General features: G+C 66.6%; 56 protein-coding genes and 2 tRNA genes (2 of these 58 cut by a window edge). 45 read left to right on the top strand and 13 right to left on the bottom strand.

Annotation, left to right across the window (positions count from 1 at the left end):
* The 3 genes in view from panC to lysS are tightly spaced (at most 26 nt apart) and all read left to right on the top strand, a layout consistent with a single transcriptional unit that may run on beyond the window.
* Positions 1-173, top strand: the end of a protein-coding gene (gene panC / locus OXM57_13570) for a pantoate--beta-alanine ligase (protein MDE0353706.1). Its footprint begins 763 nt before the window's first position; the window shows 173 of its 936 coding nt (coding positions 764-936); the start codon falls outside the window, past its left edge; the stop codon is at positions 171-173.
* Positions 174-175: 2 nt separating this feature from the next.
* Positions 176-952 carry a type III pantothenate kinase gene (locus tag OXM57_13565; protein MDE0353705.1) on the top strand — a complete coding sequence of 259 codons (777 nt, stop codon included), beginning with the start codon at positions 176-178 and terminating at the stop codon, positions 950-952.
* A gap of 26 nt (positions 953-978) precedes the next feature.
* On the top strand, positions 979-2,502 hold the full coding sequence (gene lysS / locus OXM57_13560) for a lysine--tRNA ligase (GenBank protein ID MDE0353704.1): 1,524 nt from the start codon (positions 979-981) through the stop codon (positions 2,500-2,502).
* A 116-nt stretch (positions 2,503-2,618) separates the two neighbouring features.
* On the opposite strand, the gene OXM57_13555 is transcribed toward lysS, so the two are convergent.
* Positions 2,619-3,620 carry a polyprenyl synthetase family protein gene (locus OXM57_13555; protein ID MDE0353703.1) on the bottom strand — a complete coding sequence of 334 codons (1,002 nt, stop codon included), beginning with the start codon at positions 3,618-3,620 and terminating at the stop codon, positions 2,619-2,621.
* 165 nt (positions 3,621-3,785) lie between these two features.
* Here OXM57_13555 and OXM57_13550 point away from each other — a divergent pair, with 165 nt between their 5' ends.
* The 5 genes from OXM57_13550 to OXM57_13530 all read left to right on the top strand — a co-directional run bounded on the left by OXM57_13550 (position 3,786) and on the right by OXM57_13530 (position 12,470).
* The gene (locus OXM57_13550; GenBank protein ID MDE0353702.1) at positions 3,786-6,278 is read left to right on the top strand and encodes an ATP-dependent Clp protease ATP-binding subunit; all 2,493 of its coding nucleotides are present in this window, start codon (positions 3,786-3,788) and stop codon (positions 6,276-6,278) included.
* A gap of 144 nt (positions 6,279-6,422) precedes the next feature.
* Complete coding sequence (locus tag OXM57_13545; GenBank protein ID MDE0353701.1) at positions 6,423-8,495, top strand: BMP family ABC transporter substrate-binding protein; 2,073 nt, start codon at positions 6,423-6,425, stop codon at positions 8,493-8,495.
* A 59-nt stretch (positions 8,496-8,554) separates the two neighbouring features.
* Positions 8,555-10,066 (top strand): ABC transporter ATP-binding protein, encoded by a 1,512-nt coding sequence (locus OXM57_13540; GenBank protein ID MDE0353700.1) that lies wholly within the window; start codon positions 8,555-8,557, stop codon positions 10,064-10,066.
* A gap of 11 nt (positions 10,067-10,077) precedes the next feature.
* Entirely contained in the window at positions 10,078-11,190 is a 1,113-nt protein-coding gene (locus OXM57_13535) for an ABC transporter permease (protein ID MDE0353699.1), read from the top strand.
* Positions 11,187-12,470 carry an ABC transporter permease gene (locus OXM57_13530; GenBank protein ID MDE0353698.1) on the top strand — a complete coding sequence of 428 codons (1,284 nt, stop codon included), beginning with the start codon at positions 11,187-11,189 and terminating at the stop codon, positions 12,468-12,470. Before OXM57_13535 ends, OXM57_13530 begins: the two co-directional genes overlap by 4 nt.
* Positions 12,471-12,835: 365 nt before the next feature.
* Here the strand turns inward: OXM57_13530 and OXM57_13525 are convergent, their stop codons facing one another.
* The gene (locus OXM57_13525; protein MDE0353697.1) at positions 12,836-13,081 is read right to left on the bottom strand and encodes a ribbon-helix-helix protein, CopG family; all 246 of its coding nucleotides are present in this window, start codon (positions 13,079-13,081) and stop codon (positions 12,836-12,838) included.
* 195 nt (positions 13,082-13,276) lie between these two features.
* On the opposite strand from OXM57_13525, the gene OXM57_13520 reads away from it, so the two are divergent.
* Together OXM57_13520 and OXM57_13515 are read left to right on the top strand one after the other, a co-directional pair.
* Complete coding sequence (locus tag OXM57_13520; GenBank protein ID MDE0353696.1) at positions 13,277-13,663, top strand: hypothetical protein; 387 nt, start codon at positions 13,277-13,279, stop codon at positions 13,661-13,663.
* A complete protein-coding gene (locus OXM57_13515) occupies positions 13,630-14,193 on the top strand; it encodes a nucleotidyltransferase (protein MDE0353695.1) in 564 nt (187 codons plus the stop codon). Before OXM57_13520 ends, OXM57_13515 begins: the two co-directional genes overlap by 34 nt.
* Here OXM57_13515 and OXM57_13510 read toward each other — a convergent pair.
* The 3 genes from OXM57_13510 to OXM57_13500 are packed head-to-tail and all read right to left on the bottom strand — an operon-like array spanning position 14,190 to position 17,254.
* A complete protein-coding gene (locus OXM57_13510) occupies positions 14,190-15,116 on the bottom strand; it encodes a nucleoside hydrolase (protein ID MDE0353694.1) in 927 nt (308 codons plus the stop codon). The two genes, OXM57_13515 and OXM57_13510, sit on opposite strands and share 4 nt — an antisense overlap.
* 3 nt (positions 15,117-15,119) lie before the next feature.
* Positions 15,120-16,340: a cytochrome P450 gene (locus OXM57_13505; protein ID MDE0353693.1), complete on the bottom strand. Its 1,221-nt coding sequence runs from the start codon at positions 16,338-16,340 to the stop codon at positions 15,120-15,122.
* A complete protein-coding gene (locus OXM57_13500; GenBank protein ID MDE0353692.1) occupies positions 16,340-17,254 on the bottom strand; it encodes a hypothetical protein in 915 nt (304 codons plus the stop codon). Before OXM57_13500 ends, OXM57_13505 begins: the two co-directional genes overlap by 1 nt.
* Before the next feature lie 38 nt (positions 17,255-17,292).
* On the opposite strand from OXM57_13500, the gene OXM57_13495 reads away from it, so the two are divergent.
* From OXM57_13495 to OXM57_13390, 22 genes are all read left to right on the top strand, one after another.
* Positions 17,293-17,442 carry a hypothetical protein gene (locus OXM57_13495; GenBank protein MDE0353691.1) on the top strand — a complete coding sequence of 50 codons (150 nt, stop codon included), beginning with the start codon at positions 17,293-17,295 and terminating at the stop codon, positions 17,440-17,442.
* Between the two features lie 69 nt (positions 17,443-17,511).
* The gene (gene disA, locus OXM57_13490) at positions 17,512-18,411 is read left to right on the top strand and encodes a DNA integrity scanning diadenylate cyclase DisA (protein ID MDE0353690.1); all 900 of its coding nucleotides are present in this window, start codon (positions 17,512-17,514) and stop codon (positions 18,409-18,411) included.
* Positions 18,412-18,420: 9 nt separating this feature from the next.
* Entirely contained in the window at positions 18,421-19,209 is a 789-nt protein-coding gene (locus tag OXM57_13485) for a hypothetical protein (GenBank protein ID MDE0353689.1), read from the top strand.
* A gap of 54 nt (positions 19,210-19,263) precedes the next feature.
* Entirely contained in the window at positions 19,264-19,932 is a 669-nt protein-coding gene (locus tag OXM57_13480) for a 2-C-methyl-D-erythritol 4-phosphate cytidylyltransferase (GenBank protein ID MDE0353688.1), read from the top strand.
* Positions 19,929-20,438 (top strand): 2-C-methyl-D-erythritol 2,4-cyclodiphosphate synthase, encoded by a 510-nt coding sequence (gene ispF, locus OXM57_13475; GenBank protein MDE0353687.1) that lies wholly within the window; start codon positions 19,929-19,931, stop codon positions 20,436-20,438. The genes OXM57_13480 and ispF overlap by 4 nt, the downstream gene beginning before the upstream one ends.
* A gap of 120 nt (positions 20,439-20,558) precedes the next feature.
* Entirely contained in the window at positions 20,559-21,959 is a 1,401-nt protein-coding gene (gene cysS / locus OXM57_13470; GenBank protein MDE0353686.1) for a cysteine--tRNA ligase, read from the top strand.
* Complete coding sequence (locus OXM57_13465) at positions 21,934-22,683, top strand: RNA methyltransferase (protein ID MDE0353685.1); 750 nt, start codon at positions 21,934-21,936, stop codon at positions 22,681-22,683. The genes cysS and OXM57_13465 overlap by 26 nt, the downstream gene beginning before the upstream one ends.
* A 61-nt stretch (positions 22,684-22,744) precedes the next feature.
* The gene (locus OXM57_13460) at positions 22,745-24,019 is read left to right on the top strand and encodes a branched-chain amino acid ABC transporter substrate-binding protein (GenBank protein MDE0353684.1); all 1,275 of its coding nucleotides are present in this window, start codon (positions 22,745-22,747) and stop codon (positions 24,017-24,019) included.
* 37 nt (positions 24,020-24,056) lie between these two features.
* On the top strand, positions 24,057-25,337 hold the full coding sequence (locus OXM57_13455; protein ID MDE0353683.1) for a branched-chain amino acid ABC transporter substrate-binding protein: 1,281 nt from the start codon (positions 24,057-24,059) through the stop codon (positions 25,335-25,337).
* A gap of 53 nt (positions 25,338-25,390) precedes the next feature.
* Positions 25,391-26,719, top strand: a complete 1,329-nt coding sequence (locus OXM57_13450; GenBank protein ID MDE0353682.1) for a branched-chain amino acid ABC transporter substrate-binding protein — start codon at positions 25,391-25,393, stop codon at positions 26,717-26,719.
* Between the two features lie 110 nt (positions 26,720-26,829).
* Positions 26,830-27,876 (top strand): branched-chain amino acid ABC transporter permease, encoded by a 1,047-nt coding sequence (locus tag OXM57_13445; protein ID MDE0353681.1) that lies wholly within the window; start codon positions 26,830-26,832, stop codon positions 27,874-27,876.
* Entirely contained in the window at positions 27,873-29,630 is a 1,758-nt protein-coding gene (locus OXM57_13440; GenBank protein ID MDE0353680.1) for a leucine/isoleucine/valine transporter permease subunit, read from the top strand. The genes OXM57_13445 and OXM57_13440 overlap by 4 nt, the downstream gene beginning before the upstream one ends.
* Positions 29,599-30,411, top strand: coding sequence for an ABC transporter ATP-binding protein (locus OXM57_13435; GenBank protein ID MDE0353679.1), 813 nt, complete (start codon positions 29,599-29,601; stop codon positions 30,409-30,411). Before OXM57_13440 ends, OXM57_13435 begins: the two co-directional genes overlap by 32 nt.
* Entirely contained in the window at positions 30,411-31,130 is a 720-nt protein-coding gene (locus tag OXM57_13430) for an ABC transporter ATP-binding protein (protein ID MDE0353678.1), read from the top strand. Before OXM57_13435 ends, OXM57_13430 begins: the two co-directional genes overlap by 1 nt.
* Positions 31,131-31,147: 17 nt before the next feature.
* Positions 31,148-31,220: transfer RNA gene (locus OXM57_13425), tRNA-Thr, on the top strand.
* Positions 31,221-31,288: 68 nt separating this feature from the next.
* Positions 31,289-31,531, top strand: a complete 243-nt coding sequence (locus OXM57_13420) for a DUF3263 domain-containing protein (GenBank protein ID MDE0353677.1) — start codon at positions 31,289-31,291, stop codon at positions 31,529-31,531.
* Positions 31,532-31,594: 63 nt separating this feature from the next.
* Positions 31,595-32,173, top strand: coding sequence for a LytR C-terminal domain-containing protein (locus OXM57_13415; GenBank protein ID MDE0353676.1), 579 nt, complete (start codon positions 31,595-31,597; stop codon positions 32,171-32,173).
* Positions 32,170-33,096: a hypothetical protein gene (locus tag OXM57_13410; GenBank protein MDE0353675.1), complete on the top strand. Its 927-nt coding sequence runs from the start codon at positions 32,170-32,172 to the stop codon at positions 33,094-33,096. Before OXM57_13415 ends, OXM57_13410 begins: the two co-directional genes overlap by 4 nt.
* A gap of 51 nt (positions 33,097-33,147) precedes the next feature.
* A complete protein-coding gene (locus tag OXM57_13405) occupies positions 33,148-34,437 on the top strand; it encodes an AI-2E family transporter (protein MDE0353674.1) in 1,290 nt (429 codons plus the stop codon).
* Between the two features lie 4 nt (positions 34,438-34,441).
* Positions 34,442-35,527 carry a CvpA family protein gene (locus OXM57_13400; GenBank protein ID MDE0353673.1) on the top strand — a complete coding sequence of 362 codons (1,086 nt, stop codon included), beginning with the start codon at positions 34,442-34,444 and terminating at the stop codon, positions 35,525-35,527.
* Entirely contained in the window at positions 35,524-35,946 is a 423-nt protein-coding gene (locus tag OXM57_13395; protein MDE0353672.1) for a hypothetical protein, read from the top strand. The genes OXM57_13400 and OXM57_13395 overlap by 4 nt, the downstream gene beginning before the upstream one ends.
* 1,003 nt (positions 35,947-36,949) lie before the next feature.
* Positions 36,950-38,179, top strand: a complete 1,230-nt coding sequence (locus OXM57_13390; protein ID MDE0353671.1) for a DUF222 domain-containing protein — start codon at positions 36,950-36,952, stop codon at positions 38,177-38,179.
* Between the two features lie 52 nt (positions 38,180-38,231).
* Here OXM57_13390 and OXM57_13385 read toward each other — a convergent pair.
* A tRNA-Arg gene (locus OXM57_13385) sits at positions 38,232-38,304 on the bottom strand.
* Between the two features lie 128 nt (positions 38,305-38,432).
* Between OXM57_13385 and OXM57_13380 the strand changes: the two genes are divergently transcribed.
* From OXM57_13380 to OXM57_13370, 3 genes are all read left to right on the top strand, one after another.
* A complete protein-coding gene (locus tag OXM57_13380; GenBank protein ID MDE0353670.1) occupies positions 38,433-39,014 on the top strand; it encodes a CDP-alcohol phosphatidyltransferase family protein in 582 nt (193 codons plus the stop codon).
* Positions 39,015-39,123: 109 nt separating this feature from the next.
* Positions 39,124-39,603, top strand: a complete 480-nt coding sequence (locus tag OXM57_13375; protein MDE0353669.1) for a DUF2587 domain-containing protein — start codon at positions 39,124-39,126, stop codon at positions 39,601-39,603.
* 6 nt (positions 39,604-39,609) lie between these two features.
* Positions 39,610-40,344 (top strand): sulfite exporter TauE/SafE family protein, encoded by a 735-nt coding sequence (locus OXM57_13370; protein ID MDE0353668.1) that lies wholly within the window; start codon positions 39,610-39,612, stop codon positions 40,342-40,344.
* Between the two features lie 34 nt (positions 40,345-40,378).
* On the opposite strand, the gene infA is transcribed toward OXM57_13370, so the two are convergent.
* Together infA and OXM57_13360 are read right to left on the bottom strand one after the other, a co-directional pair.
* Positions 40,379-40,600: a translation initiation factor IF-1 gene (gene infA / locus OXM57_13365; GenBank protein MDE0353667.1), complete on the bottom strand. Its 222-nt coding sequence runs from the start codon at positions 40,598-40,600 to the stop codon at positions 40,379-40,381.
* A 101-nt stretch (positions 40,601-40,701) separates the two neighbouring features.
* Complete coding sequence (locus OXM57_13360; GenBank protein MDE0353666.1) at positions 40,702-42,147, bottom strand: MFS transporter; 1,446 nt, start codon at positions 42,145-42,147, stop codon at positions 40,702-40,704.
* Between the two features lie 184 nt (positions 42,148-42,331).
* On the opposite strand from OXM57_13360, the gene OXM57_13355 reads away from it, so the two are divergent.
* On the top strand, positions 42,332-42,529 hold the full coding sequence (locus tag OXM57_13355; protein ID MDE0353665.1) for a helix-turn-helix domain-containing protein: 198 nt from the start codon (positions 42,332-42,334) through the stop codon (positions 42,527-42,529).
* 44 nt (positions 42,530-42,573) lie between these two features.
* On the opposite strand, the gene OXM57_13350 is transcribed toward OXM57_13355, so the two are convergent.
* Positions 42,574-43,209 carry a GNAT family protein gene (locus OXM57_13350; GenBank protein MDE0353664.1) on the bottom strand — a complete coding sequence of 212 codons (636 nt, stop codon included), beginning with the start codon at positions 43,207-43,209 and terminating at the stop codon, positions 42,574-42,576.
* 181 nt (positions 43,210-43,390) lie between these two features.
* On the opposite strand from OXM57_13350, the gene OXM57_13345 reads away from it, so the two are divergent.
* Positions 43,391-43,930 (top strand): CoA pyrophosphatase, encoded by a 540-nt coding sequence (locus OXM57_13345; GenBank protein MDE0353663.1) that lies wholly within the window; start codon positions 43,391-43,393, stop codon positions 43,928-43,930.
* Between the two features lie 13 nt (positions 43,931-43,943).
* On the opposite strand, the gene OXM57_13340 is transcribed toward OXM57_13345, so the two are convergent.
* Together OXM57_13340 and cimA are read right to left on the bottom strand one after the other, a co-directional pair.
* Positions 43,944-44,735: a histidinol phosphate phosphatase gene (locus tag OXM57_13340; protein ID MDE0353662.1), complete on the bottom strand. Its 792-nt coding sequence runs from the start codon at positions 44,733-44,735 to the stop codon at positions 43,944-43,946.
* On the bottom strand, positions 44,732-46,333 hold the full coding sequence (gene cimA, locus OXM57_13335) for a citramalate synthase (GenBank protein MDE0353661.1): 1,602 nt from the start codon (positions 46,331-46,333) through the stop codon (positions 44,732-44,734). Before cimA ends, OXM57_13340 begins: the two co-directional genes overlap by 4 nt.
* Before the next feature lie 378 nt (positions 46,334-46,711).
* On the opposite strand from cimA, the gene trpS reads away from it, so the two are divergent.
* The gene (gene trpS, locus OXM57_13330; protein MDE0353660.1) at positions 46,712-47,695 is read left to right on the top strand and encodes a tryptophan--tRNA ligase; all 984 of its coding nucleotides are present in this window, start codon (positions 46,712-46,714) and stop codon (positions 47,693-47,695) included.
* A 62-nt stretch (positions 47,696-47,757) separates the two neighbouring features.
* Here trpS and OXM57_13325 read toward each other — a convergent pair whose 3' ends face one another.
* Entirely contained in the window at positions 47,758-48,486 is a 729-nt protein-coding gene (locus OXM57_13325; protein MDE0353659.1) for a CPBP family intramembrane metalloprotease, read from the bottom strand.
* Positions 48,487-48,560: 74 nt separating this feature from the next.
* Here OXM57_13325 and OXM57_13320 point away from each other — a divergent pair, with 74 nt between their 5' ends.
* A complete protein-coding gene (locus tag OXM57_13320) occupies positions 48,561-49,721 on the top strand; it encodes a GuaB3 family IMP dehydrogenase-related protein (protein ID MDE0353658.1) in 1,161 nt (386 codons plus the stop codon).
* Entirely contained in the window at positions 49,718-51,280 is a 1,563-nt protein-coding gene (gene guaA / locus OXM57_13315) for a glutamine-hydrolyzing GMP synthase (GenBank protein MDE0353657.1), read from the top strand. The genes OXM57_13320 and guaA overlap by 4 nt, the downstream gene beginning before the upstream one ends.
* 31 nt (positions 51,281-51,311) lie before the next feature.
* Here guaA and OXM57_13310 read toward each other — a convergent pair whose 3' ends face one another.
* Positions 51,312-52,514: an NADH:flavin oxidoreductase gene (locus OXM57_13310; GenBank protein MDE0353656.1), complete on the bottom strand. Its 1,203-nt coding sequence runs from the start codon at positions 52,512-52,514 to the stop codon at positions 51,312-51,314.
* 139 nt (positions 52,515-52,653) lie between these two features.
* Here OXM57_13310 and pcrA point away from each other — a divergent pair, with 139 nt between their 5' ends.
* The 5 genes from pcrA to OXM57_13285 form a co-directional block, all read left to right on the top strand.
* Positions 52,654-54,858 carry a DNA helicase PcrA gene (gene pcrA / locus OXM57_13305; GenBank protein MDE0353655.1) on the top strand — a complete coding sequence of 735 codons (2,205 nt, stop codon included), beginning with the start codon at positions 52,654-52,656 and terminating at the stop codon, positions 54,856-54,858.
* Positions 54,859-54,949: 91 nt separating this feature from the next.
* Positions 54,950-56,086, top strand: a complete 1,137-nt coding sequence (gene tal / locus OXM57_13300; protein MDE0353654.1) for a transaldolase — start codon at positions 54,950-54,952, stop codon at positions 56,084-56,086.
* Positions 56,087-56,104: 18 nt separating this feature from the next.
* Positions 56,105-56,497, top strand: a complete 393-nt coding sequence (locus tag OXM57_13295; protein MDE0353653.1) for a cobalamin B12-binding domain-containing protein — start codon at positions 56,105-56,107, stop codon at positions 56,495-56,497.
* A 50-nt stretch (positions 56,498-56,547) separates the two neighbouring features.
* Positions 56,548-56,799 carry a type II toxin-antitoxin system prevent-host-death family antitoxin gene (locus tag OXM57_13290; GenBank protein MDE0353652.1) on the top strand — a complete coding sequence of 84 codons (252 nt, stop codon included), beginning with the start codon at positions 56,548-56,550 and terminating at the stop codon, positions 56,797-56,799.
* A protein-coding gene (locus OXM57_13285) for a type II toxin-antitoxin system VapC family toxin (protein ID MDE0353651.1) crosses the window boundary here: on the top strand, positions 56,793-56,891 show its beginning. It continues 294 nt past the right edge of the window; 99 of the gene's 393 nt are visible here — the first part of the coding sequence; the start codon lies at positions 56,793-56,795; its stop codon lies off the right edge, out of view. Before OXM57_13290 ends, OXM57_13285 begins: the two co-directional genes overlap by 7 nt.

Below are 56,891 nucleotides of genomic sequence, written 5' to 3'. Positions count from 1 at the left end.
CGGCGCGCTTCGGGCCGGTCCGGATCATCGATAACGTGTACCTGGTCGCCGACCGGCGCGGCGCGCCGGCGGACCGCGGAGTCCGGCTGGGACGGCCCAGCCTCCTTTACGGATCGGAGGGAATCATGACCGCGGGTGAACGGACCATGGAGCCGCCGGGCGGGGTGGCCTGACCGTGTTCCTGGCGATCGACATCGGCAACACCCAGACCGTGATCGGCCTGTTCGACGGTTCTGACATTGCCGCCCGCTGGCGCCTCTCGAGCGGTCGGGAGAGGACCGAGGACGAGTTCACGATCCTGTTACGGGGCTTGCTGGGCCCGACCGGCTACAGCGCCGCCGACTTCGAGGGAGCGGCCATGTCGTCGGTGGTCCCGCCGGTGGCAACCGCTCTGCGCTCGTCACTGGAGAAGCTGGTCGGATCGCGGGTCCTGGTGGTGGGGCCGGGGGTCCGGACCGGTATGGCCATCAAGATCGACAACCCCCGGGAGGTGGGGGCCGACCGCGTGGTCAACTCCGTGGCGGCGCGGGAGCGTTACGGCGCCCCCGCAGTGGTGGTGGACTTCGGAACCGCCACGACCTTCGATGTGGTCGACGGAGACGGCGCCTACATCGGCGGCGCCATAGCTCCCGGGCTCGAAGTCTCGATGGACGCGCTGGTGTCGGCCACGGCTGCCCTCCGGCGGGTGGACCTGGTGGAGCCCCGCTCCGTGGTGGGTCGGGGCACCGTGGAAGCCATCCAGAGCGGGCTGCTGTACGGCTACGCCGGCCTGGTCGACGGAATCCTGGCCCGGATCCTCGAAGAGGCGGAGGGGAGAGGCGGGGGGCCGGTGGCGACGGTTGCCACCGGCGGGATCGCCTCGGTAATCGTCCCTTTGTCGCGGTTGGTGAGCACCGTCGACCCCACCCTGACCCTCGAAGGTCTCAGGCTCGTGTGGGAGCGCAATCTCTGAGCGCGGGGCGAGTAGCCTGCCGACCGATGGCTGAGCCCGAGACACCACCCGAGAGCGAGGTTCCCGAAGGGGCCCGTCTGGCCGAGCACCCTCTCACCTCGCGCCGCCTCGACAAGGTCACCCGGTTACGCGCCCGGGGCGTGGAGCCATACCCGCTGGGATACGACCGGGACGCCGCCGCCGCAGACCTGCACGAGCGGTTCCGCGGCTTGGCGGAGGACACCGGGACCGGGGTGGAGGTCCGGGTGGCCGGACGCCTCATGAACACCCGCCGTCTCGGCCGGCTGATCTTCGGCGTTCTCCAGGACTACTCGGGACGGATCCAGCTGTTCGCGGAGGCCGGGGGTCTCGGCGAGGACGGGCTGGCCGGATTCGAGGATCTGGATCAGGGCGATTGGATCTGGGCCCGCGGGGAGGTGATGACCACCCGCCGTGGCGAGTTGAGCGTCCATCTGGCCGACTTCGCATTGCTGGCCAAGGGCTTGCGGCCCCTGCCGGCCAAGTGGCATGGCCTCAAGGACACCGAGGTCCGATTCCGCCGCCGTGAGCTGGACCTGCTGGTCAACCCCGAGTCCCGGCGCATCGCCGAGGTCCGGGCCGGGGTGGTGTCCGAGCTGCGCCGCCAGTTCGAGGAACGCGGGTTCGTGGAGGTCGAGACCCCGGTCTTGCAGGTCCAGGCGGGTGGGGCGCTGGCCCGCCCTTTCGAGACCTACCACAACGCGCTCGGGCTACCGATGTACCTGCGAATCGCCACCGAGCTGCACCTCAAACGGCTGATCGTGGGCGGCATGGAGCGGGTGTTCGAGCTGGGCCGGGTCTTCCGGAACGAGGGGATCGACGCCAAGCACAACCCCGAGTTCACCACCCTCGAGGCTTACCAGGCGCTGGCCGACTACCACGACATCATGCGGCTGATGGAGGAGGTGATCCCGGCTGTGGCGGAGCGGGTGATCGGCGCCACCCGGCTCACTTACCAGGGCCGAGCGCTCAACCTCCGGCCTCCCTACCGGCGGGTTCCCATGCTCGAGCTGGTGTCCGAGGCGCTGGGCGCCGCCATCACGCCGTCAACTCCCGTTGCCGAGCTACGAGCCCTGGCCACGGTGGCGGGGTTGGAGGCCGATCCGGATTGGGGATTCGGGAAGCTGGTCGAAGAGGTGTTCGACCAGCGCGTCGAGCAGCATCTGTGGGAGCCCACCTTCGTGATCGACCATCCCATCGACATCTCCCCGCTGGCCCGGCAGCACCGTTCGGTCGCAGGCCTGGTGGAGCGCTTCGAGCTCTACATCGCCGGCGCCGAGTACGTGGACGCGTTCACCGAACTCAACGATCCGCTCGACCAGCGGGCTCGGTTCGAGGCTCAGGCGGCAGCCCGCGCGGCCGGTGACGAGACGGCCCACCCGGTGGACGAGAGCTTCCTGCAGGCGCTGGAACTGGGCATGCCCCCCACCGGAGGCCTCGGCATCGGCGTCGATCGGCTGGTGATGCTGTTGACGGGCCAGCGGAATCTCCGCGAGGTGGTCCTGTTCCCCCATCTGCGCCCCGAGGCCTAGTTTCTAGTTTCTAGTTTCTAGTTTCTAGTTTCTAGTTTCTAGTTTCTAGTTTCTAGTTTGTTTAACCTTTAATACTAGCAAATAACAACTAGCAACTAGCGACTAGCAACTAGCGACTAGCAACTAACTCCGACGGATCCCACCCTGTCGACCAGGAAGTCGCCCATGCGCCGGAAGACCTCCCGGGCCTCGATGTCGGGCAAACCGGCGGTGGCGTCGGCGGCCCTGGCGAGCCGGTGCCGGCACTCGTCGAGCACCCGTTGCACGTAGCCGCCCTCCGTGACCAGGCCGATCACCTCATCGACCGCGTCCTCTGTTAGAGGTCCCTCCTGTTGCAGTAAGGCCTCTATCCGGCCTCCGGCCGGCCCTTCCAGGGCGTAGAGAACCGGCAGCGTGTACACGCCCTGGCGGATGTCGCTCCCGGCCGGCTTACCCAGTTCCTCCCCGGTGGACACCAGGTCGAGGGCGTCGTCGGTGAGCTGGAACACGATCCCCAGTTCCCAGGTGGCGGTGGACACCGCCTCGACCGTCTCGTCCGCGGCGTCGGCGGCCAGCGCACCCAGCCGGGCCGCGGTCCTGATCAGGCTGGCGGTCTTACCCCCGATCACCCGGTAATGATCAGCGGGCCCGTGGCTGATGTCGCCTGTCAGCTTGAGTTCCAGAGCCTGGCCGGTCACCAGGTTCCGGTAGGTGTGCGCCAGGAGCTCGACCGAAGCCATGCCCAGGTACGTAGCAGCGATCTCCGATGCCCGGGCGATGAGGAAGTCACCGGCCAGGATGGCGAGCGAGTTGTCCCACCTGACGTTGACCGACGTGGTGCCGCGGCGGGTGTCGGCGCCGTCGATCACGTCGTCGTGGTACATGGACCCGATATGGATCAGCTCCACCGCCGCGCCGGCCTCGATCAGCCGGCGGTCGCGGGTCGGCCCGAACTCACCGGCCAGCTGGGTGAGGACCGGCCGGTAGCGCTTGCCTCCCGCGAGCAGCAGGTGTTGGGAGATCTCGGTGAGAAAGTCGTCACCGGCGCGGGACACGTCGAGCAGCCGTTGCTCGACGCGTTCCATTCGCTCCCAGACCCCGGGAATCTCGATCAGGGCCCTGATGGTGTCGGTGGACATGGCATCCGTTCGCCGCGCGGTAGAGCGCCGTATGGTAAGCGGATAACGCCGCTCTTCTCCCATCGGGTTGTCACCGCCTTGCGTTATAGTCGCCGGTTACCGGGACGAGTACTTCTAAGCTTGTATCCTGTGAGCCAAAGCCGCCGAGTCGGAGGTTGACCGCCAGTGTTCGAACGCTTCACCGACCGGGCCCGCAGAGTGGTGGTCCTGGCCCAGGAAGAGGCGCGGCTACTCAACCACAACTACATCGGCACCGAGCACATCCTCCTCGGCCTCATCCACGAAGGCGAGGGGGTGGCCGCCCGGGGTTTGCTGAACCTCGGTATCCGGCTGGACTCCGTGCGTAGCCAGGTGGTGGAGACCATTGGGCAGGGGCACCAGTCCCCGGCCGGCCACATCCCGTTCACTCCCCGGGCGAAGAAGGTACTGGAGTTGAGCCTGCGGGAGGCCCTGCAGCTGGGACACAACTACATCGGTACCGAGCACATCCTCCTCGGCCTGATCCGTGAGGGGGACGGGGTGGCCGCCCAGGTCCTGGAGAAGTTGGGCGCCGACCTGCCCAGGGTGCGGCATACGATCATCCAACTCCTCTCCGGCGGTTCGGGGGACGAGCCCGCCCGCGCCGGCACCGCTCCATCCGGACGGGGTTCATCCCAGTCGGGTTCGACGGTGCTGGACCAGTTCGGACGCAACCTCACCCACATGGCCCGTGATCATGCGCTCGATCCGGTGATCGGTCGCTACCCCGAGATCGAACGCGTCATGCAGATCCTCTCGAGGCGCTCCAAGAACAATCCGGTTCTGATCGGTGAGCCCGGGGTGGGCAAGACGGCGATCGTGGAGGGCCTGGCCCAGCGGATCGTGGCGGGAGAGGTTCCCGACACGCTCAACACCAAGCAGATATACACCCTCGACCTGGGCGCCCTGGTGGCCGGGTCCCGCTACCGCGGCGACTTCGAGGAGCGTCTGAAGAAGGTCCTGAAGGAGATCAAGAACCGGGGCGACATCGTCCTATTCATCGATGAGATCCACACGCTGGTGGGCGCGGGAGCGGCGGAGGGAGCCATCGACGCCGCCAGCATCCTGAAGCCCATGCTGGCCCGGGGCGAGCTGCAGACCGTCGGGGCGACCACCCTGGAGGAGTACCGCAAGTACCTGGAGAAGGACTCCGCGCTGGAGCGCCGCTTCCAGCCCATTCACGTGGACGAGCCCTCCGTCGCCGAAACGGTGCGGATCCTGCATGGGCTCAAGGACCGCTACGAGGCCCACCATTCGGTGCGTTTCACCGACAGCGCCCTGAAGACGGCCGCCACCCTCGCCGACCGGTACATCTCCGATCGTTTCCTCCCCGACAAGGCCATCGACCTGATCGACGAGGCGGGCAGCCGTAACCGGATCTTCCGCAGCTCCTCCAGCGCGCAGATCCGCCAGATCGACGACCAGTTGAGCGCGGTGCGGAACGACAAGATGGAAGCGGTCTCCGCGCAGCAGTTCGAGCGAGCGGCCCAACTCCGCGACCAGGAGCGGGCGCTGATCTCCGACCGGGCCAGGTACAAGGCCGAGTCGGCCGATTCGTCCTCCGTCGTGGACGACACCCTGATCGACGAGGACGAGATCGCCGATGTGCTGGCCCAGTGGACCGGCATCCCGGTGCATCGGCTCACGGAGGAGGAGACCGCCCGGTTGGTCCACATGGAGGAGGAGCTCCACAAGCGGATCATCGGCCAGCACGACGGGATCTCGGCGGTGAGCCGGGCCATCCGCCGCACCAGGGCCGGTCTCAAGGATCCGAAGCGGCCCAGCGGTTCGTTCATCTTCCTCGGGCCGTCCGGTGTGGGGAAGACCGAAACCGCCAAGGCGCTGGCGGAGTTCCTGTTCGGCGACGAGGACTCACTCATCCAACTCGACATGTCGGAGTACATGGAGAAGCACACGGTGAGCCGCCTGGTCGGATCGCCACCCGGTTACGTGGGTTACGACGAAGGTGGCCAACTCACCGAGGCGGTGCGCCGCAAGCCCTTCTCGGTGGTGCTGTTCGACGAGATCGAAAAGGCCCACTCCGACGTCTTCAACACCCTTCTCCAGATCCTGGAAGACGGTCGCCTTACCGATGCTCAGGGTCGGGCCGTGGACTTCAAGAACACCGTGATCATCATGACCTCCAATCTCGGGTCCGAGTCGTTGCGCAAGAAGGCGGTGGGGTTCCAGCAGGAGAGCGACGAGATCACCTACGAGAAGATGAAGGAGAAGCTGACCGACAACCTGAAGAAGCACTTCCGGCCCGAGTTCCTCAACCGGATCGACGAGGTGATCGTCTTCCATCCGTTGACGGGGGATGAGGTCAAGCAGATCGTCGACCTGATGCTGGTGCGGGACCGGGAGCAACTGGCTACCCAGTCCCTCGACCTGGTGCTGAGCGACGCCGCCAAGACGTTCCTGGTCTCCAAGGGCTACGACCGGGAACTGGGCGCCCGCCCGTTGCGCCGGGCCATCCAGCGGTACCTCGAGGATCCGTTGGCCGAGCAGGTGTTGCTGGGCGAGTACACGCCCGGCACCACCATCGTGGTGGATGCCGATCCGGATGGCAGCATGCTCATCTTCGAGATGGTCGACACTCCCGACAGCCCCCCGCTGGACCTGGTCGACTCCGGCTCCTGACCATCTGCGATCGCACCGACCCGTGCACCCGGCCCGGGGCGTCACATCCTCTCGGATCCCATTAGCGGCGACCGGGCACCCGGCGTAGAATGTCCAACCCACCCGTCCCTGTACATCAGGGCCCGAAGCAAAGGATCCAGAATCATGCGCGTTAAGACCAGGCTGTTGATCTTGCTGGCGGCCTTCGGGCTGCTGGCGGCCGCTTGCGGTGGCGATGACACGCCCGCGACGACCGCAGCCCAGGCGACCTCCGCGACCTCCGCGACCACCCAGGCTCCGACGGGTGAGCCCATCAACATCGGTCTGGTCTATGACATCGGTGGTCGGGGCGATCAGTCGTTCAACGACGCGGCTGCGGCGGGCCTCGACAAGGCCGCCGCGGAACTGGGAGTCTCTACTTCGGAGGCGTCTGCCAACGAGGACGGGACCAACCGTGAGGAACTGCTGGCCTTGCAGGCGTCGGAAGGCTCCGATCTGGTGATCGGGGTCGGGTTCCTGTTCGGCGAGCCGATGGCCAATGTGGCCGCCGAGTATCCGGAGATCAGCTTCGCGATCGTGGACTCCGTGGTGGACGCTCCCAACGTGGCGGGGTTGGTCTTCGCCGAGGAGCAGGGGTCCTTCCTGGTGGGCGTGATTGCGGCTCTCAAGACGCAGACCGGTACGGTCGGTTACATCGGTGGGGTCAACATCCCGTTGATCCACGCCTTCGAGGCCGGGTTCCTCGCAGGCGTGCAAGCCATCGACCCCTCTATCCAGGTGATCTCCCAGTACGTGACGGAGCCGCCTGACTTCAGTGGTTTCAACGATCCGGCGGCGGGTCGGGTGATCGCGCAGTCGATGTTCGAGCAGGGCGCCGATGTGGTGTACCACGCGGCGGGCGGTACCGGGGGTGGTCTGTTCCAGGCCGCCAAGGACTACTCGGAGGCCAACAACACCCACGTGTGGGCGATCGGCGTCGACTCCGACCAGTACCTCACCGCTGGCTCGGACTTCCAGCCCTACATCCTCACTTCGATGCTCAAGCGGGTGGACGTGGCGGTGTTCAGCACCATCCAGGCGGTCCAGGCGGGCACGTTCGCGCCCGGTCCGCAGGTGTTCGATCTGTCGGTGGACGGGGTCGGCTACTCGACATCCGGCGGCTACGTGGACGACATCGCGGGCCAACTCGACAACTGGAAGGGACGGATCGTCTCGGGCGAGATCGTGGTCAGCCGCGACCCGACCGACCTAGGGGTGGCGCCTCCGCCGCCTCCCGCGGCAGGTGAGCCGGTCAACATCGGTCTGGTCTATGACATCGGTGGTCGGGGTGATCAGTCGTTCAACGACGCGGCTGCGGCGGGCCTCGACAAGGCGGCCGCGGAATTGGGGACGCAGAACTCGGAGGCGTCTGCCAACGAGGACGGGACCAACCGTGAGGAACTGCTGGCCTTGCAGGCGTCGGAAGGCTCCGATCTGGTGATCGGGGTCGGGTTCCTGTTCGGCGAGCCGATGGCCAACGTGGCGGCCGAGTATCCGGAGATCAGCTTCGCGATCGTGGACTCGGTGGTGGACGCCCCGAACGTGGCCGGTCTGATCTTCTCGGAGGAGCAGGGTTCGTTCCTGGTTGGCGCGGCTGCCGCGCTGAAGACCCAGACCGGGATCGTGGGATACATCGGTGGAGTGAACATCCCGTTGATCCATGCTTTCGAGGCCGGGTTCCTCGCAGGCGTGCAGGCGGTGGATCCGTCTATCCAGGTGATCTCCCAGTACGTGACGGAGCCGCCCGATTTCAGTGGTTTCAACGATCCGGCGGCGGGTCGGGTGATCGCGCAGTCGATGTTCGAGCAGGGCGCCGATGTGGTGTACCACGCGGCGGGCGGTACCGGGGGTGGTCTGTTCCAGGCCGCCAAGGACTACTCGGAGGCCAACAACACCCACGTGTGGGCGATCGGCGTCGACTCCGACCAGTACCTCACCGCTGGCTCGGACTTCCAGCCCTACATCCTCACTTCGATGCTCAAGCGGGTGGACGTGGCGGTGTTCAGCACCATCCAGGCGGTCCAGGCGGGCACGTTCGCGCCCGGTCCGCAGGTGTTCGATCTGTCGGTGGACGGGGTCGGCTACTCCACCTCCGGTGGCCACGTGGATGACATCACCGCCCAACTCGACGCGTTCAAGGAGCAGATCGTCTCCGGCGAGATCGTGGTGAGCCGCGACCCCGCCGACTACGCGGGTTGACGGGAGCCCGATCGGGAGACAGGGTGACGAGCGTCGGCAGATGAAGGAGCGGTGAACCGATGAGCGTCGCGGTGCGGTTGCAGGGAATCACCAAGCGATTCCCCGGTGTGCTGGCCAACGACCGCATCGACCTCGTCGTGGAGGCGGGCGAGATCCACGCCATCTGCGGCGAGAACGGCGCCGGCAAGTCGACGCTGATGAAGATCCTCTACGGGATGCAGGCTCCCGATGAGGGAAGCATCGAGGTTCTCGATCAGGAGCGCGCGTTCTCCTCGCCCAGGGAGGCGATCGACGTGGGGATCGGGATGGTTCACCAGCACTTCATGCTGGCCGACAACCTGACGGTCATCGAGAACGTGATCCTCGGAGCGGAGCCGTCCAGGGGGTCGCTGATCGACTTCCCGGCCGCCCGGTCCCGGCTGCGGGAGCTGGGTGACGCCTACGGCCTGGAGCTCGACCTCGACGATACGGTCGGGACCTTGGAGGTGGGGGAGCGGCAGCGGATCGAGATCATCAAGATCCTCTACCGCGGGGCCCGCATCCTCATCCTGGACGAACCCACCGCGGTGCTGGTTCCCCAGGAGGTGGAGGAGCTGTTCCGCAACATGAGGGAACTCAAGGCGGAGGGTCACACCATCATCTTCATCGATCACAAGCTGGACGAGGTTCTGGCGATAGCCGACACGATCACCGTGCTCCGCCAGGGCCGGTCGGTTGCCAGGGTCAAGCCGGAGGACGTGACCGCCCAGGATCTGGCCGAGTTGATGGTGGGCTCGGAACTTCCTACGCCCGAGACGCGGGAGGTGACCGTCACCGACCGGACCGCCGTCGAGGTCAGGGGGATCTCGGTGGTGGATGAGGCCGGGGTGACGAGGCTGCGGGATGTCGGCTTCTCTGTGCAGTGCGGCGAGATAGTCGGCGTGGCAGGGGTGGAGGGCAACGGCCAGGGCGAGTTGGTGGAGGCGATCCTGGGAATCGCTCCGGTGACCGGAGGCTCCATCCATCTGCACGGTGATGACGTGACCGGCTGGTCGGTACGCCAACGCCGGGAGGCCGGCCTCGGGTACATCCCCGAGGATCGTCACCGGCGAGGACTGCTACTGCCGGCGCCGGTCTGGGAGAACAGCATCCTGGGTCACCAGACGCGTAGCCGTTTCCTGAATTCCCGGGTTTGGATCGACGAGGACGCTTCCAGGGGCCATGCCTCTCATGTGGTCGAACGCTTCGACGTGCGCACGCCCGGTGTCCACACACCGGTTCATGCCCTTTCCGGCGGCAACCAGCAGAAGCTGGTGGTCGGCCGGGAGCTGGCCACCGAATGCAACCCGCTGATCGCCGCCCACCCCACGAGGGGTATCGACGTCGGCTCGCAGGCCGCCGTCTGGGAGGACCTGCGCCGGGCCCGGGCGGAAGGTCTGGGACTGCTGCTGATCTCGGCCGATCTCGAGGAACTGATCGGTCTGAGCGATACACTCCTCGTGATGCTGCGCGGTGAGATCGTGGCCAGGCTGGACCCGGCCAAGGTCACGCCGAGGGAGTTGGGCGCCTACATGACGGGGGCGGCCGCGTGAGCTGGACCGGTGTGCGCCGTGTGGTAGGGCCGCCATTGGCCGCGGTGGGGCTGGCGCTCCTGGTGGCGGCGCTCGTTCTGCTGGTGTCGGGGGCTGATCCGCTCGTGGCCTTCGGCAACATATGGGAGTACGGCAGCCGGCTGGAGACGGTCATCGAGTCGTTCAACCGGGCGACCCCGCTCTACCTATCGGGCATCGCCTTCGCCATCGCCATGCGGATGAACCTCTTCCAGATCGGCGTGGAGGGCCAGTACATCCTGGCGGCGTTCTTCGCCGCCTATGTCGGAGCCGGCGTGGGCTCGCTCTTCCCGCCGCTCCACATCGCCATCATCCTGCTGACGGCGATGATCGTGGGGGCGGCCTGGGCCGGGCTGGCGGGCTGGATGAAGGTGACCCGGAACGTCCATGAGGTCATTTCCACCATCATGCTCAACGCCATCGCGGTCTCCGGGGTGGTGTCGTTCCTGCTGGGCCGGTGGAAGATCGAGTCGGAGTCGCTCGACACCCGCCTGGGTGACATCGCCACCACCGGTTGGTTCCCCAGCCTCAACCCGATCGTCGAGTTGGTGACCCGCGAGATCAAGCGCGTCGAACTGACCGGCTTCATCCTGGTGGCGGCGCTGGTGGGCGTCGCGTACCACCTCATCATCAACCGCTCCCGGCTCGGATACGACCTGCGGGCCACCGGCGCCAACCCGTGGGCCGCCGAGGCGAGCGGCGTGCCGCCCAAGCGGACCATCGTCCTGGCCATGCTGCTCAGCGGGGCGGTGGCCGGGATGGTCGGTATGGCGGACCTGCTCGGAGACCAGCACTTCTACAGCCTCCGGTTCCCGCAGGGGCTGGGCTTCGCCGGGATCGCGGTGGCGCTGCTGGGGCGCAACCACGCGGTGGGGGCGGCGGTGGCGGCATTGGCGTTCGGATGGCTGGAGCGGGCGTCGGGCGTGCTGGAGGTCCGTGGTGACGCCCCGCGCGAGATCGTCACGATCATGGTGGCGGTGATCATCCTGTTCGCCGTGATCGCCTACGCGCTCGCCCAGCGACGCAGGAGGATCGAGGCCGCGGCGGCCGCGTCCGCACAGGTCGAGAGCCCCGCTGTCGCGGGAGCCGAGGAGGCCGACACTTGAGTGCCCTGCGCGAGCGACCAGCGATGAGTCTCGGGGCGAACCTCGTGAGCGGCAATCGCCGCTGGATCGTCTACGGGTTGGGCGCGGTGCTCCTGCTCGCCTCCACCCAGCAGTTCGCCTCCCTGCCTACGGACGACCTGACTTCGAGCGGGACGTGGGCCATCGCCCTGGCCTGGTCGGTTCCGATCCTCATGGCCGGACTGGGCGGGATCTTCTCGGAACGCTCCGGGGTGGTCAATATCGGCCTGGAGGGGATGTTGATCCTGGGTACCTGGTTCGGGGCCTTCGGGACCATGATCGGCGGCCCCTGGTTCGGGATGCTCCTCGCGGCCGTGGCGGGCGCCATGGGAGGCCTCGTCATGGCGGTGGCCGCGGTCGGATTCAACGTGGATCACATAATCGCCGGGGTCGCCATCAACCTGATGGCTCCCGGCCTGACCCGGTTCCTGTCCGACCTGCACTTCTCGGATCGCGGAGGCTCGATCACCCAGTCCCCGACCATTTCCGGCGTGAGCGACTTCACCCTGCCCGTCCTGGCGGGCGGCACGATCTTCGGTTGGGAGAGCCCGGACGTCCTAGGGGCGATAGAGAGCGGCAGCATCTTCTTCATCTCGGACCTGGCCGGGATACTGCGCGGCTTCATGTTCCAGATGTCATGGCTCACCCTCATCGCCTACCTGGCCCTGCCCATAGCCATACTCGTCCTGTGGAAGACCAGTTTCGGGCTACGGCTGCGCAGCTGCGGCGAGCACCCGCACGCAGCCGACTCGTTGGGCGTCAACGTCTACAAGTACAAGTACTACGGCGTGGTGATCAGCGGCTTCCTGGCCGGCCTCGGGGGCGGCTTCCTGGCGATCCAGCTGTCCGGGCTGTACAAGGAGGGCCAGACCCAGGGGAAGGGCTACATCGGGTTGGCGACCATGATCTTCGGCAACTGGAACCCGATCGGAACGGCCCGCGGGGCGCTGCTCTTCGGTTTCACCGAGACCCTGCGCCTCCGGGACGAGAACGCCGCCCACGGACTGCTGCTGCTGGTGGTGCTCGCCATCGCCCTGCTGCTGCTGTGGCGCATCCTGAAGCGGAAGGGATACACCGGGACTCTGCAGCTGGCCGTCGTGGCGATCGCGGTCGGCTTCTGGTACATGAACTCCACCAGCGTGCCCAACCAGCTACCGGCCATCACCCCCCACATCGCGGTCCTCGTGGTGCTGCTGTTCGCCACCTCCCGCCTCCGCCCACCCGCCGCCGACGGCCTCCCCTTCCGCAAGGGCGAGACATAGGCCTCAGTGGTCAGCGGTCCACTTGACCGTTGCCACCACGATCAATACTGGATGTCGAGGGCGTAGCGCAGAGCCCGATCCAACACGGCCCTCTTGAACTCACCAAGCCGTCCCACCGGACTGGAGTCGAGACACGAGATTGGCACAGTGATGAGGCTGTCGCAGTTGACTGCACAGGGTTCGGGTAGTCCTTCTTCCGGACCTACCTCTACTTCCGACCTGATACCCCGCACGGTACGGGTGATGGGCGCGCACCTGACAGAGGTGAGCACCGCGGCCGCTGCATTCCGCGTGACCACGCACACGGGTCGCCGTCCGGCAGGTGGACCGAGATCTGCCCAGTAGATCTCGTTTCTCGAAACCACCTACCACTCGGGGATGGTTCGGGCTGCGAGCCGGGCTGCTGATCGCACGAGCGCCCCATCCGGAGGTAGGCGCCGGTAGGCCGCGGCCAGTTCACGGTCGGCGGCCGCGGCTTCCTCGGCTGCGATGACCGCCCGTGCTCCACGGCGCACGAGCTCGGAACGGTTGGTGCCCGATGCCTTGGCCAAGCGGTCCAGCTGGTGCACGAGGCTGTCATCGAGCTGTACCAGGACTTCACGACGGGCCATGGGCCACATGGTAAATGAGGTCCCTTTATTCGGTTCGCCGCATCTCCCGGGGCGACCGTCCGGCTGGTGTTGACTCGGTTCGGGATGGCCTCCGGTGTGTGTACTTCGCCCAAAACAGGCGGTTCGGGTCGTTACTCTCACACCATGGTTGACGCTTTGGAGCAGGTACCAGCTGATCCGGGTAGCAGTGTGGACGTGACCATCGCCGCCAACACGCTGGATAGCTACGTGCCGGTGCTGCGGGAATCTGATGACGACTTCCGGTTGCGGATCGTGCTGCACGACTTCGGGATGGTCTTCCAGCACGCGGGCCCGGAGGATCGCAAGCTGCTGGTGGCCTGCGAGCCGGAGCTCTTCGACCCCCGCTGGGACGCCTTTCTCGCCGCCTACACCGAGCACCTCTGCTACCACGCCGGCATCCCAGCCCCCGACTGGGTGTTTGCCAAGGAGCGCCACTTGCGGTCGTTCTGGTACGCGGGGCGACGTTTCTCGCGGGAACGGGCGGCCACGATCCTCACTACCCCCGCCGCTTTCGAGGCCCATGGCATATGGTTCCCCGCCTGGGAGATGGAGGTCGTCTAGCGGGGATGCTCACCGAGGCCCAACTCCGCGCCGCCCTGTCCGAACTGGCCGAAAGGCTTCGAGCCCGAGGAGCGACAGGGCGCATTTACATAGTCGGCGGGGCTGCGATGGCATTGGCCTACGACAGCGACAAGCTGACCCGCGACATCGACGCCGCGATCATCGAAGGGCATGGCTCGGTGATCGAAGCCGTGCGCGACATAGCCCGCGCCCGAGGATGGCCGAGCACCTGGCTCAAGGAGCAAGCCACGCCCTACCTACCCACGGCACCGGATCGGCACAGCAATGTGGTATTCGACCATCCAGCCTTGAAGGTCATGGCAGCGTCACCCGAGCACCTGCTGGCGATGAAGGTGAGGGCGGCCCGATCTAGCGATGTGACGGACGTCCGGCAGCTCCTCTCCAGGACGGGCCTCTCCGACGCCGGACAGGTGGAGGCTCTGGTGGAGTCGGTCTTTCCAGAGGAGCGGCTCGGCGAACGGCAGCGGAGATGGCTGGAAGACCTGCTCGCTGGATGTGAACAGGGCTAGGCGCCGGCTGCCTCGAAGATCATCTGCTTGAAGCGGTCGTTGTCGATGGCGCTGACTACTTCGACGTTGGCAGGCCTTCCCGTTACGTCCAGGGAGTCGACAACCGACATTCCCCTGGTCAGCGCGCTCTCCGCCTCGATTTCCACGTAGTGGCGGGAGCTTCGGGTCACAACCCTGCCCTGGTCGATCGCCACCGCCATGGCGGTCGGGTCGGGGAGCTCCAGCCGGTCGGTGCCCGACTGCCGGCGGGCGGACTCGATGGCAGTGGAGTTGCAGTCGAGGAAGAAGTGGGCCAGGGGAGTGTCCAGCGCTCGGAGCGCGGCCTGCTCGGTGGGGTCCAGGCCGGCCTCGCCGCGACAGATCTCCCAGCCGACCATCTCGATCGGAAGGCCGGAGGCGAAGACCATCCGGGCGGCGTGGGGATCGAACCACAGGTTGAACTCCGCCGCGGGGGTGACGTTGCCGACCTTGTTGGCGGTGCCTCCCATGACCACGCAGCGGCCCACCAGGTCCACGATGTCGGGCGCCTGCGCCAGGGCGAGGGCGACGTTGGTGAGGGGCCCGAGGGTGACCAGGGTGGAGCCGGGATTGCCCCGTATGTGGTTGATGAGGGCGCTGACGCCGTCCTCCTGCTCGGCGGAGCGGGACGGGGGCGGGTATCCCTGGTCGCCGAGCCCGTCCATCCCGTGGAACCAGGTAGCCGGGCGAGCCTTCACCAGCAGGGGACGGTCGGCGCCCGCATAGACGGGCACGGAGGATCCGCACAGTTCGGCGGTGTAGAGGGCGTTCCGGGTGGTGTCCTCCAGCGAGCAGTTACCTGCCACTGTCGTCATCGCCACCACGTCCACGTCGGGGTGGTTGAGGGCCATCGCCAGGGCGACCGCGTCGTCAGAGGCGGTATCGGTGTCGATGATCATCCGCATGGCTCAGCTCCCGGTTGACAGATTGACGGATTGGTATCCGCGGATGGCGAAGCCGTCCTCCCGGACCGGCTGATCCACCAGCGAGGCCTCGGGGAACGTGTCGATCAGGCGATCGAGCGCGATCTCCAGTTCCAGGCGCGCCAGCGGCGCCCCGATGCAGTGATGGACGCCGGCCCCGAACGTGATGTGATCCGCGTCACCCCGGTCCACCCGGAAGGTATCCGGGTCCTCGTACCGGCGGGGATCACGATTGGCCGCCCCGAACAGGACCGCGACCTTCTCGCCCTTGGGCAGCACGGTCCCGGCCACCTCGACGCCGTCCTCCAGCACGTAGCGCTCGAACATCTGGAGCGGCGGGTCGAAGCGCATCATCTCCTCGATGGCCACCACCGGCGCCACCTCCCGGCGGGCCAGCCGCTCCCAGGCTCGCCCATGGTTCATCGCCGCCACGATCCCGTTGCCCATGGTGTTTACCGTCGCCTCGTGACCGGCGTTGAGCAGCAGGATCACGGTGGAGGCGATCTCGGCGTCGGTCAGGCCGCCGTCGTCCGTCTCTGCAAGGCACATGGCGGTGATCAGGTCATCCTTGGGGTCGGCGCGCCGGGACGTGATGAGCGCCGACGCCCAGGCCAGGAACTCCACGGACGCGTCGATGGCGGCTTCCGCCTGCTCACGGGTGCAATGGAGCTCGTACATCTTGACGATGGCGTGGGACCAGTCGAGCATCAGGTCGGCGTCCTCCACTGGTGCTCCCAGGAGCGTGGCTATCACCCGCACCGAGTAAGGCTGGGCGTAGTCGGCCAGCAGATCGATGGTGTCCCGGTCGCGTAGGGCCTCCAGCAGGCGATCGGCGATGGAGCAAATCGGCTCGCGAAGCTCCCGAACTCGCCGCGGGGTGAAGGCGCGGTTGATCAGGACGCGGATACGCGTGTGCTCGGGAGGCTCCAGCATCAGCAACGAGTGGCGTTCCGTCTGGTAGTAAGGTTCCCATCCCTCCAGGCCAAGTTCCCGGATGGGGCGAAGGTCGAGCGGGCGGGCATGGCCGTCCTTCACCCGGCCCAACCGGCGGTCGAGCTGGACCGTCCGGACATCCTGGTGCCGGGGGACCAACCAGATGTCGAACCCGTCGTCGTAGTGCAGGGGTCCTCGCTCCCGCAGTGCGTTCAGCGTCGGGTAGGGATCAGCGATGAAGTCGGGATCGGCCGGGTCGAAGAACCGGGCCATCACCCGGACGTGGCGCCGACCAGCTCCGTGGCACTGGTGTCCTGTACCCGGCCCCAGAACTTGATCTCCTGGATAGCCAGTTCGTCGAAGGCTTCCCCGCCCAGGGCCTCCGAAGGCCATGTGGACGTGACGCGGATCTCCAGAACGCTGGTGTGGTTGGTGGTCGTGGGGATGCCATGGGGCCGGTCGTTCGCGTCCGGTATGTCGTCCACGAACGGCACCCCGGGGAAGTCGTCGGCGAAGATCTCCACGTCGCGCACCCGGTAGTTGCGCCGGAACTTCTCGAGGTTGTTGACGTTGATGATCTGGACCTGCTCCAGCGCCACGGGGTTCACGAAGGTCACGGTTATGCGGGCGTCCTCACCCCTCCGGCTCGCATCGTTCCAATAGGTCTCCTCGCCGTCGATCAGGTTCTCGCACGCCAGCCCGGCGTTGTACTCGCTGGAGCAGGTGATGGAGATGGGGGTGATCTCCTCGAGAGGTCCCAGGACCATGGTTGGTTCGGTGGCCTCGGTGGCGGCGGTGGTCTCGTCAGGCCCGGCGCCCGGCTCGTCATCGCCACCCCTCATCGCTTGAATTATCAGGGCGAGAATGACGACGAACGCCACCCCGGTGATGATCACCCGGACCGCCCGGTTGCCCGCCGTCACCGACCGTATCGGCATGGGCGCCACCGCGATTCTCCGCCTACCCAGGCGTGCGCCGCACTCCTGGCAGTGACGGTTGGTCGGGGACTGCTGGGAGAAGCAGGAGGGGCAGGTCAGGTGCGACTCGGCTTCCATGCTCGGCCGGTACTCGGCCTCTTCCCAACTCGATGGCTCCCTCAGCTGGAACTCCTCGAAGCTGATGTTGCCGAGCGGGTCGCCCTCGTCAGGTGGAAATCCCCTGGATCCGTTCCGGTCGCGGTCGCTCAACACGGACCTTTCTGGTTATGTAACTACACTCCCGCACGATGTTAGTTGCCGCGCGCGGGACTCTGGTCCAGTTTGCCATCCGCGAGGTCGAGCCATGGACGATCGGTTCGGAACTGGCCGGATCCGTACTGGCGGGTCTGGTTGCGATCGGACTCTGGAGGATTTTCCGTACCGGAGATCGCCGGTGATCCCGAACTTCACTGCTTGGACGTGCCACACCGCGTCGTATCCCTGTAACCTGCGCGTGGATGGTTTCAATGCTTGACCGCCGATCCCCCAGGAGGTGGGAGACCGAGGACCAGGAATTCCTCGATGTGCTGTCGCGTATGGCGCCCGGAACGGGCATCCGCACCGCGGTGGAACGGATAATCCAGCAGGGCAACGGCGCGCTCGTGGTGGTCGGGTCGGGTCCGCACATCGAGAAGATCGCCGCCGGAGGAATCGCTCTCCGGGACGCCGACTTCACGCCTGCGATGCTCGCCGAGCTCGCCAAGATGGACGGGGCGATCATCGTGGATTCAGACGTGAAGCAGATACTGCGAGCCAACGTCCACATGCTTCCCGATCCCGCCATCGCGACGGAGGAGACAGGTGCCCGGTTCCGCACGGCCGAGCGCCTGGCCCGGTCCACGGGGTGCCCCGTGATCGCCATCAGCGAGGAGCGGAGGCAGGGTTTCGTCTTCTACGGTCACCGGAAGCAGCCGCTCCGGAGCGCCACCGAACTCATGGTGCGTATCAACCAGGAGATCCAGACGTTGGAGCGGTTCAGGGGCCGCTTGGCCGAGGCGGAGACGTTTCTGGACAGGCTCGAGGCGTCGGGCCGGGTCACTCTCGGGGCCGCGCTCACGGTGCTGCAACGGGCCGAGTTGCTGCGACGGATCGGTATGAGGGCGGAGAACCTCGCGGTCGGACTGGGCGATGAACGGCACATGGTGGAGCTGCAGCTCTCCGACATTATGGAAGGGGTTCAGGAGCTCGGCGCGAAGGTCAGCCGCGACTACTTCTGGGACCGGGGTGATCTGGCCTCCGAAGGGATGGAGGTCCTCCAGAACCGACCCCTTCAGGATCTCTACGACACCGAACGGTTATGCCTCATCCTCGGCTTGGGTTCGGCAGACACGAGGGTCAACCCGGCCGGGCAGCGCCTGGCGGGTTGATAGGTGCAGATGGCCGAGACCGGATCCGGCACTCCGTCCGAGGCCGTCCCGCCGGCGGACGGTGCCGCGGAGAATTCTCCGGCCACCGGGGAGCGCACCGACCCGTCGCCCGGCAAGGAGGCGGCCGACTCGGATAAGACCCCGGCTCGCAAGGAGACGAAGGTCGAGGCGAAGCCGAAGAAGGCGCCCACCAAGAAGGCCCCGGCCAGGCCGAGGAGCCGTAAGGTTCCCGCCAAGCGGGTGCGGGCGCGCCGGCGTGCCGGCGCCACCAAGTCGTCAGGAGGGAAGAAGAAGCAGACTTCCTTCCGGGTCGGGGACAAGGTGGTCCATCCCCATCACGGCGCGGCTGAGATCATCAAACGTTCCAAGCTGGACCTGGCAGGCGAACCTCGCCACTACTTCGAGCTCGAGATCGCGACGGAGTCCTCGCTCAAGGTTCTGATTCCGGTGGACACCATTGACGAGACCATCCGTCCGGTGATCACGAAGACGGCAGCCGCAAAGGTGCTGCTCAAGTTCAAGGAGGATCCCCAGGACTCCGGCGCCAACTGGAGCCGGTGGTACAAGGTGCTCAACGAGAAGATGACCTCCGGCGACATTTTCCAGGTGGCGGAGGTGGTTCGTGATCTGACCCACGCTCAGCATGCCAAGGGGATATCGCCTGCCCTGAAGCGGATGCTGTCCAAGGCCCGGACCACGCTCTCCAGCGAGTTGGCCTTCGCGCTGCGCATCGACCCGGATCAGGCCCTCGAGCGGATCGACCACGCCCTTCCGAAGCCGGAGACGCCGGAGGAGTGAGCGGGGCCAGACTCGCCGGGGCCTACCGCCGATCCGGGCGCTATCCGGGTACCGGTGTCTGACTTGGCCCCGAACCGCATGGACGTGTCGGGCGTAGTGGTTGCGGCGGGGCGAGGTATTCGATTCGGGGCGCGCAAGCACACCACCCGGCTTGCCGGTAAGCCCCTCTGGCAGTGGGCGAGGGACACGCTCCTCGAGAGCGGCGCTCGCGAAGTGGTGGTGGTCGGGGATGTCCCGGGCGGTGTGGAAGGTGGGCCGGAGCGCCACCTATCGGTAGCCAGGGGGATCGAGGAGGTGGACGCGGGGGCTACTGTCATCGCCGTGCACGACGCGGCCCGCCCCCTGGCCTCGGCAGCCCTGATGAAGCGGATGTACCGCAGGCTGGCGGAGAGTGGGGCCGACGGTGTAGTGCCGGTGGTTCCGATCGCCGATGCTCTGAAGCGGGTCGATCCCGATCGGGTCCGCATCCTGGACTCCATCGACCGCCGTGACGTCGCGTGTGCCCAGACTCCCCAGGTGTTCCGGGCCGACGTGCTGCGCCGGGCTCACGCCCACCATGCCTCGGGGGATGCCCCTCATGACGATGCCAGCATGGTGGAGGCGCTGGGAGGTCGCGTACTGGCCGTGACCGGGGAACGATCCGCCATGAAGATCACCTATCCCGAGGATCTGGTGCTGGCGGAGGCACTTCTCCGGCATGGGTCGCGCCCCGGAGCGCCATGACCCCCGGCCCGTTCCGTTCCGGTCTCGGCTTCGATGCCCACCGCTTCGGCGGTAACCCTCCCCTGAGGCTGGCCGGGGTGGTGGTCGATTCGCGTCGCGGGCTGATGGCCACGTCGGACGGGGATGTGGCCGCCCACGCCGTGATCGACGCCCTCCTCGGTGCGGCAGGGAAGGGGGACATAGGTACCCACTTCCCCTCCTCGGATCCGCGCTGGCAGGATGCCGACAGCATGGAGATGCTGCGCTCGGTGGTGCGGTCGGTGGCGTCGGGCGGACTGGCCGCATCGAACCTCGACATCACCATCGTGGCGGAGACGGTGCGGGTCGGTCCCCATCGTGACGAGATGGAAAACCGGCTTGCGGCGGCACTGGGCCTCGCCCGGGAGAGGGTATCCGTCAAGGCCACTACCACTGACGGGATGGGCTTCACGGGTCGGGACGAGGGCGTGGCTGCGTTGGCGTCGGTGCTCCTGGTCGAGCCCGCATCTTCCGGTGGCTCGACCTGAACGGGTACTCTTGCCCGCAGTTCCCGGCCCTGTGGTGACCGGCCGCTCACGGCTCCTCGGCAGGAGCGTGAAGGTTCCGGACAGGCCGGCAAGCAACACGTTCTCGGGTAGGAGTCTCGGGTGATAACGGTCTACAACACCCTCGGCAGGGTGCACCAGAGCTTCGAGCCGCTGGAAGAGGGCCGCGTTCGCATGTACGTCTGTGGCCCGACGGTGCAGTCGGCGCCCCACATCGGCCACGGAAGGTGCGCGGTCGCCTTCGACGTCATCCGCCGCTACCTGGTGTGGAGGGGATGGGACGTCCTCTTCGTCCAGAACATCACCGATGTGGACGACAAGATCATCAACCGGGCGGTTGACCTGGGCGTGACCACCGAAGCACTGGTGGCGGACATGACGGAGCGGTTCCTCTCCTCATACCGCCGGCTCGGGGTGCTTGATCCGGATGTAACGCCGGCCGCCACGCGCCACATCCCGGAGATGATCGAGCTAATAGGCCGGCTGGTGAGCCGCGGTCTGGCTTACGCGAGCGGGGGCGATGTCTACTTCAGGGTGCGATCCCTGGAGGGCTACGGGAAGCTGTCAGGCCGCAACGTGGATGAGCTCCGGATCGGGGCCCGGGTTGAGCCGGGGGTCGACAAGGAGGACCCGCTGGACTTCGCATTGTGGAAGGGCGCCAAACCGGGGGAGCCGTCGTGGCCGTCACCGTGGGGAGATGGAAGGCCCGGATGGCATATCGAGTGCTCCGCCATGTCCGCCAAGTATCTGGGCCTGCCGTTCGATATCCACGCAGGGGGGGCCGACCTGATCTTTCCCCACCATGAGAACGAGATCGCCCAGTCCGAGGGTGCCACGGATGGGCCGTTCGCCCGGTACTGGCTCCACAACGGCATGGTGAACCTCGGCGGGGAGAAGCTCTCCAAGTCCACCGGGCACATCGTGGACCTGGCCGAGGCGATCGAGACCTACGGTGGTCCTGTGGTCAGGCTCTTCCTCCTCCGGGCTGCGTACCGGTCGCCGATCGAATACTCCGATGACTCACTCGGCGATGCGCGGGCCGGCCTGGATCGGTTGCGCTCCTTCGTCAGGCGGGCGCCGGCGTCGAGCGAGCCGGACGCGGCCACCCTCGATCGGTTCGCCGCCTCCATGGAGGACGACTTCAACACGCCGGAGGCGCTCGGGGCGCTATTCGAGACGGTACGCCGAGGCAACGCCCGGTTGGATCGAGGCGACGATGCCGGCTCGCTCATCGGCGCGGTGAGGGAGATCGCCGGCGTGCTCGGGATCGACCTCGAGGGCGGCGGGTTGGAGAGCCTGGAGGGACCGCTCACCAAGTTGGCGGCCCGTTACGAGGTGGAGGCCGGGAGTGCCGAGGATATGGTGCGCCGGCTGGTGGCCGCCCGCACGGCGGCTCGGCAGTCGCGTGATTGGTCCCGCGCCGATGCCATCCGCGATGACATGGCCGGAGCGGGGATCGTGATCGAAGACGCGGCCGATGGCGTCCGCTGGTATCGGCGGTAGGGTCGAGGGCCTCCATCCGGTTCGGGCGGCCCTGGCCGCCGGCCGTGTCAGGGCTCTCACTGTCGAGCGTTCCCGCCGCGATCTCGATGATCTGGTGGCGGAGGCTCGCGCCGCGGGAGCGGCGGTGGAGCTGGTCGACGATGTCCGCCCCCTAGCGCAGACCGAGTCCCCGCAGGGGGTGGTGGCCAGGGCTCGTCCTATCCCCTTCGCGCCCTTGGAGATTCTCCTGGAGCCTCCGGGAGATCTCGTGGTCCCCGCGCTGGTGGTGCTCGACCATCTGGAGGATCCTCGCAACGTGGGCGCTATCGCCCGGTCGGCCCTGGCCGCCGGGATGACGGGGATGGTTGTCCCGCGCCGCCGCGCCGCCCCGCTATCGGCCCTCGCCTTCAAGGCGGCTGCCGGTGCGTTCGAGCACCTGCCCGTGGCCTCGGTGTCCTCGGTAGCCGACTGTGCAGCCCGGGCGGGCCGGGCGGGTGTTTGGTCGGTGGGTTTGCATGCCCGCAGCGAGCGGTCGCTCTTCGGGCTGGAGCTCTTGGCCGAGCCCGTTGCCCTGTTCGTGGGTTCCGAGAGATCGGGTTTGTCTCGTCTGGTCAGGGCCCGCCTGGACATCACGGTGTTCATTCCCATGGACGGCCGGGTCGACAGCCTCAACGCCGCCACGGCATCCGCTCTGGCCTGCTTCGAGACCAGTCGACTGCGGGCCTCCGGTGGTAGTCTGCACTGATGCCTCGCCGGGTGCAGGCGGGGGAGAGGCACGGCCGGTTGCGCCGGCCGGGTTCCGGATCATGAGGATTAAGAACGGAGAGGGGGCAGCAATGCGTAGAGCAGGTACTTTGGCGGTCCTACTGGCAGTTTTGGCGCTGGTGGCGGCGTGCGGTGAGTCCTTCGAAGCGGGCGAGCTGGGCGCCGTGGAAGTCGCGGAGGGCGAGGAGATTCAGATACGGTCGATCGGCCCGATCACGGGTGACGTGGCGTTCCTCGGCGTTCCCAACCTGCGGGGGGTCGAGATGGCGGTGGCCGACTACGGACCCATCGAGGGCTGGAACGTCAGCATCGGTACGCCGATGGACGGCCTGTGCTCGCCGGACGGTGGCCAGGCGGCCGGACAAGCCATCGTGGCCGACCCGCAGGTGGTCGGGGTGATCGGTACGGCCTGTTCCGGCGAGGCGGTGGCGGCTTCCCCGCTCATCTCCGACGCCGGGATGGTGATGATTTCCCCGTCCAACACCTCGCCGGCACTCACTTCTGACATGGCAGGCACCGCGGGCACCGACTACCACGTGGGTTACTACCGGACGGCCCACAACGACCTCATCCAGGGCAGAGCGGTAGCCCTGTTCGTTCGCAACGAACTGGGTCTGGACGTGGCGGCGGCCATCCATGACGGCGACCCCTACACGAACGGGCTCGCCACGGCCTTCAAGGACGCCTTCGAGGAACTCGGCGGTACCGTGCCGGTCTTCACCGCCGTCAACAAGGGTGACACGGATATGTCGGCGGTGCTGACCGAGGTGGCGGCTGGCAACCCGCAGGCGATCTTCTTCCCGATCTTCATGCCGGAGGGAGGGTTCGTGGTCCAGCAGATCGGCGGCATCGCCGGGTTGGAGGACGTAGTCCTGCTCTCGGCCGACGCCCTGTTGGTGGACAACTTCATGGAGTTGCCGGAGTCGGAGGGGATATACCTGTCAGGCCCGGACGTACGGTACGGTGACAACACGAACTCGCTCACCGGCCGGTCGGCCAGCGACGTCCTGGCGGCCTACAGCCAGAGGTACGGGGAGGAGCCGTCGGCTGCTTTCTGGGCGCACTCCTACGACGCCACGGCCATGTTGCTGCAGGCGATCGCGAACGTGGCCGTCGTGGACGGTGACACCATCTACATCGACCGCCAAGCCCTCCGGGATGACCTGAATGCCCTCGAGTTCGACGGGCTGATCGGCTCCGTAGGATGCGACGAGTTCGGTGATTGCAGTCCGGGGTTGGTGACGCTGGTGCACCACACGAACTCCTCGGACATCGAGGCCGGCAAGAGCAACGTGGTATTCAGCTTCGCGCCTTGAGTGTGAACGCCGCCGGACCGCGGTCACCGGTGACTGGATGAAGCGGCTCTTGCGGGCGCGGCGGATGCTCGCGGTCGCAGTCCTGCTGGTGGCCGCATGCGGCGGGTCCGTCTCGACAGACTCCGGCCAGACCGAGGTCGAGTTCGAGGCCGGTCCGCTGGGCGCCGTGGTGGTCCGGCCCGGCGAGCAGATACAGATCCGGTCACTGAACACGATCTCGGGCGACAACGCCTTCCTCGGTATCCCGAACCAGCGCGGGGTGGAGATGGCGATCGAGGACTACGGCCCGGTCGCTGGCCGGGAGGTGTCGATGGGCACGCCGCTGGACGATCTGTGCTCACCGGATGGCGGTCAGTCGGGCGCGCAGGCGACGGTCGCCGACCCGAGCGTGGTCGGCTTGATCGGGACCACCTGCTCGTCCGCCGCGGTGGCGGCGTCACCGCTGATCTCCGATGCCGGGATGGTGATGATCGCCCCTTCCAACACCTCGCCGGCGCTGACGTCGGACCTGGCCGGAAATCCCAGTCCTTCCCACCATCCCGGCTACTACCGGACCGCGCACAACGACCTGTTCCAAGGCAAGGCCGTGGCCCTCTTCGTGCGCGACCATCTCGGGTTCGACACTGCGGCCGCCATCCATGACGGCGACCCGTACACGCAGGGCCTTGCGGAGGCCTTCAAGGATGCGTTCGAGGAACTGGGTGGTGTGGTGACGGCCTTCACAGCGGTGAACAAGGGCGACACCGACATGATCGCGGTGCTCACCGAGGTGGCGGCAGGCCGCCCCCAGACCTTGTTCTTTCCGGTCTTCATGCCGGAGGGAGCGTTCATCGTCCAGCAGGTGGACGGCGTGACCGGTCTCGAGGGGGTGACCCTGATCGTGTCGGCGGCGTTGCTCGTGGACAACTTCATGGAGTTGCCCGAGTCCGAAGGTGTCTACATCTCCGGACCGGATCTACGGTTCGGGGACAACCGAAACAGCATCACGGGCCGCTCGGCGGCCGAACTACTGGATGCCTACGAGTCTGCCTACGGCGAGGCGCCGTCGGGCGGGTACCTGGCGCATGCGTACGACGCCACGACCATGCTGCTCAGGGCGATCGACCAGGTGGCAGTGGAAATAGACGGGACGCTCCACATCGACCGCGCGCAGGTGCGTGACCAACTGACCCGCACGAACATGGACGGGATAATCGGCCCGATCGATTGCGACCAGTTCGGCGACTGCGGCACCCAGCGCCTGACCGTGCTGTACAACACCGACCCCAGCAACATAGAGGCCGGCAAGAACAACGTCGTCTTTGAATACGCGCCCTAGGTTTAGTTACTAGTCGCCAGTTGGTAGTTACTAGTAGGTCTTCGATGATTGGCATGCGTAGGATTGGTCTCGTCTCGTTGTGCCTGTTCCTGGTCGCCGTCGGCTGCGGCGAGGAACAGCCGCAGCCGGGATCGGACGATCGGCCTTCCGCTACTTCCGCGGTGGACTCTGTCGAGACTGACCGGGTTGTGCCGGAAGCCTCCGAGTTCGTGCCGGGCCCTCTGGGGGCGGTCGAGGTGGCGCCGGGTCAGGAGATCCAGATCCGCTCACTCAATACGATCACCGGTGTAACGGCCTTTGCGGGCATCCCGAATCAGCGTGGTGCGCAGTTGGCGATCGCCGACTACGGACCGATCGCGGGTCGTTCGGTGTCGTTGGGTACGCCGCTCGACGACTTCTGCTCGCCCGACGGGGGTCAGGCAGCAGCGCAGACGATCGTGGCCGACCCGAGCGTGGTGGGGGTGATCGGGACCACATGCTCCTCAGCGGCGGCGGCAGCGATGCCGTTGATCTCGGCCGCGGGGATGGTGATGATCTCGCCGTCGAATGCGTCCCCGTGGTTGACCTCGGATTTGGCGGGAAATGTGGGGAGCGCCTACCTGCCGGGCTACTACCGCACTTGCTACAACGGCTTGGTGCAGGGGAGGGCGGTGGCCTCCTTCGTCCGTGACTATCTCGGCTTCGACCGGGCGGCGACGATCCACGACGGCGATGCGTTCACCCAGGGTCTGGCGCAGTCGTTCGCGGACGCGTTCGAGGAATTGGGAGGTGTGGTAACTGCGGTAGCGGCGGTGAACAAGGGCGACACGGACATGATCGGGGTGCTGACCGGAGTGGTACCGGGGTCGCCCCAGGCGGTGTTCTTGCCCATCTTCATGCCGGAGGGCGGTTTCATCGCCCAGCAGATCGGTGGTGTGTCGGGCCTCGAGAGCGTCACACTGGTGGGCGCCGCGCCACTGTTGGTGGATGACTTCATGGAACTGCCGGAGTCGGAGGGTGTGTTCCTGTCCGGTCCTGATCTTCGATACGGATCCAACCGGAACAGCATCACGGGCGCATCGGCGGATGACTTCCTGGCGGCGTACGAAACGGCGTACGGGGAGACGCCCTCGACGGGCTTCTGGGCGTATGCGTACGACGCCACCATCATGTTGCTCCGGGCTATCGATCGAGTGGCGATCGAGGTCGACGGCACGCTTCACATCGATCGTCAGGCCTTGCGCGAGGAGCTCCACAGGACCGGCTTCGACGGCATCATCGGTCCGATCACGTGCGACGAGTACGGCGACTGCGGGTCGCAACGGATTGCGGTGGTCGAGCATTCCGACCCACGGGACGTCGAGGCGGGCAAGAACAACGTCGTCTTCGAATACGCGCCGTGAACTGAGAGGATTGTCTTTACGCTGGGATGGGTGACGAACAGCTAGAGTCGGAACCCGTGACCTCAGCGGCGTCCACAGCATCCTCCTCGCGGCGGCGAAGGCCGGGATGGGTGGACAGCTTCCTCTGGGTTGTCCGGGTCGGGGCCATCATCCTGCTCATCTGGGGTGTGACGGGGACCGTGGTCCAGGGCTTGAGCGGACAGGGCCCGACCGGCGAGGCGTGGCGCGACCTGGTGGTGGCCGGCATCGCCCAGGGCGCCATGTACGGTCTGATCGCCCTCGGATACTCGATGGTCTACGGCGTCCTGGGATTCATCAACTTCGCCCACGGCGAAGTGTTCATGTCGGGGGGCATGGTCGGGTTCTTCGTCGCCAACTACCTGTGGGAAGTGCGCCTCTGGGAGAACAACTTCGTCCTGGCGATCCTGCTGGTGCTCCTGTCGTCCATCCTCACCTCGACCCTGGTGGCCGTGATAGTGGAGCGGATCGCCTACCGGCCGCTGCGCGCCTCACCCCGCCTCATTCCCCTGATCACGTCCATCGGCATCTCCTTCTTCCTCCAGTACACGTTCGCCGGCCTGTTCGGGGTGGCCGTCAAGAACTATCCACCGCCCCCTGATTCCCTCCGGTCCCGGATCAGCCTGCTCGGCCTCGAGATCGAGGGTTCCAAGCTGCTGGTCATCGTGGTGGCGGTCGCCACGATGGTCGGCCTGTACCTGTTCGTGGAGAAGACCCGGACCGGACGCTCCATCCGGGCGGTGGCCGAGGACAAGGAGATTGCGGCTCTGATGGGAATCGACGTGAACCGCACCATCGTGGCTACGTTCGCCGTCGGGGGAGCGATGGCGGGGGTGGCGGGCACGCTGTGGGCCCTCCTGTTCCGCGGGGTGTCCTTCATCACCGGGTTCCTTCCGGGTATCAAGGCATTCACCGCCGCGGTGCTAGGTGGGATCGGCAATCTCCCGGGGGCGATGGCGGGCGGCGTCCTGCTGGGTCTGTTCGAAGGGGTGGGCCCGCAGCTGGTGCTGGCCGGTTTCGGCATCCCGGGGGTGTCGCAACTCAAGGACGTGGTGGCCTTCACCGCCCTGGTGCTGGTATTGATCTTCAAGCCGACGGGATTGTTCGGCGAGCGTCTCTCGGCCGAGGATCGGGCGTGACCGGGATCGACCTCCGCCGGACGTTGCGGTGGGGTTCGATAGCCGGGGCCGTCATGGTGTTCACCTGCGCGGTCGGCTTGTTCGAGGTGTTCGAGGATCGCCTGCTCGTACACCCGTTCCTCAGCCTCGGTCACGTCCTGTTGCTCTGGTTCCTTCCTCTGGCCGGCTACCAGGCGACCAACGAGCCCGTGCTCGAGGGTGTGGAGGCACCGTCGAAGGGCCTCCACAACGTCATGGCCGGGCTGGTCGCCGGACTCGCCGGCGGGATCTTGATGGGGGTGTTCACCGTCGTCATCGATGCCTTCGACGTGCGCGACGTGTTCGTCCGCCTCTCTGTCCGTCTGGTCGACCTTCTCACCCACGGATGGGGCGTTCCCGGAGGCTTGGTGTTGATTGTGGCGGTGCCTGCGCTGCTGGGGATGGCGGGGGGAATGTTGCACCTCGTGTCCGCGTCTGTCCGGCGCCGGATGATCCTGGCGCTCGAATGGGCGTTGGTGGTGGCTCTTCTCGAGCAGGTGTTCTCTCAGGTGCTCAGGCAGCTCCGGTTGGGTGCGGTGGGGAACATCATCTTCACCCGCCGGGCGCTCGAATGGTGGGCCGCGCTGGTGGTGGCGGTGCTGGTTGCCCTCCTGGCCGAGCGAGCCCGCGGAGGGGTGGGAAGGATCAGGGGGTACCTGTTCGCGGCCGACGCGGTGCGGCGTACCCGCAATTCGATCTGGTCGGCTCTGGCTGTCCTGGCTTTCCTTATCGTCCTACCCCAGCTGCTGGGCAGCCTGCTGTCGGAGCTGCTGGCCAACGTGGGCTTGTTCCTGCTGATGGGCCTCGGTCTGAACATCGTGGTGGGTCTGGCCGGGATGCTGGACCTGGGTTACGTGGCCTTCTTCGCGGTGGGCGCCTACACGGTCGGCGTGCTCACCTCGCCCATCTCGCCCCGCTTCGACCTGGAATGGTCCTGGTGGGCGGCCCTGCCGGTGGCCATCCTCATGTCGGTCGTGGCCGGGGTCCTGGTCGGCACGCCGGTCATCCGCATGCGGGGCGACTATCTGGCCATCGTCACCCTCGGCTTCGGGGAGATCGTCCGCATCCTGTTCCTCTCCGACTGGCTGGCGCCCACCTTCGGCGGCGCCCAGGGAGTCCGCAACGTGCCTGGTATCCCCGTGGGCCTGGCGGAGATACGGGGCAGCCAGCCGGTAGGGGTGCTCTACTTCGCGTTCGGGCTCGTGCTGGTGGCGGCGTGGGTCTCGTGGGCCCTCCAGGAGTCGCGCCTCGGCCGGGCCTGGACCGCGATACGGGAGGATGAGACCGTTGCGGCGGCGATGGGTATCAACGTGGTGAGGGCCAAGCTGAACGCCTTCATCGTCGGCGCCATCCTGGCCGGCCTGGGTGGTGCGCTGTTCGCCGCCAAGGTGGGGTCGATATTCCCGAGTTCGTTCGAGTTACTGGTCTCGATCATCGTGCTAGTGGTCGTGATCGTCGGAGGCATGGGCAACATTCCCGGGGTGGCGGTGGGAGCGGTTCTGCTGATAGGGGTCCTGGGAGGTCCCACCCAGCCGGGGCTGCTGGCGGAGTTCGCCGAGTTCAAGCTCCTCATCTACGGGGCCCTGCTGGTCTTCATGATGCTGCGCAAGCCCGAGGGTCTCCTGCCCAGTGTCAGGCGGTCCCGTGAGCTCCGCGGCGAGGAGATGTCGCAGGACGCCTGGCTGGACCGTCCGGGTGGGAGCGATGAGGTGGGCGCCCGGCCGGTGGGGGGCTGAGGAGATGCTGGAGATCGGGGGCTTGCACAAGTCCTTCGGCGGGGTGCATGCCCTGGCCGGAGTGGACCTGCGGGTTGACGAGGGTGAGATCGTGTCGGTGATCGGTCCGAACGGGGCCGGCAAGACCTCGTTCTTCAACGTCGTCACCGGTCTCTACCCGCCCGACGGGGGAGACATCATGTTCGAGGGGCGGAGCATCGTCGGCCTCGAGCCGAGTGAGATCACCGAGGCGGGGATCGCCCGCACGTTCCAGAACGTCCGGCTCTTCCTCAACATGACGGTGCTGGAGAACGTCATGGTGGCCCAGCACTGCCGGACCACGGCGGGCGCCTTCCGTGCGGTGTTGCGTACCCCTTTCCTGCGAAGGGAGGAGGCGGAGATCGAGGCCCGCGCCAAGGAGACACTCTCCTTCTTCGGGACCAGGTTGGTGGGGTACCGCTTCGACCAGCCCGCCCTGTCGCTCTCCTACGCCAACCGGAGACGTCTGGAGATAGCGCGCGCCATGGCGACCCGACCCAAGCTCCTGCTGCTCGACGAGCCGGTGGCCGGCATGAACCCCCGCGAGACCGCCGAGCTGACAGGGTTGATCCGCAAGCTACGCGACGAGCGGGGTTTGACCGTGGTCGTGATCGAGCACGACATGCGAGTGGTCCGGGATGTGAGCGACCGGGTGATCGTGCTCGACCATGGTGTGAAGATCGCCGAGGGCTCCTACGGTGAAGTGTCGAGCAACGAGGCGGTGATCGAGGCTTACCTGGGTCGACCGGCTGAGGTCGGCTGATGGCCGGCCGGCCGGTGCTCGAGTTTCGCAACGTCCACACCCACTACGGGCCGGTCCACATCCTGAAGGACGTCAGCCTGTCGATTCACGAGGGACAGATCGTCTGCCTGCTGGGAGGCAACGCCTCCGGCAAGACGACGACGCTCAAGACCGTCCTCGGCATGGTGGTGCCGACGGCGGGAGAGGTCCTGGTCGAAGGGGAGGTGGTCAATGGATGGCGCACCGCCCAGATCGTGGCGCGGGGTGTGTCGATGGTCCCCGAGAACCGGCGGCTCTTCAAGCGCATGACGGTCAGGGAGAACCTCGAGATCGGCGCCTACCTCCGTACCGACGACACGTCGGCCGACTACGAGCGGATACTCGACATGTTTCCGAGGCTGAAGGAGCGCCTGGGTCAGAGAGCCGGCACTCTCTCAGGCGGCGAGCAGCAGATGGTCGCCGTGGGCCGGGCGCTGATGGCTCGCCCCAGGGTGCTGCTCATGGATGAGCCGTCGATGGGTCTGGCCCCGGTGCTCGTGGCCCAGAACTTCGACATCATCCGTCGGATAAACGAGGCCGGCACGACGGTGTTCATGGTGGAGCAGAACGCCAACATGGCCCTGTCGATCGCCGACTACGGCTACGTCCTCCAGACGGGAAAGATCGTCCTGGCCGACACCGCCCGCAACCTGCTGGCCAACCCCGAGATGCGACAGGCCTACCTGGGGGAAGTCGGGTAGGATTCCGCGTAATCTCGGCCGGGTTAGCTCAGTCGGTAGAGCACTTCTCTTGTAAAGAAGATGTCACCGGTTCGATTCCGGTACCCGGCTCCGCTCCACGGCGGCGGCTGGACGAAATGCACCAATATGTACCGCTTGGCCGATACGCTGGGCGCGAAATGCTCACGTCCCTGGAGAGGAACCTCCTCGATTTCGAGCGTTGCTGGTGGCAACTGCCCGGTCCCAAGGACCGCGATATTCGGGTCGCCTTCGGGTTCGGTCCGGCCCGTTACTACCGATTGCTGAAGGCTCTGATGGACGATCCGGCTGCGCTGGCGTACGACCCGCTGACCGTGCACCGGCTCCGCCGCATCCGGGCCCGCGCCATGGACGCGACCGGATACCGGGTGGGTACGGTGTGACCGGTCGTAGAGCCCCTCGGATGTACCCCCGCGTCCCCGGGCAGGGACCGGCTGGACGGATTGATGCCAGGCCGCCACGCTTCCGACGATAGGCGCCGTCTCCAGCGCGATCTGCGCCGCTTCGGCCTGCTCGCCCTAGGCGTTCTGGTGGTCCTGATCGGCGTCGGCTTCGCGGCTCGGACGCTGATCGGAGGTTCTACGGACGGCGATCCTGCGGAGGACGGTACCGCCGCGGCCACCCAGCCCGTGGCCACAACCGGAGCCCCTCCCGCCACGGACGCTCCCACGACCACCGTTCCGGCCACCACGACCACCGCCGTTCCGGCCTCCACGACCACCGAGGCCCCGCGCCCGCCCGTGCGGCCGCCCTCGCAGGTGGGAGTGCTCGTGCTCAACGCCACCTCCTCCGCCGGATTGGCGGGCCGTCTCACCGATGAGTTCGCCGACCTGGGCTACCGGACCGTTCCTCCGGACAACCATCCGGAGAATCTCGACTCCTCCGTCATCTGGTACGTGGAGGGATACGACCGTGAGGCTGCCGTCCTGTCCGAACAGGTACCGGATGCTGAGTTGGTGCTGTTCCCCGGCGACGCGCCCCGGGCGCCGATCACCGTAGTGCTGGGCGCGAGCTACCGAGAGTGAGCAGCGGCGGGGGGGCGCCGGGCTTCCACCCGTCAATGAGGGGTCCTCACGTTCGAGCCCGGCGGCGGCGGGCTCGGGTCGCATGGCTCGTCCTGGCAGCCGCGATCGTGCTTCTCGGGGCGGTGGTGGCGGCCGGGGGACTGCTGAGGCGCTCGTTGGTCCTGGACCTGGTCTCGTTCTGGCCGGGCTGGATCGTCACGGCTGCCGTGTTCCTCGTCCACCGGAGGGTGTCGGGAGTCGGGCAGCGTTTTCCCGGTTACGGCCTCGGCCCGGCCTTGCCGTACTCGCTGACGGGATGGCTGGTTGTCGTGCTGGTCCTTCATTTGGCCGGTTGGGAGTTGCTGCCGTCGGCCGCAGACCGGCTGGAGGGTCCGGCGGTCACCGATCGGATCGCCACGACCGCGATCGACGTCCGCCTTGACGGTGCGGTGGTCGTTGAGGCGGGCGCAGAGCTCCTCTACGAGGTGTCCAGCCTGGCTTCCGCAGGCGCTGTCGCTCCTCCCAGGGGTGAGGAGCTTCTGACGGGGGATGACCTGGAGGTCCGCCTGCGGGAGGGACCGGAGGCGGGATGGTTCGGATCCGCCGGATGGAACCTGGCCCTCAACCCCGGCCGCGACTGGGCTGTGGCCGTTTCGGCCGCGGAGGTGGATGCGGATCTCAGGCATCTGTCGCTCAGGTCCCTTCGAGTAGAGGCAGAGGGTGCGATCCGGCTCGGCCCGGCACGGGGCGACGTGCCGGCGTTGTTGGCCGGCGACCTGGTGGTCGAGATTCCCGCGGAGGTATCCGTCGAACTCTCCGGACCGGCGACGGTCGGGCCGGGGTGGGAGGACGGCGCCGATGGCAGGAGTTACCAGGGTGGTGGTGCGGGCCGTTACGTGATCGAGGTCGATCCCGACTCGGATGTGGTGGTGAACCAGGTATGACGAACCCGGGACACGGGCCGGTAACCTGACCGGCGAGGGATCAGGCGAGCGGTGAATAAGCAGGATCAGGAAAGGCTTACCAGGCACGACTGGCTGCGCGGCGTAGGCGTCGCGGCCTGGAGCATCGTGGGCATCTTCGTGGTGATCGCCGTCGTGGCGTGGGCCGTCTACCAGGTCCGGATCATCTGGGCGCCGCTGATATTCGCGGTACTTCTCGTCTACCTGGTGAAACCGCTCATCGACTTCCTCGAGCGTTACAGGATCCCGCGGGTGGCGGGAGGATGTCTCGTCTACCTGGTGCTCGGCGGCGTACTGGTGCTGATCGGCGTGTTGATCGTTCCGATCATCAGCCGCCAGACCGTCGAGCTGGTGGATCGGGTCCCCGAGGTGATCGACAGCACGTTCAACCTGGTGGCCGATCTGGCCGCGTCTCTCAACCTGCCGATCGAGCTAGCGGGCGTCGACTCGATATCCGACGAGTTGGTGGGCTGGTTCTCGGATCCTTCCAACCGCGAGGTGATCCTCGAGGGACTCTCCCGGGCGGGCGAGCTGGCAAGAGGGCTGGTGGAGGGGGTGGTGGTCGTACTGCTCGCCCCCGTGCTGGCCTTCTACATCGTCGTGGATGCCCACAACCTACGGAGGGCGGCGGAGCGGCTGATTCCGGCGGCCGATCGGGCCGAGGTGGTCCATCTGGCCCGGCAGGTGGGCAAGGCCTTGGGCGGCTTCGTCCGGGGCCAGCTGGTGGTGGCGGCCATCGTCGGAGTCCTGTCCAGCACGGTGCTGTGGATCCTCGACCTGCCGTTCTGGTTGATAGTCGGCCTGCTGGCCGGGCTGCTCAACGTAGTGCCCTTCATCGGTCCCTGGGTGGGCGGGGCGCTCGGGGTGGCGACCGCGCTGATCGTGGGGGATCCGATCCGGGCGGTCTGGGTCGTCATCGCCTTCCTCATCATCCAGCAGTTCGACAACCATCTCGTGAGCCCCATGGTGCTGCGGGTGGCCGTCCACCTGAGTCCGGTCACCATCATCCTGGCGCTGCTGGCCGGTGGATCCATCGGGGGCCTGCTGGGCGTGCTCATCGCCGTGCCGACCACCGCGGTCTTCAAGATCATCATCGGCCATCTCTGGCGCACCCGCGTGCTCGGAGAATCCTGGGAGCAGGCTGCTTCGGCCGTGGTGGTGGAGTACGAGGTGGAGCCGTTGCGCGAGCGTTTCCGTCGCGGCGGGGCGGAGGCGGGCCGGGCGCGGGAGGACGATGAGGCAGCACCGGACGCCGCCGTCGGCGACACCGCCGACCCGGACCGGACAGGATCGGGCGAAACCGCCTCCTTGACGGACAACTGACCCCATGCTTGACATCCTGGTGCTGTCCGGCCTGGGCTTGGCTGTCCTGCGCGGGTACCGGCGGGGAGTGCTGCGTGCGGTCGCCGGCCTGGTGGTTCTTGTGGTCGGAATCGTGGTGGCGTACCGGGCCGGGCCCATCGGGCAGGGCGTGGCCGAGTCGTGGACAGGCGCCAGCCCGCTGACCTCGCGGTTCATCGCATCAGCGGTGGTGTTCCTGGTGGTGTTCGTGGGGGCCCGGCTCCTGATCAGCCGGCTCCTCGCCCTGTCGGGACCGGCGCGGTTGCTTGATCAGATCGGAGGAGCGCTCGTCTCGGCGGCAGCGTTCGCGGTGATGGCCGGTCTGCTTATCCTGGCCGTTGCGAGCGCGCCCTACCTCCCGGCTGGGGTCGGGCAGGTGCTCGATCAGTCGAGGACCGTCGCCCTGGTCACATCGGAGGGGCCGCGCTTCACCCCGGGCATCAGCCGGCTTCTGGGCGACCGCATCCTGGAGTCCTACTTGAATCTCCAGAGGCTGTCGGAGGGAAGTCCGGCGCTTCTCGACGGCGTTGGCGATGTCGTTGACGTTGGAGGCAGCGGCGGGGTCGATACATCCCCGGTCGAGGAGGTGGTGGAGGACCTTGCCGTTCCGGTAATCCAGCTGCTCGACAGGCTGGTAGTAATCGAGGGCGACGAGCGGGTGGAGATCCCCCCGGTCGGCGAGCCGGTGGAGGATCGCGCCGATCTGGCCATCGAGCTGCTGGACATGCTCAACCTGTTGCGGATCGAGGAGGGGGAGGAGCCGCTCGCCTGGTCGGCGGCTCTGGCCGAGATCGCCGGCGGACACGGAGTCGAGATGTACGCCGAGGGCTACTTCTCCCACGTCTCGCCGGTCACCGGATCGGTTGCGGACCGGCTTGCCGTGCAGGGGATACCGTTCCGGGTCGCCGGCGAGAACCTGGCCCTCAACCCGACCGTGGACGGCGTCCACGGCGGCCTGGCCACATCCCCGAGTCATCGCGCCACCATGCTGGAGCCACGTTTCACCCGCGTGGGAATCTCCGTGCATGACGGTCCCCTCGGGTTGATGGTGGTGCAGGTGTTCACAGGGTGACCAGCGGGCTGACCCCCATCGCCGCCGAACTGGCCGCTGTCCTCGTGACCGCCTACGCGCCATACGTCCGGGACAGGGTCGCCCGCCTCGGCCTGGATGTTCCGCCCGGTATGGACGGCGCCATCGAGGAAGGCCGTCGATGGCTGGAGACGGCTCTTCCCGACCTGCTCGGACGACCCTTCGCGAGCCAGGATCGAGGCCCTCTGGAGCTGTTCCAGGAGGCCCTCAGGTTCCCGACCGCGGCTCTGGAGCAGGCCGGACATCAGCCCGTGCCCCGCGACAAACTGGTGGCCAACGCCCTGCCCGGCGACCTGTACGACCTGGCGCCCGCATCGTCGAACGACCTCGGAGAGACAGCCTGGAGAGCCCACCTGGCATGGGGAGCCTCCAAGGCGGCCGCGATGACGAGACCCTCTTGAGGCGGGTCTAGGCGGGTACCTTGCGCGCTTCGACGAGTGCGAACTCCCTGCCCCGATAACTGCGCGTCGCAATTGTGGGCCACTGGAATCCGCCTCGACGAGGAGGGAGTGCAGTTTCGACAGATTGAGCGCCGTGTTTCTCTCTTGGTTCGCGACAAACACCGAGATACGGCGGACCAACTCCTCGAACGGCAAGTCGGACAAGTCGGGCCACCACGGTCGAGCATCGTTGGCTATCTGTATCCAGCGGTCCAGTCTTCCGGTTTGCTCCGACCTCGAGTCCCGTTTCGTCCTGGGTAAGCGGACCGTGGTGAGTGCGATCCCCTTCGGCGACAGCGACACACGCCATGAAGCCAGAAGCTTCCTCAGTTCGTGGGTGGAAAACCGGGGCAAGAACGAATCGCTCACGATGATGTCATAGAAGCCCGGCCTCAGGTGGTCGATGGCGTCGCCTACCAACAACTCCGGTGCTGCCGCCTCGATGTGCTCTGCGTACTCGGCAGTATCGACAAGTGGTGTCGGACAGAGGTCAATCGCGGTTACCTTGGCAGCATCGGCCAGTTGGCTGTAGATCAACGCATACATCGCGTCATCTGCACAGCCACTAATGAGTACTCGGAGGTCGCCTCGTCCGGCGCCCATTTCGGCTATCGACCTGCGAAAGAAGGGAGCATGCCACGACGGGGTCGAAACGAGGTCGAGCATCCGAAGATGCTTCCAAGTGCCGTGATACCAATCGCACGACGACGCACCACCCTGGATGCAGGTCCCCTGGGACATAGCTCCCATGATCGTAGATCATCTGCCCGCAATGCCAGGGCAATGTCCATACCACCGCCAGGCGAAAACCCAGAGGCCGTGCCTAGCGGTCATGGCCAGGGCTTCAACGGTCGTGATTCGGGGTTTGCTGGATCAACCGGGACACACTGCCTTTACCATATTTTGCCCTCATACTCATGATTAGAGGATGTTTTTGTCACAGCGTCTCGTTATGTTGATTGATATGTATGAAGCAACAGCGTTCCACGAAGCCGACTCCATCCTGGTCGCCGAGAACAACCTCAAGGAGGCGCAGGGGGAGATCGACCGGCTACGCGGCCGCCAACTCGCCTGGCTCAAGATGGTGATCCGCCACCGGGGGATCGTACGCGACGGATACCGATCCCTCATCGACTGGACAGCATCTAGACTCGACATACCCAACAGCGTCGCCCGCGACCTCGCTTACCTCGCCCGCCGCCTCGACGACGATCACATCGACCTCATACAAAGAGGGCATCTACCGTTCGACCGCACCGTCTCCCAACAACGCCTATTGCAGGCCGGAGCCAGCCGATCCGATGTCGCCGCGTCAGAGGACTTGGACCTGGCAGGGATCACGAAGCTGGCCACCAGGTTCCGCAAACTCAGCCGAGGTGACGAACGCAACGCCTTCGAACGCCAGTACGTCAACCTGCGCGTGTCCGACGACGGCGCGGTATGGCACCTCTCAGGACGGCTCACGGCCACCGACGGACAAGTGGTGCGCAAGGCCCTGGACCGGCGCGCCGATCGGATCCCATCCCTCGCATCCGATTCTGACCCCGAGCTCACGCCCGCTCAGAAACAAGCCATCGGCCTCACCACCATGGCCCAAGACGACCTCGACCAACACCTCCAACCAGGAGACCCCGCCGGACGAGAACCCGTCATCATGTTGGTCAAAGACCAAATCCTCGCCGAGGGATCAGACAACACCCAAGGCGTCGAACTGTTCGGAGGTCCACGCGTCGGACCCCAAGCCGTCGAGACGGTGGAGTGCGAAGGACGGATCGAACCCATCACCATCCAAGACGGCCAGGTCGTGGACACCGGTCCACCCAAGCGGCAGACCCCCAAACGGCTCCGCAGAGCCGTTCTCGCAAGGGACCGCAAATGCGTCATCGACTCCTGCCAAAGCGGCTACCGGCTCCAAACCCACCACATCATCCCCAAACACGACGGTGGTCCCGAAACGGCCGACAACCTGGCGACCCTGTGCTGGTACCACCACCACATCGCCATCCACCGAAGGGGACACCGCATCGACCCCCACACACCACCACACCGCCGCCGCCTTCTACCACCCCGGACCTGGGCCCACTACCGGCATCCCACCAACGTCGAGTACCTCAGCCCATACCAGCAGCAACAGCGGGCCTACCAGTCCTTCCTCGACAAATACCACCCCCAACAACCCCACCCCGGCGGATAACCCACAGCTCAGACTCCAGCTAAAGGGCGGTGTGAACCGATACGGAACGCCGCGCCCGCGGCAGGATTCGAACCTGCGACCTACCGCTTAGGAGGCGGTTGCTCTATCCCCTGAGCTACGCGGGCTGGATAGGTGACGGGCCGGATGAGGACCGCAGATGGTAGCGGCCCCCCTTGACCGGGCCCGGCAGAGCTCCCGTAGGCCAGTGCTTGTTTATATGATTCGGTGGCACCGTTAGCGGATGGAAGCAGCCATGGACCGCGACGTATCCGGGGTCGGGGCCGGACTCGATCGGGCCGATGTCGCCGACCTGCTCACGCTGGCGCGCTTGTTGAGCGCCCCGATCCTGCTCTGGCTGGTGTCGAATCGCAGCCTGGACGCCGCGGTTCTGCTGGTTGTTGTCGCGTGGTGGACGGATTTTCTGGATGGCCGCCTGGCCCGCAGGGCCGGTCGTGAAACCCGCTTGAAGGACTGGGACTTGCGCGCTGACGCTTGGTTGGCGAGTGCTGTGGGTCTCGGTCTCGGATTGGGGGGCTACTTCTCGTGGTGGGTGGCCGCGCCGGTTGCCGTCGGCGTTCTGGTCATGTCGGTTCTGCTGTCCAATCCCGCCGCGGTCATGGCGGGCGTCGCTGTCCAGTACGGGATGTTCCTCATGGCGATTTACCTCTGGGCTGATCTGTGGTGGTTGGGCGTCCTGCATGTGCTCGTTTTCCTGGTGGCAGGCTGGAAGAGATTCTGGGGTGTGGTATTGCCCGCTTTCTGGGCGGGCCTTGCCGGCCTGGTGTCGGGGCGCGGCCGGGATCGTCGCCTGGTCCTTGACGACTGGGCGGAGTGAAGGATCCGCGGCGAGCGGAGGGAAGGTCCGGAATCGTGATAGTCTCGAATCCGATCTCCCCAGGAGTTCCCGCTCCGTACCATTTACCGATCGATATGGAGAAGACCCCATGACCGACGACCGCAAGGACACCGACGCTCGGGCATCGGCCGGCGGCCTCATGGTGGTGGAGACCTCCACCGAAGAGGAGGACATTCCGGACCGGATCGAGGAGCCCGCCAAGCTTCTCAGGATCGCGTCCATGACCCGCTCCATGCTGGAAGAGGTCAGGACCGCCACGCTCGACGAGGAAGGGCGAGCCAGGTTGAAGGCGGTCTTCGACGCCACCCTGGAGCAACTCCATACGGTGCTGACCGATGACCTGCGGGAGGAGTTGGCCGAGGTGTTCGTCCCTCTGGATGAGGGAGTTCCGACCCAGGCGGAGATCAGGGTGGCTCAGGCCCAGTTGATCGGCTGGCTGGAGGGCCTGTTCAACGGCATCCAGGCGGCCATCATGACCCAGCAGATGGCTGCTCGCGCCCAGCTGAAGCAGATCAGGGGCGGCTCTCCCCCCGATGAGGACCACGGCGGAGGCGGCCTCTATCTGTAGCCGTACGTGACCCTGGAACTCGTCCTACTGCTGGTTGCAGGGTTCGGCACCGGCTTCATCAACGCGGTTGCCGGTGGGGGATCGGCCCTGACCATCCCGCTGCTCACGCTCATGTCCGACGCCAACATCGCCAACGGCACCAACCGGGTGCCGGTCCTGTTCGCCAACCTGGCCGGCATCGCCGCGTACCAGCGGGGAGACTCGGTCCCCTGGAACCGGATATCGGTGCTGATACCGCCTGTCCTGGCCGGCGCCGGCCTGGGAGCGTGGATCGCCACCCTGATCCCGCCGGACGGGATGCAACGGGTCTTCGCGGTCGTGCTCTTGTTGGTGGCGGTCTCGGCGGTGGTCAACACCAAGCAGTGGTTGGAGGAGGCGCCCTCCCGGCTTGGTCCCGTCGGTCGGACCGTCGCCTTCTTCTTCATCGGTTTCTACGGAGGGTTCGTCCAGATCGGGGTGGGGATCCTCCTGCTGACCGCCCTGGTGCTCGGCTCCGGGTTCAGCATGCTGCGGGGGAACGGCGCCAAGGTCGTGATCATCGCCGCCTACTCGGTGGTCAGCCTGCCTTTCTACTTCTGGGCCGGGCATGTGGATCTGTGGCTCGGCGTGATCCTGGCCTTCGGGTTCTCGTCGGGCGCCTACCTGGCCGCGCGGCTGGCGGTACGCAAGGGATCGGCTTGGGCGAGGTGGGTGCTGGTGGTCGCGGCGGTCGGGGCGGCTATCAGGATGATGTTCTGGTAGCCGTTGTCTTGCGGGCTACCTCAGCAACCGGCTGCTACTTGTATCTCCAGACGATGCGCCCGCGGCTGGGGTCGTAGGCGGACAGCTCCACGTCGACTCGGTCACCGGGCAGAATACGGATGAACCGTCCCCGTCGCATCTTGCCCGAGGCTCGGGCGAGCACCTCGAGGCCACCATCGATCTTTACGTTGAACATGGCATTGGGCAGGGTCTCGACGACGCTGCCTTGAACCCGTAGCACATCATCCTTGGGCAAGAAGGGTCCTTTCTGTAGCGGAAATGTGGCCGGGCTCCGGGCGGTGCTGAGGCCCTGACCGACCAAGGCTAACGCATGGCGTGTGGTGCTGGAGGGCGTGGCTAGCCGGATGTCTCATCAATCGGTCGGGTATCCGGTCGAGCCCGGCGCCCCCGCTCGGCCAGCACGGCCCGCGCCCGGGCGATGTCGCCGGGGCACGTCCGGGACGCCATCCAGTAGCACAGGCCCGTCGGGATGAAGAAGACTTGGAAGAGGGCCAGGCCGATGGCGTAGTTCAGCGGCGCCGCGAAGCTGGCAGCGAGCGCCGCGGCCACCGGAACGGTGAGTCCGTTCCCCGCCGCCCGCGACACCCCGTTGGAAAGGTTGGCGATCCCGAACACGGTCCCCCGATGCTCGGGCAGGTTCACGTCGGAGATGAGGGCGAACCAGTTGGGGGAGTCGGCCGAGCTGAGGATGACGGCCACCAGGATCAGCAGGAAGGCGCTGGCCGCGTACGGGTTGGTGACCACGCTGCCGAGAGTGGCCAGGACGATGGCCATGCTTCCCTGATCCGTGGGGATTTCGAGGCCGCGCAACGGGATGAAGAAGAACGCGACGAAGAAGGGGATGGCGCCCAGGATGCCGGTTGCTGAGATCGCGGCTCGGGCCCGGGCGGTCCTGAGCTGCAGGCGGTCCCCCAGATGCCCCGCCAGGATGGAGGCAACCCCGCCCAGTTGGAATATGGCGCCGAAGACAGCTCCGACCGCCGTGGCGGTGGCGAGGTCGTACCCGTCAGCCTCGACCTTGCTCTGGTACAGGAGAGGCACCCAGACCAAGGATCCGTACGCGAGTTGGGCGGTCAGGCCCTGGAGCACGAGCCAAGGGTTGGTGCGGATCTTCCAGAGCTTCTTTAAGTCGGATCGTTCGATGCGGTAGTCGTAGGTGCCTCCGGCGGCCAGTGCCTCGGCCAGCTCCGGCTCCGCCCGGCCCCGGTGTGCTTCGGCCGTGGTCAGGTACAGGAGGGCGACCGCGGCGCCGACCAATGCCAGCCCGACGAACGGGCGCCTCCAGTCGGACGCCCCCAGGACACCGCCCACCAGGATGCCGAAGAAGCCCCCGGCGCCCTGGGACAGGCCCCAGAAGCTCATTGCCAGACCTCGACGCCTCGGAGGGATGAAGTCGGAGATCACCGAGAAACCGACCGAGGCGATGGCGCCCAGGCCGGCACCGACCAGGACCGACCACAGCGCCAGTTCGGTGAGGGAGCCCGATCTTGCGACCAGCACCAACCCGCCGCTCCATGCCAGCGTGGCCCAGAAGAGGAGGGGCTTGCGTCGCGACCGATCACCTATGTATCCCCAGCCCACCGCCGTCAGAGCGGTTACGAGGATGACCAGGGCGGTGACCAGCGCCACGCGGGCCCGGCTCTCTCCGAGGTCGGCGGCTATTACGTTCGTGAGTACCGGATAGAGCGCGATTGCAGCGTTATCCAGTGACGCCAGAAGTACGAAAACCGTTATCGTATAGACGACACGAGCCCGGTCGTAAGCCCTAAAGAGCCTGGTCATTCGTACATTTTCGGTATGGTTGTGCTCCTTGGCGTGCCTCTTCGAGCCTATTGTTGGCAATAGTCATAGAATTACGCTAAACTACCCTAGTTACCCACGAGAGGCGGGCTTTGACCGAAGGGGTCAGAGGCGTCTCGGGTCACGACAGGCAACCGTCATGGTATCCGACCAAGGAAGCGGGCAGATGCAAAGCGAAGACAAGATTCTCGGCGCCAACGAGGTGGCCGACCTTCTGGGCATGGATGTCCAGATGATCCGGAAGTACGCGAGGGAAGGCCGCCTTCCCGCTTACCGCCTTCCGGGCGGTAGGACCTTCAAGTTCTTCCGTAGCGAGGTGCTGGACTTCGTCCGGGCTCATCCGGCGAGCACCGAAGGCAGCTGATAAAGCTCGTTAGTGGATAGGCCAGGCAGTCATCGTGTCCTGGCCTATCGACGATCCGGGTCGCCGGAGTCCGGGTTCTCCCCCCTGAGGTCGGTTCGGGCCAGGCGCCGGTACTCGTGGTCGAGGAGGCCCCAGACCGAGTGGTCCATCCAGCGACCGCCCACCTGAATATCTTCTCGTAGGACCCCTTCGCGCACGAACCCGAGTTTGGTGGCCACCCTCTCGCTGGCCTTGTTGCCGACCGCTACCCGCAGGACCATGCGGTGCATGGACAGTTCTCCGAACCCGATCCGGAGTGCCTCATGGGTGGCTTCGGTGGCGATGCCCCGGCCCGTGTCCTCCGTACGGATCCAGTAGCCGATCTCGCCGGATCGCGAGCTTCGGGAGACATGCCAGATGCTGATGTTGCCGACGTGGCGCTCGGGCCTCTCCTGGAGCCGGATCGAGAAGTCGTAGGCCTTGCCCTCGCGCCACGAGCGAATGCTCTCCCTGACGAAGCCGGCCGCTCCCGCACGCGTGAAGGCCTTGGTGGCCCAGGGCAGGTATTCGGCCAACTCCGCCTGGGAGTCGCGAACCGCGGCGTAGAGGGCTTCGATGTCACGCCGCCTGAAGGGCCGGAGCAGTAAACGTTCCGTATAGCGCGCCACCGGGGGTAACAGGTCTCGGGCCGGGATTCGCATGGCAATCGCGAGCCTATCCGGCCGGAACAACGAACCGCTATTCGGTGCACAGCATGGCTGGGAGTACCACGAAGCGAACTCGGGTCGGTTTCGCCCGTGGCAAACTGTCCGCGATGACGGTTCCCGGCTACTACTCGCATCCCCTTGCCCGGGGCTCCCGGCATTTTCCGAGCTTTCGCTGATGGACCATCCCTGGAGTCCCGCCCGCCTGCTACCCGAGCCGCCGATCGAATACGGAACCCGGCAGGCGGCGGTACTGGCCCCCCTGTACGAGGACGGAGACGACCTCCGGCTGGTCCTGATCCGTCGTCCGCTCCACATGCCCACTCACGGTGGGGATGTCGCCTTTCCCGGCGGCAAGCCGGAGCCGGGGGAGAGGCCCCTCGACACCGCCCTTCGCGAAGCCCGCGAAGAGGTCGGCATCGAGCCGGCCACGGTCGAAGTGCTCGGCTACCTGCCCGCCATCCACACCGTGAGCTATCCGCTCCTGGTCGTGCCCGTGGTCGGACGACTCGCCGGAGTGCCCAGCCTGCGACCCGATCCGAACGAGGTGGATCGGATCCACACTCCGACCGTAGGTTCCCTCCTTGACGAGACCCGCTGGCGCAGCAAGTCGTGGAAGGGCCACCAGGTGTTCATGTTCGACCTCGACGGCGACACCCTGTGGGGAGCGACGGCTCGCATGGTTCGCCGGCTGATCGGCCTGGAGCCGTACTGGTAGAGGTGCTGCTCGGTTAGGCGCGACCGGCGGCTGAGCGACCGGTGACGAGGTCGAGGACGGCATCATGGATGTCCCCGTTGGTCGCCAGGCCGGTTCCGGACCGGAACGATGGTTCTCCGGACAGGTCTGTGAACCTGCCGCCGGCCTCCGAGAGGATGACAACCATCGGCGCCACGTCCCACGGGTTGACGATCGGGTCGAGCATGACGTCCACCCGCCCCGAAGCCACCAGGCTGTAACCGTAGGCGTCGCCCCATCCCCGCAGCATCATCGGCCCGGCCTGGAGGCGTTCGGCCATGTCCTGGGGAAGCAGGTCGAAGCCGCTGGTGCATAGTGCCGCGCCCTCCAGGTCGGACCGGCGGCGCACCGATACGGTGCGTTCGTTCAGGTAACAGCCGAGGCCCCGGCCGGCCGCCATGGTCTCGCCCAGGGCGGGGAGGTCTATGACCCCCACAGCCACGCCGTGCTCATCCTCGAGAGCGAGCAGTGTCGCGAACAACGGGACGCTCCGGATGAAGGACTGCGTGCCGTCGATGGGGTCGATGAACCAGGTGCGTCCTGACGACCCGGCGGTGTCGGCGAATTCTTCCCCCACGATGCCGTCGTCGGGGAATAGCCGGGCGATTTCGGTGCGGAGGAGCCGCTCCGCCTCCCGGTCCGCCTCCGTAACCGGGCTTCCGTCCCCCTTGACCATCACCTCCGTGGATCCGTCATACCAACGCAGGGTGAGTTGTCCGGCCAGCCTGGCCAGGTGGACGGCCTGGCTGAGCAACGACTCGTCGACGGGGGGTACGCCGCTGCTCACAATCCCATGGCGAGCGCGCCGATCGGTTCCGCTCCGGCCCGGAGCAGGCCGATGACGATCCCGTCCGCCATCGCCTCCCACGTGGCTTCGATAACGTTCTCGTGCACCCCGATGGATCCCCAGGTCGACGGGCCATCGCTCATCTCGATGAAGACCCTCACCACCGCGGCCGTCGAGGCGGTGGCGTCCAGGACGCGCACGTTGTAGTTGGTGAGGCGCAGCGTGTCCAGGTGGGGATAGTGGTGCCTGAGCGCTTCCCTCAGCGCCTGGTCGAGTGCGTTGACCGGACCGTTGCCTTCGCCGGTCCTTATCACCCGCTCGCCCCGGATGACGATCTTGACCGTGGCCTCCGCCATGACCAGCGCATCGGACCGATGCTCGGTCGAGACCCGGAACGACTCCAACTCGAAGAAGTCGTGCGACCAGCCGCCGGCCTGCCTCAGCATCAGCTCGAACGATCCGTCGGCGGCCTCGAAGTGATAGCCGCGGTTCTCCATGTGCTTGATCTCGTCCAGCACATCGGCGGCCTGGCCGCTGGTGAGCGCGATACCAAGGTCCCGGGCCTTGGCGAGGATGGTCGAGCGTCCCGACAGTTCCGAGACCACGGTGCGGGTCCGGTTGCCTACCTGAGCCGGGTCCTGGTGCTCGTAGGCGTCGGGACGCCGGGCCAGCGCCGAGGTGTGCAGGCCGGCCTTGTGGGTGAAGGCCGACGCGCCGACGAACGGGCTTTGGGGTTCGAGGCTGACGTTCACGATCTCGGCGATGTGGTGGGCGATGGGCGACAGGATCTTGAGTCGGCCCGGTTCGAGTACCGGGACTCCCATCTTGAGCACGAGGTCGGGGAGGATGGTGGAGAGGTCGGCGTTACCCGTGCGCTCTCCGTAGCCGTTGATGCACCCCTGCACCTGGCGGATGCCCATCTCGACGGCCGTCAGCGACGAGGCCACCGCACAGCCGGCGTCGTTGTGGAAATGCACGCCCAGTTCGGCGTCCGGAAGGGCCTCCTGGACGTGGTCGATGGCGCCGGCGATGTCCGGCAGCAGGCGCCCACCGTTGGTATCGCACAGGACCAGACGCTCGGCGCCCTCCTCGAGTGCGGCGCGGAGCACTCTGATGGAGAAGTCCGGGTTCGACCGGTAGCCGTCGAAGAAGTGCTCCGCGTCGAAGAAGACGCGCCGGCCGTGGCGTCTCAGGTAGGCCACCGACTCCGCCACCATGGCGACGCCGTCGTCGAGGTCCGTCAGGAGGGCTTCCCGGACGTGGTAGTCCCACGCCTTCCCGACGATGCAGACCACGTCCGTCTCCGCTTCGAGCAGGTTGAGCATCTGCGGATCGCCCTCGACAGAGCGGCGGGGCCGGCGCGTGGCGCCGAACGCAGTCAACGACGCGGTGCGGAGGTTGAGTTCGGAACGTGCCCGCTTGAAGAACTCGCTGTCCTTCGGGTTGGCCCCGGGCCATCCGCCCTCGATGTAGCCGACGCCGAGGTCGTCCAGCAAGGCGGCGATCCGCAACTTGTCGGAGACGGTCAGCGAGATGCCCTCCTGCTGCGCCCCGTCGCGCAGGGTCGTGTCGTAGATTTCGAGTCGGGGATGTGCCATGCGAGCCACCCTAGGAGGGTGCTGAAAAGGACGGGGATAGGTTGGCCTGCGATCCCTTGACCTGGGGCTTCATAGGCCGACTCTCGACCAACCGGACATTTTTCAGTACCCTCCCTCGTAACGGCCGGCGGAACGTTCTTGCCAAATAAAGAACCCTGCGCCGGAGCGCAGGGTTGCGGGCACAGGGTCGTTTCCCTATGCCCTAGTCGATAATGATCCCGGTGTGGATACTCATCTCGCCCCGAGTGTCGCTGATCCGATCCGGTATGTCAACACCCATTCCGGGACCGCCGGTTGATCGCTAGACCGCGACGCGGACCATTTAGCGGTCATCGGCCGGTCCGCGTAACCTCTGGATGACTGAGCGGAGGTGATGAGGTGACCACGAAAAGGGTGTTTTCGGGGATCCAGCCCAGCGGTGACATCCACATCGGCAACTACATGGGAGCGCTCCGCAACTGGGTGGCCATGCAGGACGAGTACGCCACGGTCTACTGCGTTGTCGATCTCCATGCCCTGACCCTCCCTCAAGACCCGGCCGAACTGGCGCGGGCCCGGCTGCGGACCGCCAAGATCCTGCTGGCGGCGGGGATCGACCCCGGCCGCTCCCTGGTGTATTACCAGAGCCAGGTTCCGCAGCACGCCGAGTTGTCCTGGATCATGGGAACCTTCGCCTCGATGGGCCACCTGGGCCGGATGACCCAGTACAAGGAGAAGGAGGACAAGGGCGGGCAGAACCTGGGTCTGTTCTCCTATCCGGTCCTGATGGCAGCCGACATCCTGGTCCACCGCGTGCATGCCGTGCCGGTCGGCAACGACCAGACCCAGCATCTCGAGTTCACCCGGGATCTCGTTGATCGGTTCAATTCCCGATACGGCGACTTCTTCCCGGTTCCCGAACAGATAACCCCCCCGGTGGGAGCACGGGTGATGTCGCTGAAGGACCCCACATCCAAGATGGCCAAGTCCGATCCGGATCCGGGCTCGCGGATAATCGTGACCGACGACGCCGACACCATCGTCACCAAGGTCCGGCGGGCGGTCACCGACTCCGGCAACCTGGTCGCCTACGACGTGGAGCGCAAGCCGGGGATCAGCAACCTGCTGGACATCCTGTCCGCGTTCACGGGCCGCAGCGTCCGCCAACTGGCGGAGGAGCACCGCTCCGCCGGCTACGGACGGTTCAAGCAAACCGTTGCCGAGGCGGTGATCTCGGGGCTGTCGCCGGTGCGCCGAGCCTATCTCGACCTGGACGACCACGATGTGGAGCGGATCATGTCAGAGGGCGCGGAAGAGGCCCGAACCAGGGCCGAGGAGACCATGATCGGCGTGCGCCGCCTGATCGGAATATCTAGTCGCTAGTCGCTAGTCGCTAGTCGCTAGAATTGATTGATAGCGATCAACTAGAAACTATAAACTAACAACTAGAGACTAGACAAGGGGGTCGGGAAGAAGTACAGCACGACCAGCGTCGTCAGGTTGAAGCCGCTGTGGGCGAAGATGGGGGGTCCGAGGGTACCGGTTCGTGCCCGGAGCGTTCCCAGGAACAACCCGAACGCGAAGAGGACCACGAGGGTGACGGCGCCGGCCGCGCTGTACAGCGACGGATCCACCAGATGGATGGCGCTGAACAGGACAGAGGTGACGATCACGGCCGTGACCGGCTTGCGGTTGTCTCCCCCGAGCATGCGGAAGACCAGCCCGCGGTGGATCATCTCCTCCACGACCGGTCCCAGCACCGCCACGCTCACCACCACCGCCGCCATCGTGCCGGTTCCGCGGGTCTCGGTGACCGCTTCCACGATCCCCTGGGGGGTCGCGTCCTCGACGCCCAAAAGGAAACGCAGACCGGCCGCGAGCCAGGCGAGCACTATCGACATGGCCGCGCCGGCCACTACCCAACGGGCGTGGTGCGGCTCGACCTCGAACGACAGAGCGTTGGCCAGGTCCGGGAACCCTCGAACCCTTCCGATCAGGGCGAGCGCGCCGATGTGGCCTAGGTTCTGGAGGGGAATCAGGACCCAGAAGTAGAAGTGCGGGTCGGCGGTATCCGCGCCGAGTGCGCCGGCGAGCAGTCCTGCGACCACCGCCCCAAGGACTCCTGCTCCCAGGACCGTAAGGGCGTCGTGCCAACGCCAGCGAGCTTCCAGCACTGACCCGCCAGGCTAGTGCCGGGCGCCGGTGGAGGGTCTGGTATTTTCTTGGAGCGCACTCGGAAGGTTGACAGGTGGATATTTCGATAGGCTTGGGTAAGGCGGGTCGGCGCGGTTTCGGCTTCGACGACATATCCATAGTCCCCAGCCGCCGCACCCGTGATCCCGACGACGTCAACCTCACCTGGGAGTTGGACGGCTACCGGTTCGGGCTGCCGATGCTCGGGTCGGCCATGGACTCGGCCGTGTCCCCATCGACCGCGGTGGCCATCGGCCGGCTCGGAGGTCTGGGTGTGCTGAACCTCGAGGGCTTGTGGGCCCGCTACCAGGATCCCGAACCGGTGTTCGAGGAGGTGGCGGAGCTACCCGCAGACCACGCCACCGCCCGCCTCCAGGAGTTGTACCAGGCGCCCATCGACCCTGACCTCATGCGAGAGCGCATCTCCGACATCAAGTCGGCGGGGGTGGTGGCCGCCGCATCGCTGACCCCACAGAGCGTGGAGCGTTACATCGACGGGGTGGTGGAGGCCGGGCTCGACGTCCTGGTGATCCAGGGCACTGTGGTATCGGCCGAGCACGTCTCCAGCCGCGACGATCCCCTCGACCTTTCATCCTTCATCGCCGGCCTGGACCTCCCCGTGATCGTGGGTGGGTGCGCTTCCTACGCCGGAGCGATCCACCTGATGCGCACCGGCGCCGCAGGAATCCTGGTCGGGGTGGGTCCCGGCGCGGCGTGTACCACCCGCCGGGTGCTGGGGATGGGGGTGCCGCAAGCCACCGCCATCGCCGACGCCGCCGGCGCCCGGATCCGGTACCTGGCCGAGGCCGGGCGGTATGTCCACGTGATAGCGGACGGCGGTATGAGCACCGGTGGTGACATCGCCAAGGCGATCGCCTGCGGGGCGGACGCGGTGATGATCGGCTCGCCGCTGGCCTCGGCGATCGAGGCGCCGGGTCGAGGCGCCCACTGGGGAATGGCCACCTTCCATCCGTCGGTTCCAAGGGGCACGAGGGTGATGACCGGGCAACTGGGCACCCTGGAGCAGATCCTGGTGGGTCCGGCCCGCGAGAACGACGGCCGCCAGAACCTGTTCGGGGCGCTGCGGCTGGCCATGGCAAGCACGGGATATGCCGACCTCAAGGAGTTCCACAAGGCGGAGTTGGTGGTGGCGCCGTCGGTCCGGACCGAGGGGAAGGCCCTGCAGCGGAGCCAGCGAGTCGGGATGGGTTCTTGAATCCTGTTCCGCCTACCGGCGGGGATGCCTGCCATCGTCCGGTGCTGGTGGTCGATCTGGGCGCCCAGTACGCCCAACTGATCGCCCGCAGGATCCGCCAGGCCGGGGTCTTCTCCCTGATCGTGTCCCGCGATATCAGCGTTGAGGAGGTCCGGCGCCACCACCCGCTCGGTCTCGTGCTGTCCGGCGGCCCGCTGTCCGTCTACTCCGATGACGCCTACCTGATCGACCCCGGCCTCCTGGAGATGGGTGTCCCCGTGCTCGGCATCTGCTACGGCCACCAGCTGCTGGCGCACCTGCTTGGCGGCACGGTGGAGCGCACCGGCGAGGCCGAGTACGGACGTACCTCGCTCGACGTGACCGGCGACTCGCTGCTGCTGGCCGGAACCCCGGCGCGCCAGGATGTCTGGATGAGCCACATGGATGCCGTCACGGAACCGCCGCAGGGGTTTGCCGGCGTAGCCACTACGCCGGGCTCGCCGGTGGCGGCCATGGAGCAGCCGGAGCGCGGTTACTACGGCGTCCAGTTCCACCCCGAGGTGGTCCACACAGACCACGGGTTCGAAGTGATGGAGCGGTTCGTGAGGGACGCGTGCGGGGCAGCGCAGGATTGGACCGGCGGGTCGATCATCACCGAGCAGGTCAGCGCCATCCGGGCCAGGGTGGGAGACGCCAGGGTCGTGTGCGGCCTCTCCGGCGGGGTGGACTCGGCGGTGGCCGCCGCCCTGGTCCATCGGGCGGTCGGGGACCGCCTCACCTGCGTGTTCGTGGATCATGGGCTGCTGCGCGCCGGCGAGGCCGAGCAGGTCGATGAGACCTTCCGCCGGAACTTCGAGGTCGACCTGGTACGGGTCGACGCCGCCGATCGGTTCCTGGACGCGCTGGCAGGAGTGGCCGATCCCGAGCGTAAGCGCCGGATCATCGGTGAGCTCTTCATCCGCACCTTCGAGGAGGCCACCGCGGGCATCCCTGATGCTCGGTTCCTGGTCCAGGGCACCCTCTATCCGGATGTCATCGAGTCCGGCGGCGCCTCCGCCGCCACCATCAAGACCCACCACAACGTGGGCGGGCTCCCCGACAACCTCGATTTCGAGCTCATCGAGCCGCTTCGAGATCTATTCAAGGACGAGGTCCGGGCGGTGGGGGAGGAGTTGGGGCTTCCCGAGGAGATCGTCTGGCGCCAGCCCTTCCCCGGTCCCGGCCTGGCGGTACGCGTGATCGGAGGAATCACCCGGGAACGGCTGGAACTCCTCCGGGCGGCCGACGCCATCGTCACCGCGGAGATCCACCGCGCCGGGCTCTACCGGGAGATATGGCAGTCGTTCGCGGTGCTGCCCGACGTCAGGACAGTGGGGGTGCAGGGCGATGGGCGGACCTACGCCCACGCCCTCGTGGTGCGAGCGGTCACCTCCGAGGATGCCATGACGGCGGACTTCGCCCGGATCCCGTATCCGGTCCTCGAGCGGATCTCCCGCCGGGTGATGAACGAGGTTCCGGGAATCAACCGGGTGGCCTACGACATTTCCTCCAAGCCACCCGCCACCATCGAGTGGGAGTAGCCCGGCCTACCGGCAGAGCCTTAACACCGTGTTACTGCGGGTTGCGGCGGTTGGTCCAGTAGCGCTTTCCGACATGGCGGATGACGTTGGCGGGGGTGTCGCGCCAGCACTGGAGGGGATCCCAGCCGTCGTGGGCCAGGCACATGTTGCATGACACGCACTCGACGCCGCCCTTACGCCCGGCCTCGAGCTTCCGCACCAGGTCGGGTTCGCGGATGAACGGGCGGGCCATGGCCACGAAGTCGGCGTCGCCGGAGGCCAGCACGTCGGTCATCGTGCCGGTGGTCCGCATGCCTCCCACCAGGATCGTGGGTACGCCGGCAGCCCGGCGGACGGCCCGTGCGAAGGGCCGGTAGTAGGCCTCGGGGCCCTCCGGCTTCCAGCATCGCGGCGCCACCACCTGCCTCCAGGCCTGACGACGGCCGACCGCCACGTACGGGCGGATGTTCTCGGCGTAGCTACGCATCACGCCGAAAGTGGTCTCGAATCCGTCGATGCCCCGCTCCGCCAGCAACTTGGCCCGCTGCAGTGACTCCTCCCGTCGCAGGCCGCCCGGAACCGAGTCCTCCACGCTGAGCCGCGCGGTTACCGGGAACCCTGCCCCGACGGCCGCGCGCACGGCCTCGTAGACCTCCATGAAGAACCGGCCGCGGCGCTCGGCGTCACCACCCCAGCCGTCCTCCCTGGTGTTGGCGTGGGGTGAGCAGAACTCCGAGATCAGGTAACCGTTGCCGCCGTGGATGTGGACGCCGTCGAAACCCGCATCGCGGGCCCGCCCGGCCGCGTCGCCGAAGGCCAGGACCAATGCCTCGATGCCGCCCTCGGACAGCTCCTCGGGCTGGTGGGCGTACATGGCGTTCGGCACCGGCGAGGGAGCCACCGGGGTGATGGACGACATCATGGTCTGGCTACCGCAATGGCCGAGCTGGGCGAAGATCGTCCCGCCGGCCTCGTGCACGGCGCGGGTGGCGCGCCGGAGGGAAGGGATCACGCCATCATGGTGGATCCCGGTCTGGTGGCGGCTGGCCTGCCCGCGCGGGTCGACGTACATGTGGCCGGTGAGGATGAGGCCCGCGCCGCCCCGGGCGAGGCGCCGGTAGAGGCCCACGTAGGAGTCCAGTACCTCACCGCCGGGTGCGGCCATGGTCTCGGACGTGGCGGCGCGCACGATCCGGTTGGCGGTGGTCACCGTCCCGATCCGGCCGGGCTGGAGGTAGAGGGGCGGTGGGCTCATCGGTGTCTCCTGATGCGGCCGGCGAGGTCGGTGGGTCATTCTGGCAGGCGCCCCGAGACCGTTGTACACGCATGTCGTGTAATCACAATGCTGTGATTAGATGACAGGGGGCTTGGTTAACATGGCCGGGATGGTCCAGATGATCACAACCGACGCTGCTCCCGACGACCCGGTGGACTCTCCGCTATTCGCCGATCTCAACCCGGCCCAGCGGGAGGCGGTGGCCGCCACCGAGGGTCCTGTGCTGGTGGTGGCGGGCGCCGGCTCGGGCAAGACCAGAGTGCTCACCTACCGGGTCGCCCACCTGATACGCGACCTCGGGGTGGCTCCGTGGGAGGTCCTCGCCATCACGTTCACCAACAAGGCGGCCGGCGAGATGAAGGCGCGGGTCAAGAGGTTGGTCGGCCCGCGCGCCAAGGGGATGTGGGTATCCACCTTCCACTCCGCCTGCGTGAGGATCCTCCGCAGGGAGGCGCCCCGGCTGGGCTACTCGTCACAGTTCACGATCTACGACGCCCAGGACTCGCTCCGGGCCATCAACCAGGTGATCCGCGATCTGCGTCTGGACCCGAAGACCTTCCAGCCCCGGGCGATGCGGGCCAAGATCTCGAACGCCAAGAACGAGTTGGTGGACTACGAGAGCTTCCGCGAACAGGGAGGGAACTTCCGGCACGAGGTAGAGGCGGACATCTACCGCCTCTACCAGGAGCAGTTGTTGAAGAACTCGGCGATGGACTTCGACGATCTCCTCATGGTCGCCGCCGAGGTCTTCGACGCCTTCCCGGAGGTGCTCCAGTACTACCGCGAGCGGTTCCGCTACCTGCATGTCGACGAGTTCCAGGACACCAACCGCGCCCAGTACGTCCTGGTCCGCCAGCTTGGCGGGGACCGGGCCAACATTTGCGCGGTCGGGGACTCCGATCAGTCGATCTACGCGTTCCGAGGGGCCGACATCCGCAACATCCTCAACTTCGAGCGGGACTTCCCCCAGGCGCGGGTGGTGGTGCTGGACCAGAACTATCGCTCCACCCAGACCATCCTGGAAGCCGCCAACGCGGTGATCTCCCACAACGGGCGCCGCCGGCCGAAGCGGCTGTGGAGCGACCTCGGCCAGGGTGCTCCGATCTCGCTCTACACCGCCGAGGACGAAGCCGACGAGGGCGGGTTCGTGGCCGAGGAGATCAGAAAGCTGTCGAGAGAGGGCTTCGACCTGTCGCGAATGGCGGTCTTCTACCGGGTCAACGCCCAGAGCCGGGCCGTGGAGGAGAGTTTTGCCCGTTTCGGCGTGTCCTACCGGGTGATCGGTACGGTCCGGTTCTACGAGCGGCGCGAGATCAAGGACGTACTGGCCTATCTGCGGGTGCTGGTCAACCCGGCCGACGAGGTGTCGGCGCGCCGGATCATCAACCTACCCCGGCGGGGGATCGGCCGCGTGACGATCGGCTGGCTGGACCGCTTCGCGGAGTCGGAGGAGATCACCTTCTTCGAGGCGGCCCGGCGTCACGCGGAGAACGACTCGCTGGCGAAGCGGGCCCACCGCGCTATCGATTCCTTCCTTGGCGATATGGAGAAGGTCGCCGGCCATGCCGAGTCCGGTCCGGCCGCAGCGGTGAGGGCGGTGCTGGAGGAGGTCGGCTATCTCGAGGCGGTTGAGCGCGAGGGCACCGTGGAGGCACAGGGGAGGGCGGAGAACCTGCGCGAGCTTATCTCCGGTGCGGAGGAGTTCGAGCTCGCCGCGCTGCCGGAGGAGGGGGAAGAACCGGGTGGGATGCGCCTGGTGGAGCGGTTCCTGGAATCGGTCAGCCTGGTCAGCGATACCGACGAACTGGAAGATGAAGGGGGGGCGGTGACCCTCATGACCCTGCACAACGCCAAGGGCCTCGAGTTCCCGGTGGTTTTCATCGTGGGCATGGAGGACGGGGTCTTCCCGTATGCCAGGGCTCTCACCGATCATGACGAGCTCGAGGAGGAGCGCCGGCTGTGCTACGTAGGCCTCACCAGGGCTCAGGAGCGCCTGTACCTCTCGGCCGCCCGGTCCCGCCTGCTGTACGGGATGTCAACCTACAACCCGCCCTCCCGGTTCCTGAGGGAGATTCCGGTCGGCCTGGTCAGCAAGCTGGGCAGGCGCCTGCGGGATCACCGGCGGGAGTCGATCGGCGGGCGCCGCCGGGCGCGGGCCGATACCGAACTGGCGGTGGACGATCGGGTGCGACACGACGTCTGGGGGATCGGCCGGGTGGTGCGGGTGGAGGGCGCCGGTGGCGGCGCCCAGGTCGAGGTCGACTTCCCGACCAAGGGCACCAAGCGGCTCCTCGTTCACTGGGCCCCGCTGGAAAAGGTCTAGATCTGGCTAGGCGGGCGGTCCGTATTACCGTTGGGCAGGCATGGTGATGGAGTCGCCGGCAGGTGGCGGCACGAGACCGGGGAGGCTGGGCGTGTTCGAGGACAGAGGCTCGAGGCTTCATGCCCTCGGGGCGTTGGGGCAGTCGGTGTGGCTCGATTCCATCTCCAGGGAGATGCTGCAATCCGGCGAGTTGGAAAGATACGTCGAGGCCGGGATCAGCGGGGTCACCTCCAACCCCACGATCTTCGCCAAGGCGATGCTGTCCGGAGACTCCTACGACGCCCAGATCAACGAGTTGGTCGCCCACGATGCCGATGTTGACGAGATCTACACGGCGGTCGTCACCAGTGACATCCGCCGGGCCTGCGAGGTCATGGCGCCCACTCATCGCCGGTCGGGCGGTCTGGACGGGTTCGTATCGGTCGAGGTGTCGCCCGAACTGGCTCACGAGCCGGAGGCCACGGTCGCGGAGGCTCGCGACTGGGTGAAGCGGGTCGACCGTCCCAACCTGCTCATCAAGATACCGGCGACCCGGGCAGGCCTGACGGCCATCGAGGCGGCCGTAGCGGAAGGCATCTCGGTGAACGTCACCCTCATCTTCTCGCTGGAGCGCTATCTCGCTGTGATCGACGCCTATATGAGCGGCCTGGAGCGGTTCCGGGAGGTGGGCGGCAACCCGGCAACCGTCAACTCGGTGGCCTCGTTCTTCGTCTCCCGCTTCGACACCGAGGTGGACAAGCGCCTTGGTGTGATCGGTATTTCTCAGGCGGGCGCGCTGGCTGGCCGGAGCGCGGTGGCCAACGCCCGTGTCGCCTACCTGGAGTTCCTGCGGGCGTTCTCGTCCGATCGCTGGTTCCGGCTCCGCCGGAAAGGCGCCAACGTGCAGAAGCCGCTCTGGGCGTCAACCTCCACCAAGAACCCGGCCTATTCCGACACCCTGTACATCGACACGCTGGTGGCGCCCGAGACCGTCAACACCTTGCCGGAGTCGGCCATCGCGGCGTACCAGGACCATGGGCCTGACACGCCGGAAGTGCTCGGGATCAACCAGATGGCGGACGGGGTGATGGTGCTGGAGGATCTCGAGGCGGTGGGGGTCGACTACGACGCCGTGGCGGCCAAGCTGGAGCGGGACGGTGTGAGCAGTTTCGCGGCCTCGTTCCGAGAGATGGTCGACGACATCGAGCGGAAGCGGGCCATGTCCCTTCCCGGTGTCTCTCGCAAGTAACGGGAGGCCGAGCATCGCATGCCCCGACGCATCCTGGTTGCCAAACCCGGCCTGGACGGCCATGACCGGGGCGCCAAGGTCGTGGCCAGGGCGCTCCGGGACGCGGGGAACGAGGTCATCTACTCGGGCCTCCACCAGACCCCGGCCCAGATCGTGGAGACGGCCATCCAGGAGGACGTGAACGCCATCGGCCTCTCTGCGCTCTCCGGTGCCCACATGACCCTCTTCCCTGCGGTCGTGGAGTTGCTCCGGGAGCGGGCTGCGGCCGACGTTGTGGTCTTCGGCGGTGGGATAGTCCCCGAACACGATGCCGAGGTGCTAATGGAGCAGGGGATAGCGGCTATCTTCACGCCCGGAACCCCCCTGGCCGAAGTGACCGCATGGGTGGAATCCAACGTCGGTTCCCGCTGAGGGCCGGACTACCGGTGCGACAACTGTAGCATTTGTGCTACAGTCATCTCATGAGAGAAGTTGCTTCCAGGGAGTTACGCAATCGCACCGGAGCGCTCTTGGAGAGCGTGGCCGAGGGCCAACGGATCACGGTCACCGTGCGGGGACGTCCGGTCGCCGAATTGTCACCGGTTGCTCGTCGACCAGCATGGATATCGCGTGATCGGTTTGTCCGTGAGGTTCTGCCTTACCAGGCCGATCCCGGCCTGGCTGAGGATCTTGTGCTGCTGGCGGGCGAGACCACAGACGACATTCCGTGGTAACAAGTCGGGGTCTCGCCGACACATCGGTGTTCATCGCGCGGGAGAGCGGCCGGCTGATCGCCGAGCGAGCCATGCCCGAGGAGTTGGCAGTA

The organism is bacterium (assembly GCA_028820935.1).
Lineage (GTDB): Bacteria > Actinomycetota > Acidimicrobiia > Spongiisociales > Spongiisociaceae > Spongiisocius.
The sequence above is the reverse complement of the archived record's forward strand: the minus strand, read 5'-3'. Positions and strand labels throughout refer to the sequence as shown.

What these genes read in the sequence shown, in the direction of transcription:
- lysS (MDE0353704.1), top strand. Translation starts at nt 979, where the DNA reads ATGGCTGAGCCCGAGACACCACCCGAGAGCGAGGTTCCCGAAGGGGCC.
- OXM57_13555 (MDE0353703.1), bottom strand. Translation starts at nt 3,620, where the DNA reads ATGTCCACCGACACCATCAGGGCCCTGATCGAGATTCCCGGGGTCTGG.
- OXM57_13545 (MDE0353701.1), top strand. Translation starts at nt 6,423, where the DNA reads ATGCGCGTTAAGACCAGGCTGTTGATCTTGCTGGCGGCCTTCGGGCTG.
- OXM57_13540 (MDE0353700.1), top strand. Translation starts at nt 8,555, where the DNA reads ATGAGCGTCGCGGTGCGGTTGCAGGGAATCACCAAGCGATTCCCCGGT.
- OXM57_13525 (MDE0353697.1), bottom strand. Translation starts at nt 13,081, where the DNA reads ATGGCCCGTCGTGAAGTCCTGGTACAGCTCGATGACAGCCTCGTGCAC.
- OXM57_13515 (MDE0353695.1), top strand. Translation starts at nt 13,630, where the DNA reads ATGGTTCCCCGCCTGGGAGATGGAGGTCGTCTAGCGGGGATGCTCACC.
- OXM57_13510 (MDE0353694.1), bottom strand. Translation starts at nt 15,116, where the DNA reads ATGCGGATGATCATCGACACCGATACCGCCTCTGACGACGCGGTCGCC.
- OXM57_13505 (MDE0353693.1), bottom strand. Translation starts at nt 16,340, where the DNA reads ATGGCCCGGTTCTTCGACCCGGCCGATCCCGACTTCATCGCTGATCCC.
- OXM57_13495 (MDE0353691.1), top strand. Translation starts at nt 17,293, where the DNA reads ATGTTAGTTGCCGCGCGCGGGACTCTGGTCCAGTTTGCCATCCGCGAG.
- disA (MDE0353690.1), top strand. Translation starts at nt 17,512, where the DNA reads ATGCTTGACCGCCGATCCCCCAGGAGGTGGGAGACCGAGGACCAGGAA.
- OXM57_13485 (MDE0353689.1), top strand. Translation starts at nt 18,421, where the DNA reads ATGGCCGAGACCGGATCCGGCACTCCGTCCGAGGCCGTCCCGCCGGCG.
- ispF (MDE0353687.1), top strand. Translation starts at nt 19,929, where the DNA reads ATGACCCCCGGCCCGTTCCGTTCCGGTCTCGGCTTCGATGCCCACCGC.
- OXM57_13465 (MDE0353685.1), top strand. Translation starts at nt 21,934, where the DNA reads ATGGCGTCCGCTGGTATCGGCGGTAGGGTCGAGGGCCTCCATCCGGTT.
- OXM57_13460 (MDE0353684.1), top strand. Translation starts at nt 22,745, where the DNA reads ATGAGGATTAAGAACGGAGAGGGGGCAGCAATGCGTAGAGCAGGTACT.
- OXM57_13455 (MDE0353683.1), top strand. Translation starts at nt 24,057, where the DNA reads ATGAAGCGGCTCTTGCGGGCGCGGCGGATGCTCGCGGTCGCAGTCCTG.
- OXM57_13450 (MDE0353682.1), top strand. Translation starts at nt 25,391, where the DNA reads ATGCGTAGGATTGGTCTCGTCTCGTTGTGCCTGTTCCTGGTCGCCGTC.
- OXM57_13435 (MDE0353679.1), top strand. Translation starts at nt 29,599, where the DNA reads ATGAGGTGGGCGCCCGGCCGGTGGGGGGCTGAGGAGATGCTGGAGATC.
- OXM57_13430 (MDE0353678.1), top strand. Translation starts at nt 30,411, where the DNA reads ATGGCCGGCCGGCCGGTGCTCGAGTTTCGCAACGTCCACACCCACTAC.
- OXM57_13420 (MDE0353677.1), top strand. Translation starts at nt 31,289, where the DNA reads ATGCTCACGTCCCTGGAGAGGAACCTCCTCGATTTCGAGCGTTGCTGG.
- OXM57_13415 (MDE0353676.1), top strand. Translation starts at nt 31,595, where the DNA reads ATGCCAGGCCGCCACGCTTCCGACGATAGGCGCCGTCTCCAGCGCGAT.
- OXM57_13400 (MDE0353673.1), top strand. Translation starts at nt 34,442, where the DNA reads ATGCTTGACATCCTGGTGCTGTCCGGCCTGGGCTTGGCTGTCCTGCGC.
- OXM57_13390 (MDE0353671.1), top strand. Translation starts at nt 36,950, where the DNA reads ATGTATGAAGCAACAGCGTTCCACGAAGCCGACTCCATCCTGGTCGCC.
- OXM57_13380 (MDE0353670.1), top strand. Translation starts at nt 38,433, where the DNA reads ATGGACCGCGACGTATCCGGGGTCGGGGCCGGACTCGATCGGGCCGAT.
- OXM57_13375 (MDE0353669.1), top strand. Translation starts at nt 39,124, where the DNA reads ATGACCGACGACCGCAAGGACACCGACGCTCGGGCATCGGCCGGCGGC.
- OXM57_13360 (MDE0353666.1), bottom strand. Translation starts at nt 42,147, where the DNA reads ATGACCAGGCTCTTTAGGGCTTACGACCGGGCTCGTGTCGTCTATACG.
- OXM57_13355 (MDE0353665.1), top strand. Translation starts at nt 42,332, where the DNA reads ATGCAAAGCGAAGACAAGATTCTCGGCGCCAACGAGGTGGCCGACCTT.
- OXM57_13350 (MDE0353664.1), bottom strand. Translation starts at nt 43,209, where the DNA reads ATGCGAATCCCGGCCCGAGACCTGTTACCCCCGGTGGCGCGCTATACG.
- OXM57_13345 (MDE0353663.1), top strand. Translation starts at nt 43,391, where the DNA reads ATGGACCATCCCTGGAGTCCCGCCCGCCTGCTACCCGAGCCGCCGATC.
- cimA (MDE0353661.1), bottom strand. Translation starts at nt 46,333, where the DNA reads ATGGCACATCCCCGACTCGAAATCTACGACACGACCCTGCGCGACGGG.
- OXM57_13310 (MDE0353656.1), bottom strand. Translation starts at nt 52,514, where the DNA reads ATGAGCCCACCGCCCCTCTACCTCCAGCCCGGCCGGATCGGGACGGTG.
- pcrA (MDE0353655.1), top strand. Translation starts at nt 52,654, where the DNA reads ATGATCACAACCGACGCTGCTCCCGACGACCCGGTGGACTCTCCGCTA.
- OXM57_13295 (MDE0353653.1), top strand. Translation starts at nt 56,105, where the DNA reads ATGCCCCGACGCATCCTGGTTGCCAAACCCGGCCTGGACGGCCATGAC.
- OXM57_13290 (MDE0353652.1), top strand. Translation starts at nt 56,548, where the DNA reads ATGAGAGAAGTTGCTTCCAGGGAGTTACGCAATCGCACCGGAGCGCTC.